This is a genomic window from bacterium (Candidatus Blackallbacteria) CG13_big_fil_rev_8_21_14_2_50_49_14 (assembly GCA_002783405.1).
Lineage (GTDB): Bacteria > Cyanobacteriota > Sericytochromatia > UBA7694 > UBA7694.
The window spans coordinates 1-56,615 of the sequence record PFGG01000052.1 but is presented as its reverse complement, the minus strand read 5'-3'; the positions used below and the strand labels follow the sequence as shown (position 1 = coordinate 56,615).

General features: G+C 47.6%; 60 protein-coding genes (1 of these 60 running past the window's edge). 28 read left to right on the top strand and 32 right to left on the bottom strand.

Annotated elements, in window-relative coordinates:
* The 11 genes from COW20_12760 to COW20_12710 all read right to left on the bottom strand — a co-directional run.
* Positions 1-144 carry the 5' end (the start) of a hypothetical protein gene (locus COW20_12760; GenBank protein ID PIW47451.1) on the bottom strand. It extends 429 nt beyond the left edge of the window, so only the first 144 of its 573 coding nucleotides appear in the window; the start codon lies at positions 142-144; its stop codon lies beyond the left edge, outside the window.
* Positions 144-323, bottom strand: coding sequence for a hypothetical protein (locus tag COW20_12755; GenBank protein PIW47450.1), 180 nt, complete (start codon positions 321-323; stop codon positions 144-146). Before COW20_12755 ends, COW20_12760 begins: the two co-directional genes overlap by 1 nt.
* Before the next feature lie 153 nt (positions 324-476).
* Positions 477-1,694, bottom strand: coding sequence for a phage head protein (locus tag COW20_12750; protein ID PIW47449.1), 1,218 nt, complete (start codon positions 1,692-1,694; stop codon positions 477-479).
* Positions 1,666-3,165 (bottom strand): portal protein, encoded by a 1,500-nt coding sequence (locus COW20_12745; GenBank protein ID PIW47448.1) that lies wholly within the window; start codon positions 3,163-3,165, stop codon positions 1,666-1,668. Before COW20_12745 ends, COW20_12750 begins: the two co-directional genes overlap by 29 nt.
* On the bottom strand, positions 3,152-4,438 hold the full coding sequence (locus tag COW20_12740) for a terminase (protein PIW47482.1): 1,287 nt from the start codon (positions 4,436-4,438) through the stop codon (positions 3,152-3,154). The genes COW20_12745 and COW20_12740 overlap by 14 nt, the downstream gene beginning before the upstream one ends.
* A 71-nt stretch (positions 4,439-4,509) precedes the next feature.
* Complete coding sequence (locus COW20_12735) at positions 4,510-5,295, bottom strand: site-specific DNA-methyltransferase (GenBank protein ID PIW47447.1); 786 nt, start codon at positions 5,293-5,295, stop codon at positions 4,510-4,512.
* An 11-nt stretch (positions 5,296-5,306) separates the two neighbouring features.
* Entirely contained in the window at positions 5,307-5,846 is a 540-nt protein-coding gene (locus COW20_12730) for a hypothetical protein (GenBank protein ID PIW47446.1), read from the bottom strand.
* Between the two features lie 5 nt (positions 5,847-5,851).
* Entirely contained in the window at positions 5,852-6,160 is a 309-nt protein-coding gene (locus COW20_12725; GenBank protein ID PIW47445.1) for a cytoplasmic protein, read from the bottom strand.
* Positions 6,150-6,473 (bottom strand): hypothetical protein, encoded by a 324-nt coding sequence (locus COW20_12720; GenBank protein ID PIW47444.1) that lies wholly within the window; start codon positions 6,471-6,473, stop codon positions 6,150-6,152. Before COW20_12720 ends, COW20_12725 begins: the two co-directional genes overlap by 11 nt.
* Positions 6,470-6,691, bottom strand: coding sequence for a hypothetical protein (locus COW20_12715; protein ID PIW47443.1), 222 nt, complete (start codon positions 6,689-6,691; stop codon positions 6,470-6,472). The genes COW20_12720 and COW20_12715 overlap by 4 nt, the downstream gene beginning before the upstream one ends.
* Before the next feature lie 160 nt (positions 6,692-6,851).
* Positions 6,852-7,304 carry a peptidase M15A gene (locus COW20_12710; protein PIW47442.1) on the bottom strand — a complete coding sequence of 151 codons (453 nt, stop codon included), beginning with the start codon at positions 7,302-7,304 and terminating at the stop codon, positions 6,852-6,854.
* A 243-nt stretch (positions 7,305-7,547) separates the two neighbouring features.
* Between COW20_12710 and COW20_12705 the strand changes: the two genes are divergently transcribed.
* On the top strand, positions 7,548-7,775 hold the full coding sequence (locus COW20_12705; GenBank protein PIW47441.1) for a hypothetical protein: 228 nt from the start codon (positions 7,548-7,550) through the stop codon (positions 7,773-7,775).
* Positions 7,762-7,983: a hypothetical protein gene (locus COW20_12700; protein PIW47440.1), complete on the top strand. Its 222-nt coding sequence runs from the start codon at positions 7,762-7,764 to the stop codon at positions 7,981-7,983. The genes COW20_12705 and COW20_12700 overlap by 14 nt, the downstream gene beginning before the upstream one ends.
* A gap of 1 nt (position 7,984) precedes the next feature.
* Here the strand turns inward: COW20_12700 and COW20_12695 are convergent, their stop codons facing one another.
* From COW20_12695 to COW20_12625, 15 genes are all read right to left on the bottom strand, one after another.
* Positions 7,985-8,410, bottom strand: a complete 426-nt coding sequence (locus COW20_12695; GenBank protein ID PIW47439.1) for a hypothetical protein — start codon at positions 8,408-8,410, stop codon at positions 7,985-7,987.
* A complete protein-coding gene (locus COW20_12690) occupies positions 8,403-8,810 on the bottom strand; it encodes a hypothetical protein (protein ID PIW47438.1) in 408 nt (135 codons plus the stop codon). Before COW20_12690 ends, COW20_12695 begins: the two co-directional genes overlap by 8 nt.
* Position 8,811: 1 nt before the next feature.
* Positions 8,812-9,264 carry a hypothetical protein gene (locus tag COW20_12685; GenBank protein ID PIW47437.1) on the bottom strand — a complete coding sequence of 151 codons (453 nt, stop codon included), beginning with the start codon at positions 9,262-9,264 and terminating at the stop codon, positions 8,812-8,814.
* Positions 9,254-9,460, bottom strand: coding sequence for a hypothetical protein (locus COW20_12680; GenBank protein ID PIW47436.1), 207 nt, complete (start codon positions 9,458-9,460; stop codon positions 9,254-9,256). Before COW20_12680 ends, COW20_12685 begins: the two co-directional genes overlap by 11 nt.
* A complete protein-coding gene (locus COW20_12675; protein ID PIW47435.1) occupies positions 9,457-9,639 on the bottom strand; it encodes a hypothetical protein in 183 nt (60 codons plus the stop codon). Before COW20_12675 ends, COW20_12680 begins: the two co-directional genes overlap by 4 nt.
* On the bottom strand, positions 9,636-10,094 hold the full coding sequence (locus tag COW20_12670; protein ID PIW47434.1) for a regulatory protein GemA: 459 nt from the start codon (positions 10,092-10,094) through the stop codon (positions 9,636-9,638). Before COW20_12670 ends, COW20_12675 begins: the two co-directional genes overlap by 4 nt.
* Complete coding sequence (locus COW20_12665; protein ID PIW47433.1) at positions 10,075-10,422, bottom strand: hypothetical protein; 348 nt, start codon at positions 10,420-10,422, stop codon at positions 10,075-10,077. The genes COW20_12670 and COW20_12665 overlap by 20 nt, the downstream gene beginning before the upstream one ends.
* Positions 10,419-10,640: a hypothetical protein gene (locus tag COW20_12660; GenBank protein PIW47432.1), complete on the bottom strand. Its 222-nt coding sequence runs from the start codon at positions 10,638-10,640 to the stop codon at positions 10,419-10,421. Before COW20_12660 ends, COW20_12665 begins: the two co-directional genes overlap by 4 nt.
* A complete protein-coding gene (locus tag COW20_12655) occupies positions 10,637-10,996 on the bottom strand; it encodes a hypothetical protein (GenBank protein PIW47431.1) in 360 nt (119 codons plus the stop codon). Before COW20_12655 ends, COW20_12660 begins: the two co-directional genes overlap by 4 nt.
* Before the next feature lie 4 nt (positions 10,997-11,000).
* Entirely contained in the window at positions 11,001-11,357 is a 357-nt protein-coding gene (locus tag COW20_12650; protein PIW47430.1) for a hypothetical protein, read from the bottom strand.
* Entirely contained in the window at positions 11,354-12,301 is a 948-nt protein-coding gene (locus tag COW20_12645) for a DNA transposition protein (protein ID PIW47429.1), read from the bottom strand. Before COW20_12645 ends, COW20_12650 begins: the two co-directional genes overlap by 4 nt.
* Positions 12,302-12,350: 49 nt before the next feature.
* Positions 12,351-12,680 carry a hypothetical protein gene (locus COW20_12640; protein PIW47428.1) on the bottom strand — a complete coding sequence of 110 codons (330 nt, stop codon included), beginning with the start codon at positions 12,678-12,680 and terminating at the stop codon, positions 12,351-12,353.
* A complete protein-coding gene (locus tag COW20_12635) occupies positions 12,677-12,925 on the bottom strand; it encodes a hypothetical protein (protein ID PIW47427.1) in 249 nt (82 codons plus the stop codon). The genes COW20_12640 and COW20_12635 overlap by 4 nt, the downstream gene beginning before the upstream one ends.
* Positions 12,926-13,078: 153 nt before the next feature.
* Positions 13,079-15,013, bottom strand: a complete 1,935-nt coding sequence (locus COW20_12630; GenBank protein PIW47426.1) for a hypothetical protein — start codon at positions 15,011-15,013, stop codon at positions 13,079-13,081.
* Positions 15,000-15,212, bottom strand: coding sequence for a DNA-binding protein (locus COW20_12625; protein ID PIW47425.1), 213 nt, complete (start codon positions 15,210-15,212; stop codon positions 15,000-15,002). The genes COW20_12630 and COW20_12625 overlap by 14 nt, the downstream gene beginning before the upstream one ends.
* Positions 15,213-15,450: 238 nt before the next feature.
* Here COW20_12625 and COW20_12620 point away from each other — a divergent pair, with 238 nt between their 5' ends.
* The 3 genes from COW20_12620 (at position 15,451) to COW20_12610 (ending at position 16,768) form a co-directional block, all read left to right on the top strand.
* Positions 15,451-15,867, top strand: a complete 417-nt coding sequence (locus COW20_12620) for a hypothetical protein (protein ID PIW47424.1) — start codon at positions 15,451-15,453, stop codon at positions 15,865-15,867.
* 78 nt (positions 15,868-15,945) lie between these two features.
* Positions 15,946-16,149: a hypothetical protein gene (locus COW20_12615; protein ID PIW47423.1), complete on the top strand. Its 204-nt coding sequence runs from the start codon at positions 15,946-15,948 to the stop codon at positions 16,147-16,149.
* Positions 16,150-16,240: 91 nt separating this feature from the next.
* Positions 16,241-16,768, top strand: a complete 528-nt coding sequence (locus tag COW20_12610; protein PIW47422.1) for a hypothetical protein — start codon at positions 16,241-16,243, stop codon at positions 16,766-16,768.
* A 279-nt stretch (positions 16,769-17,047) separates the two neighbouring features.
* Here COW20_12610 and COW20_12605 read toward each other — a convergent pair whose 3' ends face one another.
* Positions 17,048-19,546, bottom strand: a complete 2,499-nt coding sequence (locus COW20_12605) for a hypothetical protein (GenBank protein PIW47421.1) — start codon at positions 19,544-19,546, stop codon at positions 17,048-17,050.
* A 283-nt stretch (positions 19,547-19,829) separates the two neighbouring features.
* On the opposite strand from COW20_12605, the gene COW20_12600 reads away from it, so the two are divergent.
* The 10 genes from COW20_12600 to COW20_12555 all read left to right on the top strand — a co-directional run bounded on the left by COW20_12600 (position 19,830) and on the right by COW20_12555 (position 29,553).
* Positions 19,830-20,936, top strand: coding sequence for an RNA ligase RtcB family protein (locus tag COW20_12600; GenBank protein PIW47420.1), 1,107 nt, complete (start codon positions 19,830-19,832; stop codon positions 20,934-20,936).
* The gene (locus COW20_12595) at positions 20,936-21,556 is read left to right on the top strand and encodes a peptide chain release factor H (GenBank protein ID PIW47419.1); all 621 of its coding nucleotides are present in this window, start codon (positions 20,936-20,938) and stop codon (positions 21,554-21,556) included. Before COW20_12600 ends, COW20_12595 begins: the two co-directional genes overlap by 1 nt.
* A 97-nt stretch (positions 21,557-21,653) precedes the next feature.
* The gene (locus COW20_12590) at positions 21,654-22,817 is read left to right on the top strand and encodes a hypothetical protein (GenBank protein PIW47418.1); all 1,164 of its coding nucleotides are present in this window, start codon (positions 21,654-21,656) and stop codon (positions 22,815-22,817) included.
* Positions 22,818-22,821: 4 nt separating this feature from the next.
* The gene (locus tag COW20_12585) at positions 22,822-24,438 is read left to right on the top strand and encodes a hypothetical protein (GenBank protein PIW47417.1); all 1,617 of its coding nucleotides are present in this window, start codon (positions 22,822-22,824) and stop codon (positions 24,436-24,438) included.
* A 101-nt stretch (positions 24,439-24,539) separates the two neighbouring features.
* The gene (locus COW20_12580; protein PIW47416.1) at positions 24,540-25,343 is read left to right on the top strand and encodes a hypothetical protein; all 804 of its coding nucleotides are present in this window, start codon (positions 24,540-24,542) and stop codon (positions 25,341-25,343) included.
* Entirely contained in the window at positions 25,340-25,969 is a 630-nt protein-coding gene (locus COW20_12575; protein PIW47415.1) for a hypothetical protein, read from the top strand. Before COW20_12580 ends, COW20_12575 begins: the two co-directional genes overlap by 4 nt.
* A 64-nt stretch (positions 25,970-26,033) precedes the next feature.
* The gene (locus COW20_12570) at positions 26,034-26,567 is read left to right on the top strand and encodes an NADH-quinone oxidoreductase subunit C (protein ID PIW47481.1); all 534 of its coding nucleotides are present in this window, start codon (positions 26,034-26,036) and stop codon (positions 26,565-26,567) included.
* Position 26,568: 1 nt separating this feature from the next.
* The gene (locus COW20_12565; protein PIW47414.1) at positions 26,569-27,801 is read left to right on the top strand and encodes an NADH-quinone oxidoreductase subunit D; all 1,233 of its coding nucleotides are present in this window, start codon (positions 26,569-26,571) and stop codon (positions 27,799-27,801) included.
* A gap of 2 nt (positions 27,802-27,803) precedes the next feature.
* Entirely contained in the window at positions 27,804-28,283 is a 480-nt protein-coding gene (locus COW20_12560) for an NADH-quinone oxidoreductase subunit NuoE (GenBank protein ID PIW47413.1), read from the top strand.
* A gap of 1 nt (position 28,284) precedes the next feature.
* Positions 28,285-29,553, top strand: a complete 1,269-nt coding sequence (locus COW20_12555; protein ID PIW47412.1) for an NADH-quinone oxidoreductase subunit F — start codon at positions 28,285-28,287, stop codon at positions 29,551-29,553.
* Between the two features lie 3 nt (positions 29,554-29,556).
* Here COW20_12555 and COW20_12550 read toward each other — a convergent pair whose 3' ends face one another.
* Positions 29,557-30,480, bottom strand: a complete 924-nt coding sequence (locus COW20_12550) for a hypothetical protein (GenBank protein PIW47411.1) — start codon at positions 30,478-30,480, stop codon at positions 29,557-29,559.
* Between COW20_12550 and COW20_12545 the strand changes: the two genes are divergently transcribed.
* Positions 30,468-31,049 (top strand): hypothetical protein, encoded by a 582-nt coding sequence (locus COW20_12545; protein PIW47410.1) that lies wholly within the window; start codon positions 30,468-30,470, stop codon positions 31,047-31,049. The two genes, COW20_12550 and COW20_12545, sit on opposite strands and share 13 nt — an antisense overlap.
* Here COW20_12545 and COW20_12540 read toward each other — a convergent pair.
* On the bottom strand, positions 31,046-32,017 hold the full coding sequence (locus tag COW20_12540) for a hypothetical protein (GenBank protein PIW47409.1): 972 nt from the start codon (positions 32,015-32,017) through the stop codon (positions 31,046-31,048). The two genes, COW20_12545 and COW20_12540, sit on opposite strands and share 4 nt — an antisense overlap.
* Before the next feature lie 175 nt (positions 32,018-32,192).
* Between COW20_12540 and COW20_12535 the strand changes: the two genes are divergently transcribed.
* The 4 genes from COW20_12535 (at position 32,193) to COW20_12520 (ending at position 35,813) form a co-directional block, all read left to right on the top strand.
* Positions 32,193-32,738, top strand: coding sequence for a hypothetical protein (locus COW20_12535; GenBank protein PIW47408.1), 546 nt, complete (start codon positions 32,193-32,195; stop codon positions 32,736-32,738).
* Positions 32,735-33,499, top strand: coding sequence for a hypothetical protein (locus tag COW20_12530; protein ID PIW47407.1), 765 nt, complete (start codon positions 32,735-32,737; stop codon positions 33,497-33,499). Before COW20_12535 ends, COW20_12530 begins: the two co-directional genes overlap by 4 nt.
* The gene (locus COW20_12525) at positions 33,500-34,843 is read left to right on the top strand and encodes a tRNA (N(6)-L-threonylcarbamoyladenosine(37)-C(2))-methylthiotransferase MtaB (GenBank protein PIW47406.1); all 1,344 of its coding nucleotides are present in this window, start codon (positions 33,500-33,502) and stop codon (positions 34,841-34,843) included.
* A 286-nt stretch (positions 34,844-35,129) separates the two neighbouring features.
* A complete protein-coding gene (locus COW20_12520) occupies positions 35,130-35,813 on the top strand; it encodes a GTP cyclohydrolase I FolE (GenBank protein PIW47405.1) in 684 nt (227 codons plus the stop codon).
* Here COW20_12520 and COW20_12515 read toward each other — a convergent pair.
* A complete protein-coding gene (locus tag COW20_12515) occupies positions 35,810-36,949 on the bottom strand; it encodes a glycosyltransferase family 4 protein (GenBank protein PIW47404.1) in 1,140 nt (379 codons plus the stop codon). The two genes, COW20_12520 and COW20_12515, sit on opposite strands and share 4 nt — an antisense overlap.
* Entirely contained in the window at positions 36,918-37,937 is a 1,020-nt protein-coding gene (locus COW20_12510) for a hypothetical protein (GenBank protein ID PIW47403.1), read from the bottom strand. Before COW20_12510 ends, COW20_12515 begins: the two co-directional genes overlap by 32 nt.
* A gap of 115 nt (positions 37,938-38,052) precedes the next feature.
* Between COW20_12510 and COW20_12505 the strand changes: the two genes are divergently transcribed.
* Together COW20_12505 and COW20_12500 are read left to right on the top strand one after the other, a co-directional pair.
* Positions 38,053-39,690 carry a hypothetical protein gene (locus COW20_12505; GenBank protein PIW47402.1) on the top strand — a complete coding sequence of 546 codons (1,638 nt, stop codon included), beginning with the start codon at positions 38,053-38,055 and terminating at the stop codon, positions 39,688-39,690.
* Positions 39,690-40,514, top strand: a complete 825-nt coding sequence (locus tag COW20_12500; protein PIW47401.1) for a hypothetical protein — start codon at positions 39,690-39,692, stop codon at positions 40,512-40,514. The genes COW20_12505 and COW20_12500 overlap by 1 nt, the downstream gene beginning before the upstream one ends.
* A 73-nt stretch (positions 40,515-40,587) precedes the next feature.
* Here the strand turns inward: COW20_12500 and COW20_12495 are convergent, their stop codons facing one another.
* Entirely contained in the window at positions 40,588-46,764 is a 6,177-nt protein-coding gene (locus tag COW20_12495) for a hypothetical protein (protein ID PIW47400.1), read from the bottom strand.
* A gap of 236 nt (positions 46,765-47,000) precedes the next feature.
* Here COW20_12495 and COW20_12490 point away from each other — a divergent pair, with 236 nt between their 5' ends.
* From COW20_12490 to COW20_12465, 6 genes are all read left to right on the top strand, one after another.
* Positions 47,001-47,246: a hypothetical protein gene (locus COW20_12490; GenBank protein PIW47399.1), complete on the top strand. Its 246-nt coding sequence runs from the start codon at positions 47,001-47,003 to the stop codon at positions 47,244-47,246.
* Positions 47,247-48,120: 874 nt separating this feature from the next.
* Entirely contained in the window at positions 48,121-50,178 is a 2,058-nt protein-coding gene (locus tag COW20_12485) for a hypothetical protein (protein ID PIW47398.1), read from the top strand.
* Positions 50,179-50,361: 183 nt separating this feature from the next.
* Complete coding sequence (locus tag COW20_12480) at positions 50,362-51,486, top strand: hypothetical protein (protein ID PIW47397.1); 1,125 nt, start codon at positions 50,362-50,364, stop codon at positions 51,484-51,486.
* A gap of 1,304 nt (positions 51,487-52,790) precedes the next feature.
* Positions 52,791-54,380 carry a hypothetical protein gene (locus tag COW20_12475; protein ID PIW47480.1) on the top strand — a complete coding sequence of 530 codons (1,590 nt, stop codon included), beginning with the start codon at positions 52,791-52,793 and terminating at the stop codon, positions 54,378-54,380.
* A 78-nt stretch (positions 54,381-54,458) separates the two neighbouring features.
* Positions 54,459-55,145, top strand: coding sequence for a hypothetical protein (locus tag COW20_12470; protein PIW47396.1), 687 nt, complete (start codon positions 54,459-54,461; stop codon positions 55,143-55,145).
* Positions 55,146-55,677: 532 nt separating this feature from the next.
* On the top strand, positions 55,678-56,226 hold the full coding sequence (locus COW20_12465; protein ID PIW47395.1) for a hypothetical protein: 549 nt from the start codon (positions 55,678-55,680) through the stop codon (positions 56,224-56,226).
* Positions 56,227-56,615: the final 389 nt, after the last annotated feature.

The window sequence follows — 56,615 nt, the reverse complement described above, 5'->3', positions numbered from 1 at the left end:
ACTGGTTTCAAAGCGCTTCTTGACACTCTCCAGCATCTCTTCCCCTATTTCAGACATCACAGGCTTAAGGTTGCTGGTCTTAAGTTGCAAGCGGCGCAGGGAGTTGAGCACCATTGAATCATCAAGCTTGATGTCAAATTGCATCAGAAAAAATCGTCTCCCTTGAGTATTTTCAGCTCCAGGTCAAACTTTTCATACTCTGCGATCACATGCAAACTGGAGCCCACTTGCTGGCCAATCAGCCAAAGGTTGGGATTGTTTAGCGAGAGAAAGGATTCAATTCTGGGATTGCCGGTCTGGTGCCTGAAATGGTTGACCAACATCTCTACTTCTTCGGGGAAAAGGGTTTGGGCTGTGTTGTTAGACATAATGGCTCTCAGGGTATAATAGAAATGGCAGGGGAACTACTGCGAAGCGTTTCGGACGTAGGGATAAGGCTGAAAAGCACGTACCGTTGCAGCTCCTGCCAAATCATCTTAATTCCCCCCTTGAATGTAGAATGTTGTCGAAACCAACATCTTTCGTTTCTTACGATATTCAAGCACCAGCGAATACTTATCTTGACCAATTACCTTTGAGTACTCGATCAATGGATTATTTGTAGTATGAGATAAGCCTGAGTCTGTAATTTCATCTGGTGAGTTGAGTAATTCAGGAATCTTTTCATAGTCTTCCTTTGTGACTGCTCTTTGACCACGCAAGGCTTCAGATTTTAAGTCTCCATGTTTTTTCTGGATATGTCTTACCGAAGACGGGTCAAGCGCAAAATCATACCCAGCCACATCAAGGCCTTTCAATTCCTGAATTTTAGAGACATCTTCAGATGTCAGCAGGCCCATAGACTGGTATTCGGTATGATTGCGATCATCCAATACGCGCCCAGCAAACTGCCTTGCCGCGTCTCTTGTTGATGGCAAATCACGCATAGAGCGGGAAAATTGGTCTTTGAGCCCTTCCGGTAAATTCTCCAGATAAGCCTTTGCCAGCTCATATTTCCATTGCACGGTGCGAGCGGCCAAGGACGTCACTGTGGCGCTGACAGTATTGCCGGGCATATAACCCCAACCCTTGTCTATGCCCACTGGCTCACCCGTGCGGGGGTCAATCTCGTCATCAGGGGCCTGCCCCACTTTATCTGGATTGTTCCGGCCTCTTACCCGGCACTGACAGCCCCAGCCATTGGGTGGGTAGTGCGCATTCCAAAACGGATCATCTGCAGAGAGTACCAGACCATTCCAACCCAAGTGCTGCTTACGCGGGTGGGCCACGGCATTGCTGTGAATGTATTCCCAGTGAGTGAATTCGGCATCACGGAGCTGGGCCAAGCGTCCGGCAGCATAACTGGTGGCCATATTGGTTTGGTAAATGACCTTTGTGCGCCAGTTGAATTCCCCACGGTAATCCCAGCCATGGCGGGCAGTAATGCTTTTGAAGTCTTTGCGAAAAGCGCCCAAACTTGTGCCCTGGCTGATCGCTTTGTCCACGGCAGCGGCAAGGTCAGACAGCAAATCCGCTTTGGCAGCGCCTGCCACCATAAAGCCCTTGTCATGCGCTTCTTTTTGCATGTCTGTCCAGCGCTCAGTGGGAACCAGATTGCCAAGTTTCTGCCGAAAGAAGGCCACCTGTTCTTGAAAGGGCTCCCGAAAGACGCCTGAGATCGCGGGCTCAGTCATCGGCGGATTCCTGTTCAACATCGTACCGTCCCGCCAGTTCAGCGGTCAGCATGGCCAAGGCCATCACATCCCCAAGTTCATCGCCGGGCAGCTCTGCATAGGCATTTAAAAGAGCATCACGCAGAGTCGGGAGATCGGGGGCGCTGTTTACCAGCTGCTGAATGTGGTCCAGAATTTTACGCCAGGCAGGCGCACTTTGTTGGTCCAGTGCATTGGCCAGGGGCTCAACTGGGCTGGGGGTCAAGTCAATTTCGTCGCCTTCGGCTAGGGCCGGGGCGGTCTGTTCTTGTTTGGCGGGAATGGGATCGGGCTTCGTTTCTGGCTGCGGGGGTTCGATGGGCTCATAATCGTCGCCATAGATACGGGTCACGGCTTCGGGGGTGAGTTTGAATCCCATGTCAAAGAGGGTTTTGTCTCGGGTTGAGCGCTGCTCCAGATCTTCGGCGTCTTCCATATCTCGCCAGACCTGAGGATAAGCAGCCCCAGCAAAATTGTAGTCAACCAGCCAGCGCACCCAAGAGCTGTTAGCAGTTTGAGAAACCAAGTCGGCATCAGCTTTTACCAAATCTTGGCGAACCGCATAATGCACCGTGGCTTGGGAATAGCTGCTCCCGTCTTCGGTGGTCATGGTTTGGCCGAGGATGACCTTGGCAATTGCGCTATCCCAATAATGGAGCCATTCTCCATAAGAGGCATTCCCGCCCCGTGTGGCTTCGAGGAGTTGAATTTGAGTACCTTCGGGAATGATAATCCCTGAATCCATTGCCACAGCCCGAACCGCCCCCAAGAGCTTCTGACGCTCTGAATCTGAGGCCCCAGCGGGAAAGGTTCCCATGGCGGTGGGCGATGCAAATTTTTCCATAAACTTGGCCCAAAAGCGGGCCCCGTTGCGTTTAAAAAAGACGGGCCAATAGAGCGCATGGCCCAGGCCCAGGCCATAAGGTTCATCGTTGTGGCTAGCGCCAACACTCGAAACCCAGAACTTGCGATCAGGCAAAACCTCGCCATTGGGGTTTCTGTGGGTGAGCATTTTAAGGGAGTTGTCGGGGGCGAAAACAAAGCGGCGGCGGTCACGCACGCGAATGTCTGAGATTTTGACCAGGCTATTAACAACCCACATGACTTCGGCCACAGCATAGCCGTACAACCTGGCGTAAAGCATATGGTCGGTGATCGTGTCCCAAGGCAGGGCCTTCAAGGTTTCTTGGACCAGTTTAGCCGCCAATTTGTCCTGACGCTTGGTGCCCCCTGGTGTCACTGTCCATGGGCGGGCAAGCACTGCATTTCTGCGCTGGGCAAAGGTAGCAGAAACCTGATCGTCTTTGAGCAGCTCCTCATACGATTCCAGGCCTCCCGCCTGTTGCAAAACTTTGTCGGTGGGGCTCAGGTAATGCAGGGCTTCGACAAATCCTCTGGTAATATCCCGGCCATCGTTGGTACTGGCAATTTCGTTGAGTTCGGGCCGTGTGGTTTTGGCCTCAGTATCCGTCATAACGTGCTCCTTCTACTGTTCCCCAAGTTGGCAGCCACAGGCCACTTTCCTGCTGGGTGAATTCCCCTGTGGTTTGAATTTTGTTAAAGTCTGGCATTTCGGCACTGGAGGCCGCCATACAGGCCAAACCCAATGCCCAGAAACGGTCAGCATGTGATCCATTGATGCGCGGAGCAGAAATCTGAGGGATGCCAGTCGGGCCAACCCGCTTAGAAACAGAGTGCAAGTCATCTCGCAGCTCAGAGCGTTTTGGCAGCTTCAATTGCCGGTCTTCCATTCGCTGCTTCAGGGCTGTGGCCATTTCCATTTTGGCCGGGCCTTGAAACAAAACCCCCAGAATCCGGCTGGAGCCGTGTGCCGCTTTGGCTTCTTCGACAGGCATTTCTCCCATACCCGTCTGGTCAAGTGCAGCCCGCACCACCCGATAGGTTTTAAAGATGCGATCCAGCTCGGCCAATTGCTCCCGAAAGGGTTTACGCTCCAGTTCGACCCATTCGCGCAGCCACAAGACGCCCTCGACGTCTTCGAGCACATAAATGGTGGTCAAGTCACGGCGGCGGCCAAAGTCCATCCCGACAAAGCACAGCCCCCCTTGATACTCTTCGGGCATGCCCGCCAAGGGATCTTCACACGCATCAATCAGCTCAAAGGTTAACCAAGCTGTGGCTGCGTCAATGAATCTGCATTCAAACTCCTGGGCCCAGCCATCGGGGTCATTCATCCCATCGCGCAGCTCTTCAATGTCGCGGTCCAGGCCCTGAGCCACCGCCTGATAAATGTCGATGACATGCCGGGAGAAAACTCGGCCCATCTTTTCCGAGTTCATGACTTCAAAGAATTTGTCACCCATACCATTGGGGGTTGAGATGACACGCAGCTTCAGATCACGTCTGGAAATAATGGGGAATAAGGCCCGCCAAATGGCGCGATTGTCTTTGTGAAAGCCAAATTCATCTAGGATAATATTGTCGGATTTGCCACGGGCTGTGGCGGGGTTGGCGGCCACAGCACGAATACGGGAACCCCCTTTGAAGCGAACTTCATAGGCCAGTTCGTCGATGTCTTCATCAAAGGGCTGTTCGAGGTATTCAAACACCGTTCGATAAGCGTTTAAATGCAATTTCACACCCGTATCGATGGCCTCTTTGGCCTGGGCCTTTGAGCCCGAAAGAATGGTCCAGCGAGAGATGCGGCCTGTGGCTTCAGCCTCCATGCAATCGTCGGTGGCTTCGAGGGTTGTAGTGAATGTCTTCCCTGTTTGACGGGCAAACATCCCCGCTTTGAATCGCGATTTGTCTGCCAGATAGGTTTTTTGGTAGGGAAGAAGGATAGACAAAATTTACCTCAAGCGGCGCGGGCTTGGGATGCAGCCAGTCTTTCACAGGCAATCTTGTGGTATTCGGGCACTGATTCAATCCCGATATACGTCAGCCCCTGCTCCAGTGCAGCAACGCCAGTGGTGCCACTGCCTTGAAAGGGGTCTAAAACCAGCCCCTTCTTGGGCACAACGCGCACCAGTTCTTTCATCAATGGGAGCGGCTTTTGGGTCAAGTGCTGCTTGTGATTGCTCAAAGTGGAATGCTTCAGCACCCCATCCAGATAGACCGGGGGTTCAGGGCCATCTAAAACACCTGGCTTTTTGGCCCAGAGAATCAGCTCGGATTGAGAGCGAAAACCATTCTTGCGCGGGCGTGAGCCCCGGCCTTTGTCCCAGACTGGGACCGCCTGCAGGGCAAAACCTGAATAGCTGACCACGTTGATTAGACTGGGCAGGCTACGCCAATCGCAAAACAGCAGCACTGTTGCTCCTGGTTTGAGAACCCGGTAGGATCTGCGCAATATCTGACCCATCATATCCTGCCAGGCTTCAGGCATGAGCGAGTCCCCGTCAATATCTGGCAGAGGGGCGGCCCCTGTGCTGCGGTATTTTTCCGAAGAAGGCTTCAGACGGCCCATCAGAGTATTGGCACCAGTTCCGTAAGGCGGGTCAGAGATCAAGGCATCGACAGAGCCTTCTGGCAGGGACTTCAGCACTTCGATAGAGTTGCCGTGATAGGCACTCCAGCCAAGGCCCGTTTCGAGAGTAAACGCGCTCCTGAGATAGGGACAAATGGGGCAGAGATCAGACATGGGGTACTCCTTCAAACACCGTAGACTTCTTTGCGAATCATATTCAGGATTTCAAGCGTGACGGTCTTTTTCTCGCCCGTTTCCTGTTGAGCAGCTTTTTCCAGGGCATCCAGCTTTATCCTGACTTTTTCCTCCCACTGCTTTTGTGCCAGGCTGGATTTTGCGAGCATGGAAAAGGCGGCTGCAGCCCCAGCCAAAAGCTTGACCTTCTTGACTGGATCGAGGGTTTCTTCTGCCTCTTGCACATCCACCAGGGCGTCAAAGAGAGATGTTTGAATCAGGGCCGTGGTGGCGGCGCTGCGGTGGTCAGCCTGATCGGGAGCTGCCTCGGCAATCAGCTTGGCCGCTTCGGTGCTGGTTTTGATAGCCTGCAATCGACGCTCAAGTTTTTGGCCGTGGCGATGGATGGCGGCGTGACTGATGTCAAACCCTCTTTCTTTCATCAGGGCTTCGAGTTCCTTGTAGCCAGAAAACGAGCGGTCAATCAGGGCTTTATCCAGCCAGTCGCGCACTTCGGTTGGCATCAGTTCAACTTTGGAGGGTTTTGACATGGGGTTTACCACTTAGGTGGGCGGGCAATGCCCTTGGGGCAATCTTCCCGGTAATCTACAAGATCTGTGCCTTTGGGGGTGATTTTAGCGTGCCAAAGCTCCCCACTTTTGTCTATTTTGCAAAAGCCGCTTTCTTCGACATAATCCATTTCTTGGCGCAATTGGTCAGTGGTGATTTGCAACGGCATATCCTGAGCCGCACGAAGAATGATCCGTTCATGACAGCCATAGGGGCGGGCGTGCCACAGGGCTGTGATGATAATCCAGCGAAGAAACTCCCGTTCTGCACGGTGGATATCTAAGTTATCGGGCATCGGTCTTTGTCTCCAAAATGAGTTCATACAGTTTGTCCAGCTTGCCGTTGATAACGGTTTGGTCGCGAATCGTATCTTCTCGGCGTTGGTACTGGATCGGCAATTCGACCAAGAGCTTTCTGTACTCAAGGTCCACAAGCTCTACTCTGGCTTTGAGCTGGACATTGTCATCCGTGATTTTTTTTTCAAAATTGGAGACAATCTTTGCTACTAGCCCGGTAATAATTCCAATCAGGAAAGCAGACCAAGCAAAGACAATGCCCATAACCCAAGTAATCTGACCCCATGCCAGATTGAGCGTCATATCTGTCACAGCAGCCCCCCGTGCTCGTCTGGAGCTTCAGGCTTTCCGAGGGGCTGTGTGGTCACGGTGCGCAACATGGCATTCACCACCGGGAGGCCCACGGCAACAATGAGATAGAAGCTGTCTCCCAGAATGGGTTTGAGCATTCCGGTACTGGCTTCGAGGGCGGTCAGGGCAGCTGCCACAGCATTGACCAAGATGGTTTTGGATTTGTACCACGGCTTCATTTTTGCGCTTCCTCCAGGGCTTTTTGGTATTCAGGGTTGCTGGGGTTTGCCCAGATTTCAAAGGCTTCTTCAGCCAATTGAAGAGAATAGTAAGGAGAACTTGTATAGCTCCCGAAATAGAAATGATAGCCCTGCTTTCCAAGGTGAAATTTGCACCTCATCAGAACTTGGCCACACTGTAGACAGCCCCACCATTTTGGTAACGGGCAATCAAATATTCACGGCGAGCGGGCTGACCTTTGGCGGGCACAGCTACATGGACCCAGGAGCCAAATTCATCAATCACCTGATCAACGGGCAGGCCCATGGTGTGAATCCGTTTCATGAGTTCAGCGGATGACATACCTGGCACATAGATGTCGGCAGCTAAGCCGGACATGTGTGCCGAGTTGGTAGCACCACCAATTGCACGATTGACCACAGGCGAGCGGTATCCACTGGTGACAATAATGGGCTTATTGAGCTTATCGCGCAGGGGCTGCAAAGCCTGCACGCACAAGAGTTTGAGATTGGCCGTTTGAATAGGTCCAGGGGTGTTATTCAGGCCACGACGGGCAGCAGTTTGAGAGACGGTGAGTTCGGACAGAGTAAAGTTGTGGGTCAGTTGAGACATGGGCAATTACCTCGCATTGTAGAAATAATGCCGAAAAATAAGGCGATGTGTCGTGGTGACATTGGTCAAACAACTAACTCTTGCTGTGATAAGATCAGAGCAGACCCTAAAAACAAGAGGTTATTTATGACTCTATTGGCTGTAAATGCATTAAATACAACAAATTTATTAACGATTGAAACCCCTATGGATTTCTCTTCTTCAAGGGAAGGGCTTAAGCCTCTCAATGGGATAAACCCACTAATGGCTATTTACCAGCGCAGAGGGGTCAAAATAACTGTTGAAAACCAACAATATAATGCCGATCTATCATTGCATCTGGTATCTGGAACCATTACCCTCAGATGCCCTTTTTTTGGGAGCAAGCCTTATATTTTCAATAGCAATTCAGAAGATGCTCGCCAATTAGAAGCAAAAATGCGCACCATGTTCTTGAACGCCGATAAAGGTGTGCCTTATGAAAATCGTTGATGCTGAACTAAACAAAGAACTGTTACCAGTTGCCCAGCAACGCTACAACACTCTAAGCGACAAGGAAACTGAAGCGAAAAGTGCAGCAAAACAAGCGTATAAGTCAGAGGGCAACTCTCGTCAAATTGACGGTAAACAAGTATCAGAGATTATGAAAATCCAAAAAGAAAAGAAGAAAATTAAGCAAGCATTTGATCTGCAAGACTAACTCAACTCTTGTATTCATCAAGTATCCGGTAGATATGCCGTCCACTCCGCTGGAGCTGCAGGGCCGTCTGCTGAACAGCACGGCGGCGCGAGTTGCCCTTGGCAACAAAGTCCCGAAATGTTTTAATCACTTGCTGATGTTGGGTCCACACTTCTTCAGAGTGATTGCGGCTGATGTAAATTTCCTCACCCGCAAATTTATCTATCAAAAGCTGGGCCAGTTCTGACCCCAGCTTTTGCTCGAAAAAAACATAGTCTGTACCTTTGGGGTGACTGGGGATTTTGATGGACAGCCCACCCAAAGCCTTTACAACCGCAGCGGCATTCTCTGGTCCCAGATTGTGTTCGAGTATGCCTCCTGCCTGTTCCTCAAAAACAGGCTCTTTGACATACTCTTCAAGTGGAAACAGGGAAAGCTGATCACGCATTTTTGTTCTTCTCCTTTTTAGGCATACTCATCTTGATTTCAAGAGCCTTCAGTTGGGCTTTGATTTTCTGAATCTGCTCTAAGTTGAATTTCCGCTGTTTTTCGGTCATAGCCGGTGCTTCAAGGTAATAGATATCCTGTTCGGGTCTGAGTGGTATTGCCGCCAACAGGTCTTTGGGCAAAGGCCAGCGCTCCAAGATAGGCAAGAGATTCAAGAACCCCTCCTCAAGCCGAATGCGGTCTTGCTCTTCGTCCCAGGATTGGGAATGCTTCCAAAGTGCTTTGATCCACATTTCACCTGTTAAAGCCACGGTTTCTGCAGGAGGTTGATTGGGTAGGCCCAAAACGACAAAGCTCATGAGGCCTTCTGCAACCACTTCACGCAGCCAGTTTGGAATCATTTTAGCCACGTTTCAATCCCTCCAAAGACATGAGCGCTGCCGCAGTTTTGCTTTTATAAACGGGTTTTGAATCCTGTTTTAATGGGGTTATAACCACTGTTTCAGCCTGGGCAGATACGCCCTCTAAAACCCGCTTCAGATAGTTGTGATTGTTCATGGGTTTCCACCCACCCGCAGCCTGTTTGTCGCGCAGGATTTCCACAGCTTTTGCCAGAGCTGTGGATAACCGGGCTTTGTCAGACTCCAAGGCCAAAACCTCTTCTGCGAGCTTCAGTGCCCGATCCCAGCTCAGTGCCCGTGAAGCAGAGCGAAACAGGCTGAGATACGCCACCAATGGCCGAGACAAATAGGGTTCGAGCTTGGCCAGCAGGCCCATCAGGGAGCGGCCCGCTTCACTGTCGAGGGCCGAAAGCAGATCGAACTCAGCAAAGCAGCTTGGGCATTTAATGCGCATATGAAGCCTCCCGCTTTGACAGTGACTCACGAAATGCACTCTCTGCCTGCTGAGCAGCATCAATGGAATCGAACAGGCAAACCCCAACACCACGCACAAGATACGTGGTCAGCTGGCTGTAAAAGCAAAAGCAATTGGTCGGCAAATGCTTGTAAATATTGGGCACAGCGGTTGGCTCAAATTGAGGTGAGTTCATACCTCTTTTTCCTCCTGCCTTTTCTCAAAAGGGAACGGTACTTTTGCCTCAGACAATATCCGTATTTCTTCTGTTTCACACTCAAAACAGACAGGGCAAAAGTCGCGCCCGTAAATAGATTTACTGCAATCAGTCCATCTTCTGCAGCGTTCACACAAATCTTTTTTCTTGCCTTTCATTGCTTGGCCGCGCTCCGTTTCTTGTGGTACTCCAAGGCCGCTACCAGTTTATGCAGCTGGCTGGAATTGGCCCACTCCAAACGGGCTGGGGCTTTGTCTTTGAACATCTGTTTGAGAATACCCAAGGCGTATTCGATGGAGAGATCGAGATGGTAAAGCAGGGCATAGACCTTGGATAGCAATGGTGCCCGTTCATCGGCGGGCTGGATTCTTTTGCCCTTGAGACGGGGGGCTGTTTGGCCACCAAGGCGCTCCATTTCAGCAATGACAGCTTGGCGTTCAGAGGCTGTCAGATCTGCGGCTGAGCGCTTCCCCTGTTTGGTACCGCCTTTGCTGGTCACTCCTTCGAGCAGATCGCGGTAAGATTCGTCATCCAGGCCCATGCGCTTCTTGGCCGCGTGGATGATAGCCAGGTCTTTTTTGCGGGCGAAATCCTTACCTTGAGAGCCTTGCATTGGCAGCCTCCAGGTTAAAGGTAAAGCTATTGCTGAGTTTTTCCCATTCCGCAAGTTCACTGGCCAAGACTTTAATCAAGGCATCCAGGCCCCTCTCTGACTCCGGCTGATAAACCGCAGAGAATGACTGACGCGCCTCTTCAGAAAGGCCATCAGGATTGTTTTCAAGCAGCTCCTGAACCAACCGGGCTTCGTCGATGGTTGAATAACCCCGATTGAGCATCTGACCTGTGCGCAGATTCCGCAGATGATAGGTGCCGAATTGATCATGTTTGTAAATGCCAACAATGACAGTCGGGGTAAAGATAGCTTTGTTTAAAGTACTCATGATTTGGGACCGCCTTTCAAGTTAGTATTAAAAGCCTTAGCAAATGCCTGGTTTGACTCGTTTATCATTCGATTTATTTCGCGTATTGCAATAGGCAAAGCCTTAGCAAGCGCCTGGTTTGACTCGTCTACCATTCGATTTATTTGCACTACTGCTTTAGCGCATTCCCGCTCAAATGCTTGGTTTTTTTCCAAGATAATTCTGCTCATGTCTTTCACTTGTGGCCGCCTTTCAGAGTTTCGCGTATATTTTCGAGAGCAGAAGAAGCAAAGAGATCTAGCTGGACCGGCTGTTTGACCGTTTGAGCTGCCCTGCGCATGGTGCTGATATTCGCTTCAGCGGTTTTCTTGCGCCGGTGCTGGGCATGTTCAGGGCAGGTGCTGAAGTGGGGAACGTGGGTACCGTGCTCAAAAAAGCCTGTGCGGATGTGGCCATTGATGGGCATGGGTTTATCATTCCGGGTTTTGACCCAGGTGATGTCGGCTCCGCAAGTGGAGCACTTGGCCCAATTGGTGGGGCATGAGCAGAAGTGGGGCGGCTGTGTACAGTGGCAGATTTTGGGTGAAAGAGGCATTGGCTTAATCCTCCTCATCGGTTGGAGAATACCGAAAGCGAAAGAGAGTCAACTCGCGCTCAAGTAAGTAGACATCGTGTTCTAAAGCTATTTGTTTATCCACAGCATCAGAAACATTGAAGCGCTTACACTTTTTTTCAAGTTTGGTAATCTGCTCTTCGATTTCAGCCAATTGTGTTAACCGCTCTTTGGCTGGAGCTAAACCATACTCAATTTCTATGCGCTTTCCTTTAAGACGAAACAATTCTAAATCAGGGTTGCTATCCAAATCTGATTGGATTTTTTCAATTTCGGCCTTGGACTTTTTAATAGCATCAAGAAGGGCTTGCTCAACTGGGTGAACTTTGGTTTTTACTGTCATACACCCAGCTCCTTCAAGGCTTCTCTGATGTGGACTGCATCAGGGGTTTTCCCTTCAGCTTTCATGGTTGCCAGGCGCAGAATTTTAACGACTGAACGAAGTGCGCCCGCTTTAGCCCCAATCTGGCAGAGCAAAACAATGGACTCTTTTTCGGTGATGTTAAAGACACCAGCCAAGGTTTCAACATCTGTGGATGTGGGGTGTTGCAGCTTGACCTTTTTACCGATGCGGCTGAACAAGCGATCCAGATAGGCCGCACGATTGCCACCTGTCATGCGGGCATAGACAGCCTCATTGCCCACCAGAGCAATACCCACGCCTGTGGCGTCATGAATGGCCCGAATTGCGTCGAGCGCTGGAATGCTTAAGTGTTGAGCTTCGTCGATTATTAGCAGGCCCTCGGTGCCTGCAAGGCGGCGCTCGATGTCTCGCTGTTGCCGGGCTGCACCCATTGCGGGAGAGCGAAAACCGACAGCGACACACAGCTCTTCAAATGCTGCGGCAACACTGGCTTTGGCTGGGCTCATGGTTGCGATCCAAACATTGGGATAGCTGCGCTGAAATTCCCGCACAGTGGTGGTTTTGCCCAGGCCCGCCCCACCATAAATCACGGCAATATCTCCAGCCAGCTTGGCGTAACCCAGCGCAGCCATGACCCGCGATGAAGTGGGTGTCAGCACAAAGTCTGGGACAGAAGGCAATTGCCCTCTGACATGGTCCTGATCTTTCAGGGCCAAAAGCCAGCGCACAATCTTTTCGAGCTGGTTGGAAGGGTCTGCTCCATACGTGCCGTTGAGCAATTGGGTCAGCGTGGTGGGGCTGAGCCCGATCTCACGGGCCACTTGGCCTTGGGTGATTCCGCGTTTGTCTATCTCGGCTCTCACTTGTTTGAGTGTCGCGGATTCAGGTGCTTTGGGTTTGGTTTCGGACGTTTTTTCTGTCATAATTACCTCAGATTGATATTTTTACCCTCGGCCCTTCATGGGCCTTTTTTCATGCAGCAGGAACGGATTCAGACAGCACAGCCCAGACATCGGGCTGGTCGCCAGAAAAAAAGAGTGTTTCGCTGTGCTGGAAAAAGCCCAACTTAGTCAGTTTTTTCGCGGCAGTTTCGGCGCTCTCAGACTCAAGAACCATGACGGTTTCAGCATTCTCATAACCATGGTTTTTAACGATTTCAACTTCTACCATCGAGATCTCCTTTCTCTGTTGTTCTTGGGCCGATTCCCAGCCCCAGGCAAAACCAAAGAGGCCAGCAAAGGCACCGCAAAAGAATGCCGTGCTGAGCAGATTGGCGGTGTGGTAGGTGGTTTCAATGGTCATGATTGGCTCACCCCCTTTTTAGGAAGCTTGGAATGCGATTTTGTAAAGGCTTTCCCAATAGATGGCAAAATCTTCTTTTGGGCAGCGGCAGCAAGCGACCGGCCACCTTCTTCTGCAAGCAATTCAAGCCAAGCTTGGCTTGCTTCTAATGAAACAGAAAATCCAAGATCCCCTTTTTCATCGGGGGCAATGAATACATCAATCGCATAGATTCTACGTTTGCCCATTGCGGTTTTAGGCTGCATAGTGAGCCTCCACCAGTTCCAAGGTGTGCTGAAATTCAGCGATCAGGGTCATGATTTCTTGCTCGATGGTTTCGACTGAGATCAACTCCCAGCCCTCCAAGCCGTTAAGCAAAGACAAAAACTGATTCATAGGCATAAACAGACCTCCGTTATTTAAAAATCTTCTTCTGTGCGGCGGGGCATCCGGCTCAAGATGTCCAAGATGTAGCGCTCATCTGAGGGCATTTCATCTACATCCGGGCCATTGGCGACCTTTTGCGCCTTCTCGAACATGGGCACAATCACGCTGGATGCAGGGCGTTCCATGGGCACCACATTGGGCAGGGCCTGAGCGGCTTCGATGGCATCCATTTTGCGTTCAGCGTCAAGCTGCGCCTTTGCTGCTTTGATTTTTTGGCGGTTGGCGCGGGCATGGTCTTTGGCCGCTTGGGCATCCAGAAAGTTGGCCTGGGTGCAAGAGGCTTCTCCAATGTATTCACCAGCCAAATCGTAGACGTGGACCGGCAAAGAGAGATTGTCGGAATCAAAGCGCACCACGACTTTGCGCCCGGCCAAGCCAGCAACGGCTTCACCCCAGTACAGATTTTTCAAGATGGCAACATGGCCGCTTTGAATGACGGTGACGCCCTCGGCAGCCAAGAGCCAGAGACGGCGCTGTTCGGCGGTGGCTTTGCGAATCATGCTGGTGGCATAAGACTCTGCAAAGGTCTGTTCAAAAGAGCGCCCGTTGGCGGTTTGTGAGCGGCGGCCCGTGCGGGCATTGTGTTCGGTGATGCCCTCTTGAACCACAGCCAAGAATTCATCCCAGGTCAATGCCCGTGAGCCGTAATTGCTGGGCTTGGTAACAGGGCTGTTGCCTGTATATGCCCCACTGCAAGCGGGGTGCCGGGATATTCCTTCACATAAATCCAGAAAAGCACGTTCGATGGGTTTGGATTGGCCATGGTAGGGCGTGGTCCAGTGAACATTGATGCCCAATTGGGTGAAAATCCCGATGGGATCATCCTCTCGAATGGTGAATCGGAAGCGGGTTTTGGCCCCGCCTGTGAGCCATTTATTGGCAAATTCGCGGCCATTGTCGAGGAAGCAATGCTCAGGTACACCATATTTTTCAACGACATCCCCGAAAGCCAGGCGCACAATGTGTTGATTCAGGGTCTCGCCCACGCGCCACGCCAAAATTTTGCCACTGTAGATGTCCTGCCAGGCCACCAAAACCGGGCGGCCCACTTCACCAGAGGGAAGGGTCACGCGCAGATCGAAGATATGGCCATCGGCGTTGACCACTTCGAGGGCGTGCAGACTGCTTTTGTTGCGAGTGACGTGGGGTAACATCCGTTTGAGGGCTTCTTCGCCTTCACGGGCCAGCACGCGCACCTGCCAAGGCAATGCCTCCAGGCGGCGTTTGACTGTGGCCAAACTGGGCAAGGCCCACTCATTTTGTTTTGCAATGCTTTGGGCTCGGCGGTAGACAGCCGCAGCCGAGGGCTGTTCTGGGCGAAGCCAGTCAGCTTTGATCCAGTCCCAAGCGTCTTGGCTAAATTCCGCATAGTCTTGGCAGCCAGCATAGCGGGGAGCCAAGGCGGCGGCGAAATCTGTGCGGTCTACATTGGCGGCCCCAATGATCAGGGTATCGCCATACCACCAGCGTTTGAGCGAAGCCAGCGAGACGCCTTCGACGCGGGCCACTTCGGCCAAAGCTGGTCGGACTTTGAGACCCGAATCGAGCAAAGCCCGGACTTTCAAACAATAGCCAGCGCGGCGCGTGCCTTCGTCTTTGATGGTTTGGGGGCGGCTGTCGTACCAGCTCCAAAGTGAGTCACGGTCATAGCCTGAAGCACTGCGTTTGACTGTTTTGGGAGTTTGATCTGGGGATTCAGCAGGTTTAATCTGACCCGTTTGAAGCAAGTGTAATGCGACTTTTGCTTGGACTTCTGAAGGCAAAGCCTCAAAATGATAAACTTGCTGCGCCCCACCGTTTGATTGTCTTTCAGAGTATTCCCAAGACTCACGCTGAGCGCGTTTTCTTACACCTCTGGACGTCATTGATAAAGCTGTTCCGATTGTGGTGCTATCAACAAGCTGCATTTATTTCTCCATCTTTTAAACCCAACAAAACAGCAATTTTGTGGGCATTTCCATAATTGCCTTTGTTTTCACCAGAGATGACTGCATAAGTCGTGCGCTCGCTGACGCCATGCTTGGCGGCCCAGGATCTAATCGTTAGACCCTTCCTCCGAAAGTCGTCTCTGACTTCCTCAATTGTTTTTATTTTTTTGGTTGCCATTTTGCTCTCTCTGTGAGATATGAAATACTGTGAGAAACCATGAAATATTACATATCTTATTTTAGGAACTTATTTGCATCCTTGTCAATACGTAAGGGGAACTATATGTATCTTTTTGTTCCGACCTTTTGTTCCGACCTTTATATGTCTGAAATCCTTGTAACCCGCACTGCAAAAGGAAAAGACGAAGGTCGGAACAGTTCTTTGTTTCAAGCAATTGGGTTCCGACCTTTTTAGTATGAGGTCGGAACTAATTGGTGCCCGCCTCAAGCAGTGGAGGAAGCATTTAGGTTTAACCCAAGAAAAATTTGCAGAGCAAATAAGGGTACATATAGGTGTCTTTAAAAAATATGAACAGGGCAAAAACACTCCTGGAGGAGAAGCCTTAGCTGCAATTGCAGAAACTGGTGTAAATATCAATTGGCTTTTAACCGGGGAAGGATCTATGGCAATGGCTGACAGTTCAACAGACTCTCAGGTTTTACCTGGGCAACTGTCAGAAGTTCAAGAAAAAATGAAACGATTGTTTGATTTACTACTTCAAATTGATGAAGAAAAGCGCGGTGTTGCAATCGCTGAAATGCTTTCCAAGGTTCAAGATGCGGTGAGAATGAATGAACTGGAAAGGATGGTTAAAGAACTTCAAAAAGACTGAAATTTAAATGTGATGGTTTATACGTAATGTATAAACGTGTATAATCATTTCTGTCGCCCTCAAACTAGCAGCTTGCTGATGTACACAGAATCTTTGGAGAGCACAGTGGATAAATCACATTTAAAAACAGGCTCCAATATAGTAATCATCGATATTACAAAGGGCCTTGAAAATCACAAACAAGAGTTGATTACACTCCAATGTTTGATGTTGGATACAAAGGAAGAACAAAAGATTCAAGTCTTAGATGAACTTGAACAAGTTTTAAAAAAATACATTTAATCGGGGCTATGGTTCGGTTTTGTTGGCCTCTCTAGATCTCGCAATTATCTTATGGGATAATTTTAAGCGAAAAATATAAGGAGCTGACAATATGAAATTCTTAAAGGGCTGTTTGACCATATTTGGGGCGTTGTTTTTGCTGTTGGTGGTCGTTTCAATTATCGGTGTCGCTATGCAGTCACCAGAAGAAAGAAAAAAAGCTGAGCAACAAGCCGAAATTGAAGTAAAAAAATCCGAAGAACAAGAAGCTGCAAAAGAGAAATACAGACAAAAAATGGAAGCGACCAAAGCAGCTGAAGAGAAGGCCAAGCTGGCAACGGTTACAGCCTCTCAAATCATTAAGGTCTACGACAATAACAAGCTAAAAGCTGAACAAGAATACAAGGGGAAACGCTTTATCATCAAAGGATTTGTCTCCTCCATAGGAGATGATTTTCTGGGCAACCCGTACTTTACTTTTGGCTCTGGTGAGCAAATTGAAATACCCAGCCTTCAGTGTCTTTTTAAAAAGAAAGAGGCTGACAAACTAACAAAGCTCAATAAAGGCCAACCCATCACTGTTGAAGGTACCATCGATGATTTCTCTATGAACATTATTGTTCGGGATTGCAAATTTTAAACGAGTGTTCAAACGCCATTTAAACGCCTCATTTAAGAAAATCAAAGTGTCTCAAATCAGTTGCACGAAAAGCCGGTTTTTTGCTTCTGGCGCAAAAGTGTCTCAAATTGGTTTGGGGCTTTTTGATGGGGGTGTGACCCGCGTCATCACATCACTTCACAGCTCATCACGCCATATCACGTTTGTGTCTCAGATCAGTTGATTGCTAACAACCCGGATAAAAAAAACAAACGGAAGCAGTACTTCCGTTTGTTTTTGTAAGAAATTATATTGGGGAAGTTATTGCGGAATGCCCCGCACCAAGGCCATGCCTTGTCCTCCATTGGCGCTGTTCTGCGACCAGGTAGAGGGTTCAGAATCCAGCACATGGTAAGTCCCTGCGGGCACAATCACCTGGGGTTCTGCAAACCAATAGGCATTGGGTACCCCTCCCTGACCTGGGCGGGTTTGAACTTTCCAGGGGCCATAAATTTTGCCTGAATTGTCTTCAAGCGAGACTGTGCCTCCTGTCGAGCCCTGACCTTCATTCCAGTGATAGGTTTGCAGATAGGTAATCAGCGTGGCCTTCTCAAGATGAAAGGTGGTTGCAGCAGTCGGGCGGTTAAAAACGGCAAGAATATTGCCATTGTCAAAGATCAGTTGATCTGCCGCAGGTATAACCGAGGCCGTGGGGCTGGGCGTAGCGGACGCTGAAGGTTTCGGCGTTCCCAGATTGGGGCCCACCCAAAGCAGGCCTTTGCCTTCATTGACAACGGTCAAAAGGCGATCTCCCTGCGGGCTAAAGGCCAGATAGCCGGGTTTGGGAACCCCCGTCAGATAGGGAACAGGAGCAGAATACTCTGGCCCCCCTTTGAGAATCCGGTTCTTGCTGGGATCCGTCCAAAACAAGGCCTTGTCAAATTGCCCACCGCCAGCGGCCAGACTGCCAAAATTGGTATCTTTGTCAGCTTCAGCCAGTAATTTGGCGGTTCCATTGGGCTGAATCAGGTACACCCCAGGGGTGCCGCCAAAGGGCCAGCCCCCTGCACTGTTGAGGGCATAGATTTCATGGCGGGAATCCAGATAAGTCAGCGAGAAAAGCCCCGGGGGAATCTCACTGTCTAAAACAGCCACTTCCTGAGTACTGCCATTGGGCAGATACCAGAGATTGTCATTTTCAAAATCTGTAAAATACCACCCCGCATCATTGGCGGGTAAATCATTCAACTTTAAGGGGGTCAGGCCTTTGCCAATCTGCACAAGATATTGCCCCTCACAGACCACTGTCAGATTCCCTGTTTGGGGATCAAAACGCAATTCAGAAGGTTTGGGCAGCCCCTTGACCACAGGGGTCGCAGTGCCATCGGTCTGAATTTTGAGCAGATTGCCGGTCTGACGTTCCAAGGTATACAGACCCGCTCCCAAAGGGCCTTTATCTGCATAGGCCAGGCCATCCCAATCGGAGCCCTCTGCGGCCTGGGCATAAAGCGTCGCCACACCATCGGCCACCTTATACACCCCGCGCACACCCGGGCCAGAACCCCACCAACTGCCGGCTTCAATCCGGTTCAAATAAAATAGATTCTGGTTTGCAGCATCATAGGCCAAACTGGCCAATGCCCCAGGAATCTGACCTTTGTTGGCATCGAGCAGCCCTGTTTCTGGGCTGGCCGCATCGGCTTTATACCAGACATTGTCGTTTTCAAAATCCGTAAAATAGATCCCCCCTTGCGGAGCAGCCAGCACGTCATGAAGCCCAGCATGCGCTTGAGCGGTTTTCCACTCAGCAAAACCGCCATCGGCATTGAACTGATAAATGCCTTGGGTTTGAACCCCTGCGGCAGGGGCATAATCCATGCTCACCACGGGAACGCCGTTGACCACGGCACCATGCCGCCAGATGGGGCCCCGCAGCAGTTCGTTATTGGCGTAAACCGTGGCTTTGCCCAAGGGGTCGAGTTTGAGCATTGTCTGCCGGTTGAGAGAAGAAGTCATGATATACAGTGATCCCTCAGGCCCATAAAAAAGACTGCCCAGCGGGCCCAGCGTATAGTTTGAGCGCAAAACCTGAATCTGAAGCTCACTGGGGGCTTCAATCCCTTTCAGTTCAGCGGGCAAAAGTAAATCTGTCCGGGGCTGGCGAATAATGTCCTGAAGCCCCGCATGATCCGACTTGAGCCTGAGTTGCTCATAGCTACCACTCTGGAGCAGGTTAAACATCCCCCCGAAATTGTTTCCGCCATCTGGGTAATAATCCACAACGGTCAAATAGCCCGTGCCTGTTTTCAATGGCACAGCAGTCTTGCCATTGATGCCAGCCAGCAATTCACTGCTTACCGCTGTCTTCCAGCCACCACAGGCATCGGTACTGGTAAGAGACTTTTGAGTCCGATCTGACGAAAATACCTGGGCTTGCCCATGGTCATCAAAAACAATATCTCCCACCTTAAAGGGGGTTTCAAACAGACGGGCCTGCATCCCCGCAGGGGGTGTAAACCCTTCAGGCAAGGGCAATTCTTTCAAAACTGCAGCAGACCCACATTCATTGACAGGAACAACAGTTGCTTCAGCAGAAGGCAGCGGTGCAGGGGTCGCAGATTGCCCTGGAACTGGGGGTACGACAAGGGGAGGGGTGGGTGTCGTTACAGGCGAAGGGCTCACGGTTACAGGAGCCGAAGGACTGGCCACAGGCGGATTGGAAGTTGTGGCCTGGGGGCCAGGAAGTGTGGGTGAAGGGCCACAGGCTGTTAAGCTCAAAGCCAGCAGTGTAGAAATTTGAAGTGAGGTACGGGAGCGCATAGAAATCCTCCGGATAAATTATCTGATCAGATCTTAGTCAACTTAACACTCTTCATCCTTGATCCATAAAGAATTAAGAATTGATCTTAATCAAAATTACAGGACAAATGAGACAATAAGCCCCCAATAGCAAGGCCTTAGCACTTGTAAGGGCCGTGAAAACTCCAGACTGAGAATGCAGTTCTTTCAAGTTTTTCGAATTGGCAACTCGCTAAGATCTCAAAGGGAACCTTTTGCAAGCTTCAGCGTCATGTTTCAACAGTGAAAATATTTCAGAGGTTACATGACAGAGATTGAAATCATTGCTTCGCCCCACTCCTGGATTGAAGGGGCAGCCATCGAACAACTTAAAACCATGGCCAAACTGCCGGGAATGCGTTTGGCTGTGGGTTTGCCCGATTTGCACCCCGGCAAAGGCCACCCGATTGGAGCAGCCTTTCTTTCAGAGGGGCAAGTTTACCCCTTTTTGGTCGGCAATGATATCGGCTGTGGCATGGGTTTGTGGCAAACCGATCTTCAAGTTCGAAAATTCAAAGCCGAAAAAAATTTACGCAAACTGGAAGGGCTTGAAACACCCTGGGAGGGGGATACCCAAGCCTGGCTCCAAGATTTTGGTTTAGAGCCCACCCCCTACGACACTTCACTTGGAACCATTGGGGGAGGCAACCATTTTGCTGAATTGCAAAAAATCACACGCATTGCCGATCCCGATGCCCTGGCAGAACTTGAAATCGATCCAAATTGCCTGCTCTTATTGGTGCACAGCGGCTCTCGCGGGCTGGGAGAAAGTATTCTCAGAGCACATACTGAACGCTTTGGCGCACAGGGCCTGGCTGCCCCTAGCCCAGAAGCCGAAGCTTATCTACAGGCCCATGACCTGGCCGTGCGCTGGAGTGAAGCCAACCGCACCCTTATTCAAAAACGCTTTCTCAACCTCTTGGGAGCCCAAGGAAAACAGGTGCTGGATCGCTGCCATAACAGTGTCTGCAAGCTCAATCACGCATCAAATCTATCCTGGCTGCATCGCAAAGGGGCCAGTCCGGCAGATCAGGGCGCAGTCGTGATTCCTGGCTCACGCGGAAGTTCAAGTTATCTCGTCAAAGCGCTGCCCAGTGAAAAAAGTGCCTGGTCTCTGGCCCATGGCGCAGGCCGCAAATGGAGCCGAGGAGAAACCAAAGGCCGTCTGGAAAAACGCTTTAAACCTGAGAATCTGCAGCGAACGGAAAAGGGTTCCTGGGTGATCTGTGAAAACAGAGAATTGCTCTATGAAGAAGCCCCCCAAGCCTATAAAGCCATTGATCGGGTGGTTCAAGATTTGGTAGACGCGGGTTTGGCCGAAATCATCGCAGAAATGGATCCCGTGATCACCTATAAAACGAGGCGCAGCTGATGTGGGTTTTACTGACCGCTGGAAAAGGCCCTGCAGAATGTGCCTGGGTCGTGGCTCGCCTCTTGCCCATTCTTGAGCAAGAGGCAAAACAAAAGGGGCTTGCCCTTGAAATCCTTGAAACCGAAGCCGGACCTGTAAAAGAAACCCTCAATTCTGTGCTTTGCAGCGTAGAGGGAGATCAGGCTTTGCTTTGGGCCAAGACCTGGGAAGGCAGTTTGCAGTGGATTGGCCAAAGCCCTTTTCGGCCCCAACACAAACGCAAAAACTGGTTTGTAGGCTTTGAAATTTTTCAAGCTCCGGCAGAAAACAACTTGGATCTGAGCGACCTGAAATTTGAAAGTCTGCGCAGCAGTGGCCCTGGCGGACAAAATGTCAACAAATTGGAAACCGCCGTCCGTTTGACCCACCTTCCTACCGGCTTAAGTGTCTTGGCACGGGAAGAAAGAACCCAGTTGCGCAACAGACAGCTGGCGCTGGCGCGCATGCAGAATTTAATCGCCAAAGAAAATCTTGCGCTGAAAAATCAGGCTCGCAAAACCCAATGGCAGGCCCATCAGTCCTTAGAGAGGGGAAATGCTATCAGAATTTTCAAAGGCACAAACTTCACTCAGCAAAATTGAATTCTGATAGTAGATATACAGACCGAAATTATTGACATATAATTGTTATACAAATTTTATTTTGTACAAATTGATTCAAGTATAGAAATGTATAACTATGGCGTCTTTGCCTGAAATTCAGTATTTATCTGCCAGTACACAAATCCCCGATCCCTTTCGGGCCGGGATTCAAATCGGGGAAAAGCTGCTCCCGATTGCACCAGAAGTCGTCTTTCTGTTTGCCTCTTGCCAATATCTTGAAAATTTATCAGAACTCGCTGAAGGACTCTATGAGATTTTGGGTGAAAACCTGATTCTGCTGGGGGGAACCTCTGATGGTTTTTATGAAACCGAAGCCGTTGCTCATCATGGCGTCAGTGCTTTCGCGATCAATGCCCAGGGCCGGGTTGTCTGGAAATTGGCCTGTGTTGAACTGCGCGAAGCGGATTGGAGCAAAACAGCTGCCCAGGCGGCCCGCGAAGCGCTCGTGCCCGAGCAGGATCCCGTTCTGGCCTTTGTCTTCGCCGACGGGATTTACGCCAATGGCACTCAAATTGCAGAGGGTCTCAGACAGGTCTTAAGCATTCCCTGTTTGGGGGGCCTGGTAGCCGATGATCGCAGGTTTAAAAAAACAGGCCTGATTGCAAACCGTCAAGTGATTGAAAATTCAGTCCTTGTGCTCACCGCCTCAGGCGATCTGCCTTTCTGGATCAACGCAGCAACCGGCTGGATGCCCACGGGTGATACAAGTCAGGTCAGCTCTGTCCAGGGCAATCAGCTCAAGCAAATTGGAACTCAGACGGCTATGAAATTTATCGCAGAGCAAACGGGTCGCATGGTTGGCGCGATGGATTTTGGCGTTGTCCCCTTGGCAGTACAGGCTGAAGTTGGGCAAGATATAAAGGTCCTGCGTACCTCCTCAGATAGCAATCCCGAAACGGGTTCGATCTCTCTGTTTGGAGAAGTGCCCCTGGGTGCAGAAATTAACGTCTGCCGTTCTACGCTTGAAGAAATCATTCAAGCAGTCGATCAGGCACTGCTCCCTTTTGACGAAGCGCGTTTCAAGCCAGCGGCTGTCATGGCTGTCAGTTGTGCAGGCAGAAAGTGGTTATTTCAAGAAGGTGGGAAAGAAGAATTGAACCGTATCAAAACCCTTTTAGGCCCCTTGCCACTTGTTGGATTCCTTTCTTTTGGCGAAATAGGCCCCTTCTACCGTCACGGCGAATATTCAGCCTCTTATTTTCACAATATGACATTTGTGGTCTGTGTTTTGGGTTCCTAAGCTCATGGAGTTTAACTATATTTCGCTCTTAAGCCCTGTCCCCGAAGGCTTCCAGTTTGAAAAAGATCTCAATTTTAAACAATTGCGACGCCAAATCTTTTGCCTGCTCTGTGAAAAAAATCCCTTTGAAGATCAAGCTCTCCTCGAAAAATTAACCGGGCTTGTGATTTTGCCAGGAAAACAATTCACCAGCCGCAAGCTGGCACCTGAGCTGATGGAATGGACAGTTCCCGAAGCCTCTCTCTCCAATCTGAAAGCCTGGGCAGCCCCGCTCTTGGAACTGCTCAAAAATAATCGCGATCACCGCGAAAATGCGCAAATCTCTCAACTAGAAGCACAGCGTGCGGTGCGCGATCGCAGTGAACTGGTCAAAGAACATCAGATCTTTCGTGAGCAATTGATTCAGGAAAATTTAGAGAGAAGACATTCTGAGGCTGCGCTTGCCAAAAGTGAAGAAAAGCTTCACCAAAGTGAAAAAATGAGACTGGTTGGACAATTGGCAGGGGGAATAGCCCACGATTTTAACAATCGCTTGACCTGTATTATGGTCGCCAGCGAACTGCTTGAATCAAACTTCGAAGCAGATCCAGAAAACCAGACCTTGATACGCATGGTGATCGATTCAGCCCAAAGAGCAGCCGAACTCACAGAAAAACTTTTAACCTTTGCCAGAAAACAACCCACCCACTCAGATCGGATGGATCTCCACCAAACCCTCCAGGAAACGGTTTCACTGCTCTCCAATACCATTTCACGCTCGATAGAGATAGATTTGGAGCTGCGGGCCAAAGAAAGCATCATCTTAGGGGATTATTCTCAACTGCAAAGCGCATTTCTCAACCTGGGCATCAATGCCTCACATGCCATGCCAGAAGGGGGAAGGCTCAGAATTTCCAGTCAAATCACTGAGTTAAATGAAAAAGCCTGTCATCACTCTCTCTTTGAATTAAAACCAGGCAAATTCATAGAAATAAAATTTGAGGATACAGGCTGTGGCATCGCACCCGAATTATTAGAGAGAATTTTTGAGCCCTTTTTCACCACCAAAGATCCAGGCAAAGGCACAGGCTTGGGATTGGCCGTAGTCTTGGGCACCGTTCAAGAGCATCAGGGTGCCATCAAAGTTGAGAGCAAACTAAACCAGGGCACCCGTTTCAGACTTTATTTTCCGCTGATAGAATCTGCATACGAGCCGCCAATCCAAACGGATTATAAACGTCTTCAGGGCAAAGGGCGTATTTTGATAATTGATGATGAATTTATACTCAGAGAAAGCCTGCGCACTTTGCTGATTGGCCTGGGATACGAAGTCTTATGTGCCGAAAATGGCAGCGAAGGCCTTGAGCTGTTTAGGGCGGCCCCCGAAAGCATTGACCTTGTTTTGCTTGACAGGGTCATGCCCGTAATGGATGGCAAGAAAACCTTTTATGCACTGCGGGACGTGCGCCCAGATCTGAAAATCGTCCTCAGTTCGGGCAATATGGACCCCTTTGAACTCGAGCAGATGTTCTCTGATGGCCTCTCTTTTTTTATTCAAAAGCCTTTTCAATCTGCCCAACTCAGCCATGTTTTGGCGAAGATCTTAAACCCCACTGGCAAAGAGGCAGTTCAAAGCACCTGAAAATTTTGCTTTTTAAGCAAGAGCCCAGCTAAAATAAGGATAAAACTATTAGAATGACTTCAACAGGGAGCCTGCTGACACCCATGACAACCCCGCCAATCATGCCCAATAGCTTCGCCGCGTATATTCACCCGCTCTCCGCAAAGCGCCACTATACTGAAGGCAGTGATGGCGAAACGGGTCTCAGCGCTGCCGAGGCCAAAAAAGTAAAAACTGAAATTGCCCTCTCCAAAGTGCTGAGCAAAGAGCAGAAAGCTGGAGCCAATACATTGGTAGATAAAGCCCGTGAAATGACCGTATCTGCTCTCAAAGATGGAAAAATTGACGCAAAAGAAAAACAAGCGCTTTTAAACCTGGCAAAACATGAAATGCCACCCAAACTGCCGGCAAAAGGCAAAGCGGTTTCAGCCATCGCGATTGAAGGTTTTTCTGGCTTTGGAAAACCCCCTACCAAACCCAACTGTGAATTTTTTAATATAGCTTCAGGCACCAGTTACAGCCCCAAAAACACCCGGATGGAAGGGGGTAAGAAAGACTCGCTTGGTCGCAGTCTGACTCCCCATACCCTCGAAAATGTTTTGGAAAATACCCGCAAGGGCAAAAACGGCCCCGACAATTATGTCGCGATAGCCATGGATCAATCTTTGTTTCAGGGTAAGAATGCGCCCTTCAAGTATGGCGATATCTTTCGCATTCCTGAACTCGAAGAAATTTTTAATACCCCCGATCTCTATTTTGCCCTAGTCGATAATGGTGGGGCTTTCAAGGGTACGGGCGGAGCCAAAGTGGATATTTGCTGCAATACGACGCACAATGCCAAAGTTCAACAAAGCCTCTCGCTTTATAAAGTTCTGCATCCCGATGGGAAGCAGATGAATATACAAGACAAACCCGCTAAACCATGAGCGAATCGTTCAGCCAACCCCTGGATACCCGTCCGATTCAACTCAGCGTTGCAGGCCCACTCAAACTGGAGGCCAATATTCAACCTCTGGATACAGGCGATGTGATCGTAACAGGCTATTTACGCGTCGCCCTGGGTGAAGCCGTGGATCGGGCCTTGGGTTTCTTGCCCTGGATAGTGCGCACCCAACTCAAAGCGGGCATGATTCAGGAAAAACTGGAAGGCAGCCGCTTTCATTTTAAAATTAAAAATCTCTTTTCGCTGACCACCGATGTCAGTTCTGAAGGGGTGCTCTTGCTTGAAAAAACTTACCATCTGCCCTTGGCACAACCGATTGGACACTCTGAAACTGCCAGTATTTTCAAGGCTTTTGCCCGTGGGCTGGCTCGCAGTGGACTGCATCCCTTTGACGAAAGTCCGATAGAGCAATTTCTGCGGACCTTAAAGCGCAATAACCGTGGCGAATTGGCTTTTCTCAGTCTGTTTGAAGGCAAAGGAATTCATCTCGAAGATCGCAAAACACCCCCCGTAGAAAACCTGCTGCTGTCTGAATTGGATATCAGCCAGGACAAATCAGGCAGCCTGATGATTGAATTTAAAGCCTTGGGACGGCTGAGGGGCTATTAGCTGCAACCCAACTCGGTTCAATGGTAAAATGCAGGGTGTAAAATCTGCGAAAGGCAAGACTGCCATGCATCTGCTGCTTGAGCACCTGAAAAACAAATTAGGTGATTCTGTACTTGAAATGATCGAAGCCCGGGATATGCCCGTGGTGATTTGTAAAAAAGAAAGCATTTATCAGACCCTTAAACTGCTCCGCGATGATCCTGAATTGGATTTCAATATCCTCACGGATCTGAGTGCTGTAGACTATCTCAATTATCCTGAAAAAAAACGTCAGCGCTTTGAAGTGGTCTACCATCTTCACTCCTTAGACAAAGGCCATCGCCTGCGCGTAAAAGTACCCGTTGGAGGCGCAGATCCCGCCCTCGACAGTGCCTGTACACTTTGGAAAACTGCCAATTGGCTGGAGCGGGAAGTCTGGGATATGTATGGAATTCAGTTTGTGAATCATCCCAATCTGAAACGGATTCTGAACCATATTGAGTTCGTGGGTCACCCCCTGCGCAAAGATTATCCCATCGATAAACGCCAAGTTTTAACGGTCAATGATTCGCTGATGGATGAAATGGAAAAACGCCTGATTGAAAAGGGGCTGAAATAAGATGCAAAGAATCAACGAACTTCACCCCATAAATCAGGATTTTGAGCCTGAGTTTTATCGGGATTTACATACAGACCTGATGTTTTTGAACCTCGGGCCCTCACATCCTGCCAGCCACGGCACCCTGCGCACCTTGGTGGCCCTGGATGGTGAGACGATCAAAGCCGGGGTCTGTGAAATTGGCTATCTGCACCGGGGTTTTGAGAAAACAGCTGAAAACCGCACCTATGATCAGGTGATTCCCTATACCGATCGTCTGAATTATGTCTCAGCGATTATGAACAATGTGGGCTTTGCCAAAGCCGTTGAAAGCCTGATCGGGGTGGAAATCACCCCCCGTTGCCAAGCCCTGCGGGTGATTGTCAGCGAGCTGATGCGGATTGTCGATCACCTGGTCTGTATTGGTGCCAATCTCGTGGATATTGGCGCACTTACCAATTTTTGGTATCTCTTTAATAAACGCGAACAGCTCTATGATATTCTCGACAAACTGACCGGGGCCCGCCTGACCAACAGTTTTACCCGAATTGGCGGCTTGGCCCGTGATGCCTATGAAGGTTTTGACTCAGATGTGCTGCATGTCTTAGGTGAGTTTGAAATCGCCATGCAAGACGTCTTGAAGCTGGTTTTTCGCAATAAAATCTTTCTGAAAAGAACCCAGGGCGTGGGCATTATCTCCCAAGAAGACGCCTTGAGCTATGCCTTTACAGGCCCCTGTCTCAGAGCCACAGGCATTCCCTATGATTTGCGCAAGGAATTCCCCTACTATGGCTACGAAAACTATGAGTTTGACGTCGCTGTCGGAGAAGTGGGAGATACCTATGATCGCATCATGGTACGCTTTGAAGAAATCACGCAAAGTATTCGGATTGTGCGTCAGGCGTTGAAAACCCTGCCCGATGGGCCCGTCAACAGCGATGACAAACGGGTTTCTCTGCCCCCCAAAAAAGAGACCTATGTCAATATTGAAGGTCTGATCAACCATTTCAAGCATATTTACGAAGGCGTCAAAGTGCCTGCGGGAGAATACTATGATGCCACCGAAGCCGCCAATGGTGAGCTGGGCTTTTATATCGTCTCAGATGGCAGTGGGCACCCTTTCCGCGTGCGTTGCCGCCCCCCTTGTTTTACGATCTTTTCGGCCTACCCCCAGTTGATTGAAGGGGGCTTAATCGCCGACGCCATTGCCATTTTGGGCAGTATCAATATCATTGCCGGGGAACTGGAGCGTTAAAAATGAAATACCCCCCTGAAATTCAAGAGCGCTTTGAAGCCGCTGTAGCCAAATACCCCCATAAACAGGCAGCTCTTTTGACCTGTCTCTGGATTGCCCAAGAAGTGGATGGCTTTGTCTCCACCGAAGCCATGGAATATATTGCCAATCTGCTCGAAATTCCTGCCAGCCATGTTTACAGCGTGATTGGGTTTTACTCGATGTACCAGACCGAACCGATTGGCAAACACCATATTCAGGTCTGCCATACACTCTCCTGTGCACTGGCGGGAGCAGAACCCCTGATTGAGCATATGCAAAAGAAATTGGGCATTCAAGCGGGAGAGACCACCCCCGATCGCCAGTTTACCCTGACGCGGGTCGAATGCCTGGCCTCCTGTGGAACCGGCCCCATGTGCCAAATCAACCGTGAATACCATGAAAACCTGACCCCAGAAAAGTTTGATGCGTTGATTGATTCGCTCAAAAAGGAGGCCCCCTAAGATGGCGCCCAAAGTCAAAATTCTCTCCAATTATTTCGGCGTAGATCAGGCCTGGACCTATGATCATTACGTTGCGCGCGGTGGATACGAAACCGCAAAAAAAGTCTTGAGCGAATTCCAGCCCGATGAAGTGACGGCTGAAGTCAAAACCTCGGGCTTGAGAGGTCGGGGCGGCGCAGGCTTTCCGGCTGGCATGAAATGGAGCTTTCTCGCCAAGCCTGAAGGGGTTCCCCGCTATCTGACGGTCAATGCCGATGAAAGTGAACCGGGTACGTTTAAAGACCGTCAAATCATGGAATGGGATCCCCATATGCTGGTTGAAGGCATTTTGATCTCCAGCTATGCCCTGGGTGTTCATCAGGCCTTTGTCTATATCCGGGGAGAATTTCATCTGCCCGAAGTGCATCTTTCTCAAGCTGTGGCTGAAGCCTATGCCCAGGGCGTGATTGGTGAAAAATGTCTGGGCACAGATTTTAAACTGGATATTGTCGTGCACCGTGGCGCAGGTGCGTATATCTGCGGAGAAGAAACCGCCCTGCTGGAATCATTGGAAGGCAAACGCGGCTATCCCCGGCTCAAACCGCCTTTTCCTGCGGTGGCGGGCTTGTTTGGCTGCCCCACGATTATTAACAATGTTGAAACGATTGCCAATATACCCTGGATTCTGCAAAACGGCGGCAAAGCCTATGCCGAACTGGGCACTGAAAAAAGTCCGGGCACCCGTTTGTTTGGCATCAGTGGCCATGTCAACAAACCCGGCGTGTATGAAGAGGAATTGGGAATTCCCCTCATGACTCTGATCAATGAATACGGTGGGGGAGTGCGGGGCGGTAAAAAACTCAAAGCCGTGATTCCTGGCGGGTCTTCAACCCCGGTTTTGACGCCTGAGGAATGCGAAACCATCACCATGGACTACGAAGCGCTTGCAGCTGCAGGCACCATGTTTGGCTCCGCAGGCATTATCGTGATGGACGAAGACACCCATATGGTCGAAGTGATCACCAATCTCCTGCACTTTTATGCCCATGAATCCTGTGGACAATGCAGCCCTTGCCGCGAAGGCACGGGTTGGTTGCACCGCACCATGAAAAATCTGCTCAAAGGGCAGGGCACCGCTGATGATGTCGAAAAAATTCTCGATATCGCCAATCAGATGGAAGGCCGCACTGTTTGCCCCTTGGCAGCAGCAGCCACCATGCCGACCCGTTCCTATCTGACCAAATTCCGTTCAGAGTTTGAAGCCCTGCTGCCCAAATTGGCTGGGGTTTAAGCGCTAAGCCAGACACTTGCTGGCGACTGCGCGAATGTCTGAATTTTCATGGCTGAGTGCGGCTTGCAAAGCCTGCTCGGCAGCTGCTCCAAATTGGCCCAGGCTCTCAATGGCCTGGGCCTGAACTTCAGCGTCAGGATCCGCCAGGGTCTCAATCAAAGCCGGTAAACTCTCAGGGGCTTGAATTTCGCCCAAGGCCCAAAGGGCTGTGCCTCTGACCTCTGCAACAAAATCTTTCAGCAAAGTTTCAAGCGCCGCTCTCGCCGCTGTGGCCCGTACCTGACCCAAGGCCCAGGCCGCATTGCTGCGCACCTCTGAGCCCAGGTTTTCGAGGGCCTTGATCAATTCGGCAATGGCTGCATCGGCTTTGAGTTGCCCCAGGGCCAGTGCGGCATTGCTGCAAACGCCCGAAACCTGATCGCTGAGGGCTGGAATCAAAGCAGGAATCGCTTCTTGGGCTTGCAAATCGCCCAAAGCCTGAATCGCTGCCGCACGCACCTCGTCATCTGGGTCCTGAACCCGCTGTATCAAGGCAGGAATCGCCTCTCTCACAGAAAGAATCCCCAAACACCAGGCGGAGGCTGCCCGTTTTGGAGCCTCAGGCGCATCTAGCGCTGCGATAAACTGGGGAATGGCCTCAAACACATTGAGCAGACCCAAAGCTTCTGCCACGGCAGCCCAGGCCACAGGATGGGGATCGTTTAAGGCCGCCAGCAAATCTGGAATGGCTTCTGTCACCTGGGCTTCTCCCAAGCCCCAGGCAGCCGCCTCACGCACTTCAAAATGCGCATCTTTCAGAGCCTTAAGCAAATAGGGATGGGCTTCAGCAAGTCCAATTCTTCCCAGGGCATGTACGGCTGCACAGCGTTGAAATTCATCTGGATCTTTCAATTGCTTGGCAAGGTATTGGAGGGATGTTTCGGGCATTTTCTCGGCCTTTCTGTCAATTTCGTGCACAGGTATTATACTCTCTGCCGGGGTTGAAAAAAGCGAGCCGCAAAGGTGCAAAAAATCGTTTTTTCCTTTATAATCCTATCCACCACGCAGAAGTTGAGGAAACTGAAATGCCTTCGATTGATTCTGAAAAAGCATATGCCAAGGTTTTAGCGTTATTGGCTCCCAAATACGCAGTTGAATACGAAAGTGGCGAACTCATTTTCTCTGAAGGTGATTTAGGCGATAAAATTTATTTTGTACTGAATGGCATCGTCAATATTTTTATTCAGCAAAACAAACTCAAACGTTCCCTGTGTTCGCTCTCTGCCGGAGATGTCTTTGGCGAAATGGCTCTTTTTAACAATTTACCGCGCACAGCCAGCGTAGAGGCAGAATCACACGCCAAACTGATTGTTTTAGATCGTGATATGTTTTTTTCATTGCTTGAAAAATACCCCGTTCTGGCTTTGAAATTGATTCGCCTGATGGCAGAGCGGATGCATATTATGGATCTCCAGTTCAAAAAAGAACTGGGCTACCATCAGAATCAGAGCATTTAAAGCATATTTTCAGAGAGATCGACCAGGCACGCGAAATTTTTACCCGCAATTTTCGCTTCCTGCAAGGATTTTTGAGCGGCATCAAAGAGCAATTGGGGGCTCTGAGCATCGTCATGTACATACAGCGTCGCTCCCCCCAGGCTGGCCGTCAGAGGAATCAGTTTTTGCTCAAACTCAATCTGCAGATCTTCAATACTTTTACGCAGGGTTTCGGCCACCGCACGCGCGCCCTCGAGACTGGTATTGGGCAAAAGCACAACAAACTCTTCCCCGCCATAACGGGCAGTTAAATCGCCTGGGCGCAACGGATAGTGGTTTAAGATTTCGCCCACTTTCTGCAAACAGAGATCGCCGCAATCTGTGCCATAGGTTTGGTTGATTTGAATGAAAAAATCCATATCGACCAGCAGCAACGACATATAATACTGCTCACGCACAGCGCGTCGCCATTCACGTTCCAGCACCTGATAAAAGGCCTCGAGATGGCTGAGGCCGGTTAAGGGATCGCGACCTGAATTCTGGATCAGGCGTTCTTTCAGTTGCAAGACCTCATCGCGCAGACTTCGGTTTTCCTGCGTCAGTCTCAAACTTTCCTGTTTAAATTGCCAGGTTTGAACAGCCTTTTCAAGCCGGTATCTCAAAAGTTCAGGTTCAATTGGGTTCAGAAAACTTTCATGGGCCCCCGTACTTTCAAGAATCTGCTTTAAGTTTGCAGAGGTTTCAAGACTCAGCCAGAGTGTGCCCATTTGTGCAAAATGCTTGAGTTTGGGCCATGCTTCTTCATGCACCAGAGCAGGATTGACCACAAAAATATCTGAACATTCATTTATAGAATGGCTCTTTGAGTCAAGCAGCCCGATCAGTTCAGCTTCTGATTGAACCAGCTGCAAAGGGGCATTTTCAAAAAGATCTGAATTTGCCAGCAAGAGGTTTGAAAAAGCCTTTTGCGTAAAGATTGAAATGCCCATCCGCCACCTACCCTAAGAAATAAAAGGCATTTTAACACAGTCTGCCAAAATCCTTTTTACCAAGCTGAAGCAATCTCAGTTTCAGACCCGGTCGTCAGCAGGCCCAGGAATTGGCCTTGAATTTGCAAGAATGCTAAACTGATGGCATTCTCTTAGATAAAGGTTTCACAGGAACATGGCCGTGCAAACTTCCCCCAATGGCTTGATTCAGTTTGAAACAGATGCTGAAGGCTGGCTGGCTCGCAGCCATGTGATTGCTTGGACAGATCCGCTGCTGCGAACCCCCCTGATCAAAATTTCAGTTTTGGCTGCAAGTACCTTGCTCTTGGCAGGCCTGGAGTATCTAAGTCTGCTGGCACCTGGCTACCCCGGTCTGTTTCCGGCCTTGCTGGGCCTGGGAACTCTTTTCTATGGTTTGGGAACAGAACAGATGCGCAAAAAAGTCTTCAGACTGGAAGCGCTTGCCAAGACGCTCCATTTTTGGGAAGGGCCAGAGGATCAGTTCAGCGCTGAGGCCTGGCAAAGGATAGAACAATCTGCGCTGAAAAATATTTATCTGAAAACGCTGGCGACAGGGAGAAACCGCAGCCAGCCCGTTATTTGTTTTGAAACCCTTTCAGCTGAGGAAAACCTGTGTTTGGGTGGAGGCCTGCCTGAATCAGAATTGGCTTGGCTAGTGCAAGCGATCTTAGCGACCCAGCCCCGCCTGCAAACCCCATGAAAAACCCCTTTCAAAGATGGATTCAAGCCGGTAGTCTGGCTTTGGTCTGCCTTTTGCTCAAAGCCCAAACGACTTTGCCCCAGATTGAAAAAATTAACGCACATCTGGCAATTGAGAACGAGGGAAGTCAAATGCAAATTTCGACCTGGCTGACCCTCAGTGCAGGCACCCTGCCCGCCAGTTTTCGCTTTTATCTCCCCGCCGATCGCCAAATTGAAGGGGTTTACCAAGCGGGAACGCCTTTGCGCTTTAGTCACCAGGGCGGACTCTTAATTGTGTATATGAACGCTGCTGGCACACGACAAACCTCCCAGACCCAGCTTCAGATCCAGGCACTTGCAAACATCGAAACGGGCCCGGAATCCCCCTATTTTTCGATTCAGGATTACCAATTGGATTATCAGACGATTCCGGCACAGAGTCGCTTTCAGGTTGAAGCCCATCTGAAAATTCAGGCCAAAGCCCTGGCTGCACTCAAAGATTCGGGCCAAACGGCGCTCAAAGCCCTGCCTTTGGGCTTGAGTTCAGCCTTTCACGTCACATCGGTCAAAAGTGCTGGCAGTGCTTTAAAATACCAGCACCACCAGGGCCGTTTGAAAATATTCCTGCCCCGTCCCCTCATGCCCGGCGCTTCAACTTCCCTGGAAATAAACTACAGTGGTAAACTGCCCGGTATCAACAAATATCAGATTTGGGATTTTCCATTTGGAGGAGGGGGCTATTATTACCCCTCCCATCCCCTCAGACCCGGAGCTTATTAAATGTCAACCGCCCCCTCACTTAAACCGCCGAATCCTGCCAGCCTGCGTTCCGTCGCTTTTTTGGCCTTGGGCTGCCGCCTCAATCAGGCAGAAGAAAGTACCTACCGTGAACACAGCCTGGAAAGCGGTTGGAAAATCGTCGATTACCGCGAAAGCGCAGATATCTATATCATCAATACCTGTGCTGTCACCCTTGAAGCAGAGCGCCAGTCGCGTCAGATGATTCGCCAGGCCCGGCGTCGCAATCCGGCAGCCACCGTCGTGGTGACAGGTTGCGCAGGACGCTCTTTGCAAGGCCATCCTGAAATGGAGGGGATTGCCGATCTGTATATTCCCAACCTGAGCAAAGAAAGTCTGGTTGAAGAGCTTCACCGCTTTCTGGGCGAAGCGCCCCACCCTCAGTTTGAACGGCCCTTTCCGCCAGTGCATGAATCGCGCACCACGCGCCTGAATTTGAAAGTTGCCGATGGCTGTTTTGAATCCTGCGCCTTTTGCATTATTCCGGCCCGCCGGGGCACCGTTCGCAGCCTGGAGACAGATGAAATCATCAAACGTTTAAACCTGGCCCATGCTTTGGGCTACCAGGAAGTGGTTCTGACAGCCGTGCATCTGGGCGCCTTGGGCCATGAAAAAAATACCCATGCCCTCGATCAACTCTTGGAACGTATCAATTCTGAAACAGAAATCACAGCTGTGCGCCTGAGTTCAATTGACCCCCATGAAATCAGCCCACGCATGATTGAAGCCATGGCAAACTCCCCCAGAATCTGCAGATTCTTACATATTCCAATCCAAAGTGGCTCAGACACGGTTTTGGAACGCATGCGGCGCAGAGACACCCAGGCGGGAATTCGCAAAACCGTACTGGCACTCAAAGCCGCCATGCCAGATATCTCCCTGACAACAGATATGATCGTCGGCTTTCCCGGTGAAACAGATCAAGATTTTGAAGCCTCCTACCAATTGATGGAAGAACTGGGCATTCATAAAATTCACGTCTTTCCTTTTTCAGTCAGACCCGGCACCCGTGCAGCCTTTATGAAAGACAAGCTGCCCGAAGCGGTGATTGAAGCTCGCTCCCAGCGTTTGTTGGAACTGAGCCACAAACAACAGTCGGCCTGGATGCAGTCCTGGCAAGGGAAAACCGTCAAAGTATTGATCGAAACGATCAGCAAAGAGGGCCTGGGCAAAGGCTATACGCCGCATTATCTGCGGGTTCAGGTTCCCGGTTGCAGTGCAGAAGATCACAATAGATTTCTTGAGGTTGAGGTTCTTGATATCAATCCCGATCGGGAATCTGTGCGTGGCAGGCGCGTCCATTCTGCGTCAAATGTAAAAAGATAGTAAAAAGTTGCTTTTCTGATACATATTCTTGTTTAAGCCTGGGAAACATATAATATGCAGCCAGCTTAAGCCTGAATCAACTTTTTTGGCTGCGGTGTAATCCAGCGTTTTATGATTCACTGTTTACCCACTGGGTAAGTCCTTAAATTCCTTGAACCCTGTAGGGGGAAGCAATTCCCCCTTTTTTCTTGCGAATTTTCAGCTCCTTCCTGCTTGAGAAAAACCTGTTCACTGGGCTACACTCAATCAAGTGCAATGATCCGCAACTGAAGAAGGAGTCTTTTGAATGAGCCTCGATTGTAGTAAAACAGATGCCAAGCTTGGACAAAAAGTTTTGGATTATCTCTTAAGCAAAGGGGTTGAAACCCCACGCAATAATTACCAAATGAGCCCCCCTGAAAAGGTCACCGCGATTGAAAAAAGTTTTCGCGATATTTTAACCGTGATGGGCCTGGATCTTAAAGATGATAGCCTAAAGGATACGCCCCAACGGGTGGCGACGATGTTTATCAATGAAATGTACTGGGGTTTGGATCCGCAAAATTTCCCCAAGATTACAGCGGTTGAAAACAAAATGGGCTACGATTCGATGGTGATTGAAAAGAATATCGTGGTGCACAGCACCTGCGAGCACCATTTTGTGATGATCGATGGCTATGCCCATGTGGCGTATATTCCCCGCGCCAAAGTACTCGGCCTGAGCAAAATGAACCGGGTGGTTGAATATTTTTCAAGACGGCCCCAAATTCAGGAGCGTTTGACAGAGCAGATTTACCATACGCTTGAGCATATTCTCGAAACCCCGGATATCGCGGTTTTGGTAAGTGCCAAACACTATTGTGTCAAAGCCCGGGGCGTTGAAGATATCAACTGCGAAACGATTACCAGTAAAATGGGCGGCTGTTTCAAAGACGATATGAATTCACGCAATGAGTTTTTAAGCTTGATTCGCTCTGCCGGTGGGATCTAAAGCGCGCGTTTCTGTCTGAATTCTGCGTAGTGAGCCGCTACAAACGCCTTGAATTTGCTTTGGAAAGCAGGTTCTGAAAAGGCCTGCGCATGGAGATAAAGCCGCAGGGGATCAAAATGACAGGCTTCAAAGGCTTCAAGCGCACGGTTTAAACTTTGCACCGTCTGTTCCTGAAAAAACAGGCCCGTCTCTTCAGGCAAAACCGAATCGAGCACGCCTCCCTGCCCAAAGGCGATTACGGGGCAGCCAAACGCCTGGGCCTCAACTGGCACAATGCCAAAATCTTCTAGGCCCGGAAAGATCAAGGCCCTGGCACTGAGGAAAAGCTTTTCAATTTCAGCCCGACTGAGGTGGCCTTTGAACTGAATCCTGTCATGGGGCCGGGCTTTGAGTGCCGATAATTCAGGGCCCTCTCCGACCACGACCAAGGTTCTGCCATTTTCGCGAAAGGCCTCAATCGCCAGATCGAGGCGTTTATACGGCACCGCACGCGAAACCATCAAATAAAAATCCTGTTCATCCCGCAGGGGGGGCTGCTCTGGAATTTTGACAGGCGGGGCAATCACCTCAGCTTCTCGACGGTAGTAACGCCAAATCCGCTGTTTTACAAAGCGCGAATTGCAGGCCATGGCATCGATTCTGAAATTGTTAAGCAGGTCCCACTGTCTGAGATAGTGCAGCAGGGGGTGCATCAACAGCTGTTTCAAAAGGGAAGGCTGGGCCTGGGCAAAATAGGCTGGCAACATATCCCAGGCATAGCGGATCGGGGTATGAATATAGGCAAGATGGCAGGCGCCAGGGGGCGGAATCACCCCTTTGGCACAGGCGTGGCTGCTGCTGATCACGAGTTCATAACCATTCAAATCAAAGAGTTCAAAGGCCAGGGGCATCAGGGGCAACATCAAACGGTGGCGTTTCAAGGCACCGGGGAGCTGCTGCAGAAAAGAAGTGTAAATTTGCTTGGTTTGAAATTCAGCGGGCAAATGCTCAGCATCAAACAAAGAGGTATAGATCGGGGCCCCTGGAAAAAGCTGAGCGATTTCGAGCAGAACCTGCTCTGCCCCTCCCCAGCCAATCAGCCAATCCTGTATCAAGGCAGTCTTTTCAGGCAGCATAGCACCGCCGATAAAAGGCATAGGTCGTGCTGCCCAAGTTTTGCCAACTATAGGCCAGCGCAGGCCTTTGCTCAGATCGCTGCGCTTTAAACTGCCTGATCTTTTGCTCCAAATCGCTGGGCGAGAGCGGGTCAAAATAGCTGGCAGCGTCTTTTAAAACCTCATGAAAAACGGGGATATCTGCCGCCAGAACCGGAATGCCACACGCCAAAGCCTCAAGCGGGGGCAAGCCAAAACCCTCTGTCAAAGAGGGGGCAATCAGGCCCAAGGCATGGGAATAGAGCTCGGGCAAATCCTGATCTGCAAGCCCTGGCAGATTGAGAATGCCGGGCAAGTTTAATTCGGGCAACCCAAGTGTGACCAGCACAGGCAGATCGCGGGCCTGCTGCCAAAGCTGTTTTAAGAGCTTAAAATTTTTATGGGCTTTGTGATTGCCAATAAACAACCAATATTCTTTGGGCAAATGGTAATGTTTACGAAACTCCCGATTTTCAACTCGGGGCGTGAAATGTGCTTCCACCCCCAAAGTGCTGACTTCAATCGCTGGGGCTTGGGGGCCCAGCCAGGTTTTGATCAGTTCTCGCGAGACTTCAGAAACGGTCAGCAGCCCCGCTGCCTGGCGTGCTTTTTTCTGCAACCAGGCAAAATAGAGGCGATGCAAAAATGTATACTCTTCTGCCCGCTGCACATGGATCAAATCATGCAGGGTTAAAATCCAGGGGCAGGGCAAAAAGGGCGGGCAAAAAAAAGAGGGGCTGTGAAACAGATCCACCTGATTCTCTTTTAAAAACAGATACAGTTCGAGAAAGGAAAGCAGTGAAAAAGTTTTTCCCTGCCAGGGTATCCAGGTGACTCCCTTGTGTTCAAAGGCCTGAAAGGCCATGGGGTGATAGAGCACCCACAACTGATCTGTATCAGCCAGGGGAAGATTTTGAATTAAATTGCGTGTGTATCTGGCAATTCCATGCAAAGGAAAAACCAGACATCGGGCATCCAGTACAATTCGCATCTTTCCACCCTACCATGGCCTTTGCAGGATTGAAAACAACCCCGAACTACTGACCCAATCAATCTGAGAAGAGTATACTGAAAAAAGTAAAGTTTACTGAGAAACAGCCATCAAGATGGTCACACCCGTAAATATCTATACCATGCTCGCGCTTACGCTCTCGCGTTTAAAACAAAGGGGGCAAGAACTGCTTGCCCATCTGCCTGAATTGCCTTCTGAAGAAAAATTTACATTCAAAAGCCCCCAAGCGCTGCCCCTTCAGAGCCTGCCCCTCGCTCCTGAGTCTCCCTTTGCACGGGTTTTGTCGCTTGAGCCTGTTCAACCCAATCTCAGCAAAGGGCAAACCTGTCAACTGAGGGGTGAGCCGATTCAGAATATTCAGCCTGAAACGCGTTATGCCTTTCCTGTGCTCGTGATTGAGCTGATCGCACCCGATCAGCACAGCGAAGAACTTGAATTGAGTATTCCCCCCTTCAAAACCTTTGCCCACGGCAATATTGCCCGACATCTCAGCGAATATCTCGCCACCAGTCTCGATTTAGATTTGGAAATGCTGGGGTTTCAGGTGCTGCGCCAGGATTCAAGGCTTGTATTTCAAGCCTTGCCCGGTCGGGAAGGTTGGAATATTCGAATACAAGACTTAATCCTGATGCCCCTTCCCGCAGGCTTGAAGGCCTGTCATATGGGTTTAAAACCAGGGCTGTCGAGCCTGAACCAGGAGCAAATTCCTGGAACCCTGGGGCAGCTCAACTTTGGCAGCTACCTTCTCAACGGCATAGAGATTTCTCTGAAACTTGAAAACCGTCAGAGCCAATTCTCTGGGGTTTATCAAGAGATTTTAAACCAGTTGAACCAACACACTGCAGAGACTGGGGTGCGCGCCAGTTTTAATCCTGAAAATTATCTGGTTTTAACGCAGACCCAATCAGGCAGTGCTGGCAAGATCGAGATCCGCCGTTTAAGTTCAGAAAGCCCAGAAATCCAAGCTCTTCACCTGCCTGAAGGTCTGTTTATGGGCGAAGAAGCTCCAGAGCCAGAAACGCAAAACCAAGTCTTGGGCCAGCTTGAACTCAATGGGCAGGTTTATGATTTCGGTGAGGAAGACCTCTGCAATCCTGAGGCCTTGCAGTTACACATCAAAACGCTAGCAACTCAAATATATATCCAAACGGGCCTACAGATTCACTTGGATGCCGAAGGTTTTTTACAAGTTGAAGGCCGTGAAATTCAACTCAAGGATTTGGGTACCCCTTGGCAGTTTGAAAGTATTTGTGCCCAAAAGCTCTCACCTGATTGGGATTTATTGCAGACCCATTTAAATCATTGGCTTGAGGAAGCCAACCAGTGCTTGCGTCAAATCAGACAAAACCCCAACTTAAAACCCCTGGAGGCTCCGCTGCGTCAGATGTTGCTTTCTGAATTGCCGGGGCAATCCGGAATTCACGTCAATCTCAGCCCAGAGACGGGTTTGCAGCTGGCCCTGAAGTTTGAGCTTTTACAAAAAAATTACGCCGAAATCCATGCCGGATTTGCGCAATACCTTCACAGTTTTCCAACAAAAACTGAAAAGATTCTGCACAACTTAAGTGAACTGGAAAAGCATCCTGAACCCCAGCCCACGGCGCAGCGGGTATCAACGCCTCAATATGCCCAGTTCATGGCAAAACCAACTCAAAAAAACAGCCCCGCGCCCAGTTCACTCACCGAACCCGAAGAAGAAGGCCCCTTGCCTTCCTTTGATCATAAAATATAGTGAGCATTCTCAAAATGAAAGCAAACCGCATTGCCGTTTTAACAGATTTTGGCACCCAAGATGCCTATGTCGGACTGATGAAAATCGTGATCGACAGAATCAAGCCCGGAGCCCCGGTTTTGGATTTAACCCATGAGATTCCCCGGGGAGACATTCACTGGGGGGCGTTTACGCTCATGACCAGCCTGCGCTATTTTCCTGAGGGAACCGTGGTCTTGGCAGTGATTGATCCTGGGGTCGGCTCCAAACGCAAAGGGCTGTGTATTCAGGCCGGTCCCTTTTGGCTGGTGGGCCCCGACAATGGCTTGTTCAGCTATGTTTTAAGGGATTATCCTGCCCAAGCGATTTACAGCCTTGAAAACCCTGGCTATTTTCTCGAGCGTGTCAGCCCGACGTTTCACGGGCGCGATATCTTTGCGCCTGTCTCTGCCCATCTCTTGAATGGGGTTTCACCCTCAGATTTGGGCCCGGCCTTGACAGAGATTGTGAAACTGGAATGGCCTGAGGTCAAAACGCAAGCTCACCAGATGCAGGGCGAGGTCTTGTTCCACGATCATTTTGGCAATTTAATCACCAATATCTCCCGAGAGGATATGGAAGCCTGTCGGAACCTCAAGATCGGCCCCCACGAAAACCTAAATTGCAGTCTGCAGATCAATGGCCATGTTTTAACCGAAATCAGCAGCACCTATTCACAATCGCAAGCAGGTCAACTGCTGGCCCTGTGGGGGAGCAGTGATTTTCTTGAAATTGCAGTCAATCAGGGCAATGCGAAAAACTTCCTCAAGGCAGGGAAAGGCACCCAAATCCTGCTGAAACCTTGAACTGAGGCACCCTTGACTTGAACGCACTCCGTTAAAACCTGGGGATTCAATCCCTTGGTTTCAATCTTTTGACTTAAGTGCCCTTGGCTTTCAGGCGCTGGTAAGCCGCTTCCAGCTCGGCATGGGCGAATTGGTTGATGCGTTTGAGTTCATCGGCACTCAAGCTCTTTGCGAAAACCTGGTAATCCCGGCCTTGCAGAGAATTCACAAGTTTTTTGATCAGATCTTTTTCCTGACGATCTACGCCTTCAAGGAAGCCCTTGTCGGAGGCCAGATAAGCCGCCATGATCGCCCGGTTTTCAAGTGGGTAGTTTTTCAGATCCTTTTCTTGGGCCAAGGTCTCACGTAATACATTGTCATAGTCATTGCCCACCGCTTCCAGCATTTTGCGTAACTGCTGGGAACTGGCCTGTTGAAAGAGGCGCTGACGGGTGCTCTTGCCCATGTCTTCTACAATATCCTCAAGTTCGCTTTCGCTGCGGTTTTGCAGCACCCGCTCCTGAACTTTTTTGACCTGGCGTTGGCGGGCTCCCGCATTATAGGCCTGAGAATCTTCATAGTTGAACTGAATTTCAAAATGATTGTCTGGCGCCAACTCCACGCGTTTGATCTGAAGATTGTCCTTGTGCAGGATTGCTTCGGTCATATCGTTCAGCGATAAATGCAGGCGGTTTTCGTCCTGAGAAAAATCAATCAGGTTCTTTTCAAGCGAATCAGCTACTTTGCCTGTGATCAGGCCTTTGGCGCTGATAAAACGCAGGAGTTTGACACGATCCAATTCAATCGACATGCGATCGCCCTCAAAATCGGCTTTGACCAAGCCCGCCACAAACCAGCGGTCAATTTTGACCTGAAATTCTCCATTTTTGATCTCCACCGAGGCATTCAGATTGGGCAAACCCCAGGCACTGAACTGTTGTTTGAGCAATTGGTTGATCGCCTGATTAAAGGCCGGTTGACGGGGCTCAAAACGGGCCTGACCTGAAAGCTCCACCCGTGGGGAAGCATCCGGGTTGGGATTGAGGCTCAGATGTTTTAAATCGAGATTCAGATCCGCTTTGCCCAATTGGGTCTGCAAACCGGGAATTTGAAGCTGTCCACTGAAATCTTTGGGATTGCGCAGAGCGTCTTCCTGGCCGGGCTGGGTGATTAACTGGCCCTGATTCAGCTTAAAGGTCAGGGTATCATTGGTAAACAATTCAGACGGTCGCGTGCCAAAATGTGAAGCGACCTGGTTCAAGACTTTTAAAGCATTGGGGCTGGCGCTTAAAAGCTCACGCACCTTTTGCATGCGTATCCGTGCATCGCCCTCAATTCCGCGAATCTGAAGATCTTTTGCAGTGACCAACCCTTCATGGGCACTTACCCCAGCCAAGTGGGGGTCTGCGCTGAGTTTGGTGCGGGCTGTGGGGGTACGCACTTCTGCCATTAAATGCCCATCGACTTGATCCAATTTGACATGCCCGGCATGGGCCTGAATATCATGGACCTTGGCATCTTGAATCCGCCCCGCCAGATGGGCTGAGGTTTTGCCATCTTCTGAGAGGCTGGCCTGGGCCTGGACTGAAAGTTGGGTTCCCTGGATATGCGCGCCTTCTTTGCCCACTTCGATTGAGGCAATGCGGTTCTGAGCTGAAAGACTGCCGTGATCCCGGCGCTGATGCCCCAGGCTTTCAGAGCTTGAATCGGCCTGGTAATCGCCCTGAACCTGAAGCTGGTCGAGTTTGAGCTGTTCGGGCCGTGAGGTCAGGTGCTCAAGACCTACGCGTGCATCCAACTGGGTCTTTTCTTTGCCCTGTTGAATATTGAGGCTGCCAGAGGTCTGCAGATTCGCAAGCTGCAAGACTGAATCCTCAGGGCTGCTGCTGCTGGTTTCAATGGAATCCAGGCCTCCCTGCACAGAAAGATCCGCCTGGTGCAGCTTGGGGCCAGACATTTTCCCGCTCAGCTGGCCTTCAATTTTTCCAAATTTCAGCTGAGAGCTGCCGTCGGCCTGGGTGCGCACTTCTCCGGGCTGGTAACTCAATTTGCCCTGGGCAGATATCTGGTTGCCCAAGCGATCTTGCGAATCGCCTGAGACCGTGAAACGGGTTTCCCCCCAGGTGGTATGGCTTTCAGACTTGGTGCGTTCGCGGCGGGTTTGATCCTGCTCGGCATGCACGCTGAGGCTTGAGTGGCCCTGGGCATTTTGACTGTCGACCGTGAGATTGGCCTGCAAATCGCGCAGCCCCAACACCATTTGCTTGTCGTTGTCAGACCAGTCCATGCCCCCTGCACTTACGCCGAGATGGGTCTTCAGCTCGGCCTTGTCGAGCAGCTCTGAAAAATTATAGATCTCTTCAATCACCTGATGGAAAGATTGGTCATGCATCAAATCCAGAATCCGCTCCAATTGCTGGGTGCTGATTCCAAACTGCTCAGCAAAGGCCTGAATCTGTTCGCGATCTGCCCCAGAAAACCACTGGCTGAATTGCTTCTGGCCAAAGGCCCGAATCAAATTTTCAAGTTGTTGTTTACTCAAGCCAAAAGATTTGAGGCGCTCTTGCAGGGCATCTTTAAAGTTTTTAAGAATATCCTGAATCTTTTCAAGCGATTCAGAATCCAATTGGGTACTTGCGTCGATATCTGCCCTAACAGCACCCATTCCAACAGATTTCTGCGCTTCGCTCCAATGGCTGCGGAAATCAGCAATACTGCCAGATAACTTAATAAACTCAGAGCCATCGGCATGCAAGCCTCGGGTATCTCCAGAAATTTTAGCAATATCCAGCTGAACCCCTGAAGCGTCCAAGCCTGCTTTCAGGCCCTGGGCCTGGCCTTCAGAACGCACGAGGGCGTTTCCTGAGGCATCTTTGAGAGCGGCATGCATTGTGCCGGCCCCCTTGGCATCGACTTCGATTTGGCCCGTGGGGTTGCTGATACGGGCAGAGGTATTGGCCTGAATGCGGATATCCAAGGTTTCTGCATTTTCTAAGGCTTTGACAAAATCACTGGTGCCCAAAAGGGCTTTGACCTGGGGCTGCCAGAGGATGGCGATGGTGCGGGCGATTTGGGCTTCGGTCAGGCCCATGCTGTGCAGAATGCCCTGAAGATCATCTTTTTGACCGGCTTCCACCAGACGTTTGAGTTCAACTGGGCCCACCGCCTCTACCAAACGGTTGAAGTCTTTCAGCGCCAGGCGCAGCTCAGCTACGCTTTCTGCTTGGGGGGCTTCGAGCACGTATTTGCCACGCGCATCTTTGCGAAACTGACTGTTTTCTAAAACGGTCTCTAAATGCAGGCGGTTGCCCTGCCCATCCTGGTACTGGGCCTCGGCCTGCAAGCTATCGGCCTTGAGGCGTGAACTGCCGGGGCTGTCATGCCGCCCCGAGAGCCCTGCGGCTCCGGCCTTGAGTTCGAGCCGATTGCCTGAGGATTCAGTCGCCTGAATCTGGGCTTGGGCTGCCCCGTCTTTGAGCGAAAGGTGAAGCTGATTGCGGGCGGGCACAAAGACCATTTTCTGAACAAAATCTGAATCTTTGGCCAGCTCTGCCAGCTCCTGCTCAGAGCCAGATTTCAAGCGTTCAATCTGGGCCTCACTGAGCCCGGCATCGTGCAGGGTTTCCAAGAGTTCAGCCGCTTCCCGGTTGGGAGGCTGCAGGCGGGCCTGAATCGTTTTGAGCAGCTCTGGGGTGATTAAATTTTCACTGGCATCCAGGCGCAGACTGCCGGCCTCAAAATGTGCCTGGGCAAGCAGCCCGGTCTCGTGGTCTGCCCGTTCGGCCTTCAAATCTGCAGACAGATTTTCGAGCCTGACTTCATTGTCAGACAAAACCGCCTGAAGCCGTTCGGGCAAGTCGCTGACCCGCAAGAGAGCCTCTAAGGCCTGGGCATTTCCCGATTCAAACACGGCGATTTGTTCAGGGGTCAAACCTGCAATTTTAAGCCGGTTCATAATGCTTTCGCGCAGAAAAGGTGCATCCTGAAGCCGTTTCTGCAATTGCTGCAGCCCTTTGATGCTGATCGGTGTGGTCAAAGAATGCCCTTCGAGACTTTGGGCTGAAACTTCTAAGTTTGCTCCGGCATGTACCTGATCGGCCCCTGTCTCTTGGGTTTCAGCTTTTAAATGCAACTCTTTGCCCTTGACCTGGTAGCCCTGGCGATCAATGGCCAATTCCCAGTGCCCGGCCTCAAAGCGCACCATGGCAGACTGCAAACGGGGCAGGAAATCGTCAAGTTTCAGCAATTGGCGCAATTCCTTGCGCGAACCCTTGGTCAGTTTTTGCAGCGTTTCATCACTCAAACCCACAGACTGGAGGGTTTTGAGCAGCTGTTCATTGCCCTGCTTGAGCTGATCCTGCAATTCCTGCAAGACTTTCAGGTCGATTTTAACCTGGCCTTCGGCTTGGTTCAGTTCGAGTTTAACCGGTTGCGCGGCCCCGCGAGTGACTTCACCGGTTTGGGCCTGCAAGCGGGCATGGTGAACCTCGCCTTTTTGCCCGGCGGCAGGGTTGTACTTTAAATCGGTGCCCGCCAGCGAAATGCGTTGGGCCTCGGTTTTGCCTGTGTCCAAATGGGTTTTAAAATGCGTAAAGGCTTCCCCCTGGGTGGATTGCCCACTGATCTTGCCATTGAGGCTGCCACGCACCTGATGATCGGGGCTGACCTCTAAATGGCCTCGCAATTGCATGCGGGCCTTGCCTTCTTTGCCCAAGACGGCTTCTGTGCGGGGAACAAAGGCAAAATCCGCCATTTCATCGGCCTGAACATCCAAATTAAAATCGGCTTCCTGAATCACCGCCTCATGGCGCAGCTTGCCGCCCTTGGCGATGTCGATGTCCAGCCCATACTCCAATTGAACCCGTGCGCTGTCGGAAACCCGATCGCGCTGACTGGCAGCAGAGACGGTGGCCTTCTGATCTGAGCTGCCAGCCACGGGCACATTTTTTAACTGCAATTGAATGCCTTTGGCCTGAACCTTGGCCTGGGTATTGCTGCGATCGGCCTGCAGGTCTAATAGCATATCCGCTGGCGGTTTGCCATCTGAGCGGGGAAGGGGATTTTTTAACTGGAGTTGCAAACTGGGCTGCAGCACCAGGCGCTGACTGACTGGCCCACGGGACTCACCCAAATGCCAGTTGGTATAGGTGCCCTCGATGGTTTTGACGTGGGGGTGAAGTTTCACGCCCATGGACTGCTGATCGACGGCCCGCTCCATGCCCGAAGAAACCCGTTGCAACAAGCCATCGCGCAATTTCCAGGCGGCGGCGCGCAAACCAGGCACAGAGACATCATCCAAAGCGGGAATTTGAATCTGAAGCTCACCCTCTGGGGAATGCTTGATTTGAATTTCTACCGGAATATCCTGAGAGGCTGAAAAACGTGAGACCCCGGCACTGAGGGTGGTGGTGGCATTGACAATATACATGCCGCGCTGGGCATCAAAATGCTCGTTTTGCAGTGAAAAACGAAAGCCGCCACTGAGACCCAAAGCAGAACCTGACATATTGGGCAAATTGGGGTTCAAGGCATCATGAATGACTTCAGAGAGAAAGGGATAGCTGATCTGCACCTGGCCATTGGCCCTGCCCTTTAAATCATCGCGGCTGAGATCATTGACTCCATCGATGTCTTCAAGTTTTAACTCGCCACTGAAACGCACATCTTGCACTCTGCCCGACAGAGCAGGGGGCCGCTCGCTGAAGAAGAGGCTCAGTGTTTTTTGTTTGGCATCGTAGGCCAGGGTGGTCATGCCATCGTCCAGGGCCTTGGCCACCATTGAGAAATCCTGGGAGTTCTGAGCATTTAAGACGCTCTTCAGTTGGGCCCGTTCCTGGCCTTCGATTCTGCCATTGCCATCGCTATCGGCAGCCTTTACAGCGTCGAGCACCTGCTTATCTGGTTGTAAGATGGCTGCCGCCAGACTTTGAAAGCCCGTATGCTGTTCATTGTTTTGAAAGGAGACAGAGGAAAGGGCAGAGCCTTTGCGACTCAATTCCCGCACGGCGTCAGCAAAGGCTGTGAGGGTTTTGCCATCGGCCCTGCCATCGAGGGCGTCGGCCAAAAACGTCTCAAAATCCCCGTCGGGATTGGATTTCAAATAGAGGGTTTTGAGCTGGTCATATTCTTTGCGGGTCAACTGTTGATCCTGAAAGACCTTGCCCAAAGCTTGGGCGGCGGGGTCGTCTTTCAGGGTATTGGGATCTTTTCCGCTCTGTCTGGCATTCCAGAAAGCCTGCATAGAGCCGGTCTGAAAGCGAAGATCTGACATGCGGAGTGTTTTCCTTATCGTGGTTAAAATGATTAAGCTGAAATACCTCTTCTATTGTAGCAGCTCAAGCTTTTCAGCTTGCCTCAGATTGCTGATTTAGTCTCAAAAAAGAAGAGAAAGCTTTAAAATGGCCCACCTGGAGGGGCAAAGCAAGGGTGAAAGAAATTCTGCTCCCCGAGAAAATGGGGTTTGGCTGAAAGTGTTCGCGGCTGAAGAAGCTAACTCTGTATTAAGATATGCGGAACGTGAAGTTAATTCAGAGATGTGCTGGAGGAGAGCAACAAACCTTTCAGCTAACAGTAGGATTCACCTCAATTGATAATAATATCCTCCCTGTCACAATCTTGCCCATACGCATTCGCTTGAAAAATGGAAAGCCTGCAGGCCGAAATTGGAGCCAGGCACTGAAAAATGACTCAACACACAAACCCTTCTTCTGTATAATTCCGGATTTTGTGCGTTATCCAGAAAGCGATGAATGATCTATTTTTGGTGTTCACCACTCCCAGAAAGTCTCTTGCCTATTGAGGTTTTCATCCAATTATGACAAACAAAATACAATTTAACAAATTTCAATATTTTGTTAAAAAACTGTACTTATGTGACAAATTTTTGGTCTCTGATGGGCTCTTGATTCTTTTTCGATTGAATTGTATTCTATGGGGGTGGTTTTGATTCTGTCCAGCTGTGATTGCCTGTTTGCGGCAGGGTTCTGTCTGGATTTTCCTTGGGTAGAGCATGCTTTTAATTTTGGAGTTATACAGAAAGAGAGTAATTCTCTAAAAAGTGGAGTTATACAGAAAGCGAAGAATTCTTCAGAGGCAATATACTGGGGTGGATAATTCTTCCTGGGGTGGAGTTATACGGAAACAGGATAAGCTGAAAATGCGCGTGTTAGATGGACCTTGAGGGCTTGCTTGGAAAGTGCTAAATTTCGCTGATTTGGGGGGCAAAGTGGAGTTATACTGCAAGGCTGAAAAGCTGATGGGGATTTGTGTTGAGAAGGGGGGCTGGGGGTGGTGATGGGATTATCCAGCCCCTGGATAATTACTTGTTGCGGCGGACTTGTGCGGGCAAAACCCAGTCATAATGTGCGTTTTAGGATGGAAAAATAATGCGGACGAGGCAAGAGATTAGACTATGACTCAATTTGAGGCGCATAAGAAAAAACTAGATTTTAGGCCCTGCGCCGCGCAACTAACTCACTCACTTGACTGCGCAAGTGGTTTGTTAAAATCATAATTAGTCCTATGTGCTATCCTTATATTTTAAGTTGTTATATGAATTTGAAATACGGTTTAATTTCTGTCTTTCAAGTTAATGTTTTGAAATCTAATTAATTATATTTATAAGTTTATGACAATTAAAAGCATTACTATCAAAAACATTTTTTCATTTGATAATTTTCAAGTTGATGAAATTAAGGATATTAATTGCATTGTAGGGAAAAATAATGTTGGTAAGTCTAATTTTCTAAAAGCATTACAATTTTTTTATGACTGTTTAGAAGAAAAACGAGTAATGCCTCCATTGCTTCATAATAATTATGATATTTTTGGAAGTATAAAAATTGTTTATGATATGACTCGAATTTACTCGATTGTTACAAATTATAATGAGCAGTTAAATAACCCATTCTTCAAAAATATATACAATGTTTTTTTTAAAAACACAAAAAATCCATTTTTTACTATTGAGCTAAATATTTTATCTAATAACTCAATAAAATGGTCTGTAAAAAACAGAGAGATCATTAGAATTTTACATTACCTATATCCCTTGTTTACAATTGATACCCGAGAATTAAATTTATATGATTGGGGTGAACTATGGGAAAACGCAAGTAAGTTAACTTCCTTTAAAACTCATAATGTAAGTCAAAAAGATATATTAGAATTCTTCGATACACATATTGCTCATAAGCAAGGAGCATATACAAAATATATAAACTTAATCGAAAATAACTTTAATCAAAACCCTGTTTCGGTAAAAAAATATTCTACGAGAGAAAAACTATTTAATTATATAAAAGTTGGAGTATCTGGTCATAATTTTGAATTAAATAACGAAAATCTAGAAATTCAATCGAATGGAGCAAATTCATCTGCTTATATACAGATTTTTCTGTCAATCATGGTAAATTTAACAAGATCTAGTTATATTTCTCCAGTTTTATACATTGATGAGCCTGAAATAGGTTTGCATCCTAAAAAAGCGGAAGAGTTGGTTCAAAATTTAAGTGAAATTTATTATCGATTTTTAGGAAAAACTAAAACTCCTTTACCAAAACTATTTATATCAACCCATTCTCCAAACATACTAAAATATAGTATTAAGTTATTTTCAAATATTCAACAAGTTATACATTTTAAGAAACGATCAACGAAAAATTCGCCTACTCAAGTAAAAAGATTTAACTGTAATATTTATTCTAGTAAGTTTTTAAATATATTTAGTGATAATGAATCAAGGTTGTTTTTTAGTAACTTTGTTTTGTTTGTAGAAGGAGAAACTGAAATTGAGTTATTTGGTAATCAATTATTATCAAAAAAATTTCCCATCTTAAAAAAAATAGATATTTTTTCGTGTTCTGATAATGTCATTATTGGTAGTTTAAAAGATACATTATCAGAATTAAATATTCCATATTTAGTTGTATTTGATTTAGATAAAGTTTTAAATTTTGATATTAATACAAAAAAATATAATTTAAAAGATCAAAAGACAATTTTTAAGTTAAAAACCATTGTTGATGATGATTTTAACTTTGGATTTAGATCCCAAGAGTTGATTTCATACAATTCTCATTTAAAAAAATTAAAAAAATTACCTTTAGATAGTGTAACATATTCACCAAAAAGTCTTTTCGCTCAAACGAATTCTAACAAGTTTGAAGACTATTTAAGTAATTTAATTAGCTTTTGTTGGTATCATAAAGTTAAAATAAATTACTCAACAATTGAAGAAGCCCTTATTAGTTCTGATTCATATGATATTTTTATTGAATGGTTAAAAAGTGTCCCAAAATTCTTAAAAATATCTAGAGATTCAGATATTGATGAAATAGTTAACTACTTAATGAGTGAGTTTAGTTTAGATTCAAATGATATTGTGATGTATTTCAGACTTATGTTTAACGGTAAAAGTAGAAGTTTAGTAACATATAAAAATATATTTTCTGAAAATAGTCAAAGCAAACAATATCAATCAATTGAAAATAAAAAAATACTAGAATATTTGCAGGCAAAATTATGTAATAGAATTGAAAAAACTGAAGGATGGGTAACAGAATTTTTGAATTTTTCAATTCATAAAATTGAATCAAAAAATTTAAACTTTTATAATGAATTTAATAACACATTTCCAGAATTAAATACTATAATTAAAGCTATAGGGTATAGCTTGAAAGATTAGGAATTTTGCTTAGGTAAAATGTATGCTTGTCATACCTAGTCCATTTTACACAACCTGACGGGGTCACTTCGTAATATTATCTATTACGATATCAGCACTTTAACGCTGCGCGTTACCACACGTGAAAGGTTGTTTTGGTTTCAGGCTATACCCTTGAAGTTTCATTCCTAAATAGAGTGAGTTATGAAAAGACTTTCTAGACCTGAATTTATCAATCTAATTGATAATGACACGTTCATTGAATTTACAGCCGGAAAAATTTTTAATATACCTTCATCTGGCGTAGTAGAGTTTCAATTAAGTAATAAATTTTTTTATAAATTAAGAACTGATATCAAGCTGTGGAGTTTTTTACGCGTAATTCATTCGAATCTTAATAAAAATTTCTTAAAAAAAATTAGTTTAAATAGCTCCGCTATCGCATTCAGATCTGGATTATCCTATATTAATTTTTTTTCTCCACATATAGAAAATTATTTCTTTTTAAGGTTAGATATTAAATCTTTTTTTCATTCTATATCTAAGAATTTAATTAATAATGTATTTTCTTCATACTTTAGGGACGAGTTTATTGACAAAAACAGTCAAATTTCACTTTTAGAATATTTTATTTTTTTAACAACTTTGTATATTGATGAAACGTATAAAAATAATCAATTTAAATATCAATATATTCTTCCAATGGGCTTTTCAACTTCTCCATTAATCTCAAATATTGTTTTTAGAAGCATTGATATTCAGATTTCAAATATCTGTTTAGAATATGGGGTGACCTATACTAGATATGCTGATGATATGTTATTTTCTATGCCAAAAAATGCAAATCCACATATTCAAACAGATGTTTTTTATGTAAGTATTAAGTCAATTTTATCAAAATATGGATTTTTTATAAATAAACATAAGGTCATATCAAAAAAAAATACAATTTCCATTAACGGATATACTTTGCAAAATACTCCAAATATGTGTGAGTTTAGAGTTTCAAATAAAAAAATAAAAATTATTCAAAAAATTATTTATGAATATAACAAAAATACTGAAATATCTGCTATTTTAAAAAAATGTTTTAAATACAATATTATAAAGAGATTTACTACACCTGAAAAAGTCCCGAACAATCTGGTTGAAAAATATAATAAGCATCAATTGATAAATAAAATTGCTGGATATAGGGCATTTTTACTTTCATTTATTTTGTTCAATCACAGATCAAAATTAATGTCTATAGAGACTTCAAATAAATATTTGAATCTCATTAATGAGTTAGAAAAAATTATGAGAAACATTTATTTAACTCTAGATTAAAGATGTTGTTAATTTTTTAGAATTGATCATGTTATCTATTTGTGAATAAATAACTTGATTTTCTCGCCCAACCATGCACATCGTACTGACTCGTTCCACTCGCAGCACATGTGCGTCGTTGCCATGGTTTGCCACACGCAAGCATATCCTTATTCTAACATGCTTTCAGACGGTATGCAATATAGAATTTTAGTGTATACAAAATTAGTTTTCAGCCTTTCTGAACTTTTTAAAGAAGGGGTTTATAATTAAAGTGTGTGGCGCACAGGGCAACAAACTTCATCGTCTTGACTGGCGCAAGACATAAATATAGACTAAAAATTTTTGAATTTATATTCTTTTTAATTTAAATAATTATTAAAGTCATTATTCAAATTTTTAAATAGGCCAATGTTATGAAAAAATCAAGGAAATCTTGTTATGACACATTTTGCCACAGTAATTATTTTGCTCAGATAAACTGACGACCCGGCTTATTAATTTTGCTTGCTATAGCTATTTTTTAACCTCAGGACTGGATGTTACAATGATAGATGAATTGAAACAGCTTTTTGGATTTAATGACCGGATATCAGAATCCCTGGCGTGACCTGCCAGTTCTCCTCCTGACAGGCGCAAGAGGGCTTGAAAAATCTTTTATTTAGCACATCTGATACGGTCATAATTTCTGAATAAAAAAATTTGAGGCGATTATGGGTAATTACGTGTCGGGTTCGCACCTTTCTTATCCGGATTATTTATTGGCAAAGTCTTTTGTGGATGATCTGACATCATCAGCATCTCAATCTTCACAACGGGTTTCAATGACAATTTCTCGTGAAGCCCGTGAATTGATCGCTTCTCAAGAAGCCCTATCCCGTGAGAATATCCGCTTTGTAGAGACCCAAACCAGAGAAATGATCACTTCGCATGAAGCTTTATCCCGCGAACATATGGAACAAACTAGAGAACTTTTTTCTGAACATAAAGCTCTGGAGCGTGAAAATATCCAAACCCTGAATTCCGGTTTTGAGCAGTTGTCCTATGATTTGGGTGAGATAAGAGCATCCATATCTGAGCTAAATGCGACTTTTCACTGGGGATTTGGAGCTGTCCTTGCCTCTCTTGGACACATGAATGACTCCCTGTCTGAATTGGTCAAAATTGCCAAAACCCCAGTCCAAACAGTTGCTTTTAACCACTTTGAAATTGCCCGTGATGCTTTTAGGCAAGGACTATTTCAAGAGTGCCTGGATGAGCTGGAAAAGTCGATATCGGGGGACCATACGTCGTCTGGATATAAACTGGAATGGCGATTTCATCAGATGAAGGGTACAGTATACCTCGGCTTTGTCAATGGGGATCTCTCCCTTGTGAATCTGGACAAAGCTGAGGAATCGTTTTTGCTGGCCGCTCGCTATGCGAAAACAGATTATCCTGAAGATTCTGCGCGTGCGTTTTTATCAGCCGGTTGGGCCGCTTATTGCCAGGGGAAGATGAAAGAAGCGCTGGCTCATACAGAAATGGCAATGACACTTCACCCCCAAATGGGAGAAGCCTTTTTTCAGGCTGCAAAGGTTTTAATGGCAACAAATCAGGTAAATTTAGCTTTACCCGTTATAAGAAAAGCCATTGATCTGGATCGTTTTTATATATTCAAGGCCGCTGGAGATGGCGATTTTCAAAAACACAATGACACATTCTGTCACTTCCTAAATGATTTAAGAGCTGAAAAATACAACCAAATTCTTCCTGTGACTCAGGAGCTGGCTGGTCAATTGGATTTTTATCGTCAAAATAGTCCCGAAGCGTTACATGATCAGCGCTTACAGCAAATGGATTTGTTTTTAGACACAGGCCATAACTGGGCTTTATATGATCTGGTGGATTTTTCGTCTGTGCTGGAGCAGTTTCGGACTGAACTGGAAAAAAAGCGAATCTGGCTTAATGAGGATGTCGTGCACACCCTTTACGAAGAAGACCCTGTCAATGAGGTATATCGAGCAGAGGTCAAGTATCAAGTCGAGGAGGTCTATCAAGAGGAAAAAACCTATCAAGAAAGAGTGATAATCAAGCCTGCCGGGCTTTGGCGCGCTGCAGTGACTGAATTGCAAACTAAAACCCACATGGTGGATAAAACCCGCCTGGTGTCAAAGACCAACTGGGTGGAAAAAACACGTATTGTAATGAAAACTGTTGAATTTTATGTTGGGGAAAGAATTGAAAAAGAATACAATGGCTTAGGAGTTCTTATTAACTCTAAAAGTTATATGGATAATCCGAATCGCGTTAAAAGTTACGTAGATCATTATAATCAGGATTTTGTCTTGATTAAAGCAGGAAGTTTCAGCAGGGGAGTAGGAAGTAATGCGAAGTCTTTCACCGTATATCAAGATTTTTATATCGCTCAATATCCTGTCACCCAAAAGCTCTGGCAGCAAGTGATGGGGGATAATCCATCGAAAAATAAACGTGATGAGAATTGCCCGGTCGAGCAAGTCAGTTGGTATGATGCACAAAGCTTTATTAAGAAATTGAATGATCAGGCAGGGCAAAATGTCTATCGTTTGCCCACAGCAAGAGAGTGGGAATATGCCTGTCGGGCAGGCAGCAACGGGAATTACTGTTTTGGTGACAAAGAATCCGAGTTGGGCCAGTATGCTTGGTATGATAAAAACTCTGGCGGTCGCACCCATCCTGTGGCCCAGAAAAAACCCAATGCCTGGGGGCTTTATGACATGCACGGCAATGTTCAGGAATGGTGTAAAAATGAATTTTACGAGCCTAGTATTCTTCGTGGCGGGGGCTGGAACACAACTGCATACAGTTGTAGCTTTGATAATAACAGCAATACGAACATTCTCCTCAACATCAGGTCCGACGACTTCGGGTTTCGGCTTGTCAGGTCTGAATAGCTTGTACCCAAATTGGTAAGCCTGATACAGGGGGTATAATTCGCTTTTAATAGGCGTAAGAGAGGTTTCTGATGAAAAATGCTCCGCTTTCTGGCAAAACTTCCACCCTCTCGACTGGTGCGAGAGGTTATAATTACATTTATGTATTATGCTCACAATGGAACGTGTAGGCTACATCGTGTTTTGTACAATAGAAATCATACTTACTATTGGAAAAAAGCCGTGAATCTAAATCTTCCACTGCCGCCCAAGCATAAAACGAGTTGTGAATTTATAACATATTGGTCGAGCAAATATATCTATTCTGATGAATGGAAGTACGATCAAAATATTTCACTGACAAAGCCATTTACTAAAGAATCCCGAGAGCAACTATTTCAATGGAAAAATGGCACTGGGGATAGAATTGCTCAGCACAAGATGAATGGTATCCTACTGAATTATCCTCTTCATTTTTGTGGAGATATAAAAAGACGCTATCTTAACGCATCACAGTCAGGTGGAGCAATCTGGAATATATTTTATGCTCACTGCCTTGAACCAGAAAATTGGCCAATATTTGATCAGCATGTCTATCGTGCTATGCAATTCCTAAAAAAAGGATCAATTTTGGAACTAAGTCAAAAAAATAAAGATAAATATGAGGTATATTTAAATGAATACATAAATTTCTTTAAGTCTTTCTCTGGGCACCCTCAAAGAGAGATAGACAAAGCCCTAATGTGTTTCGGCAAATATTTAAAGGCAATCAAACCTTACATATAAACCCATAAGCCAACAATCCGCTTCAACCTGACTTGCTATGCTGCGCAGGTTAAGCGGAGTGTTGTGTCGACATCCGGCTTGACGCTTTCCCGAGAGCGAGCCGTAACTTTGGGCGATTAAATAAACGAAATGCGAGGACTACAGGTGTAGGATGTTGATATGTAACTCGCGAGAATCTACAATCACTGAAGATGTGACCTTTGGAGCGCGAACCAGCCGGTGCACCTTAGATGGTAAGTAAATGGGCGACTTGTCTTAGCTGAAGAGCGGTTGAGTAGGCCAAAAGAAGAGGGTTAGATAAATAGAGACGGACAATAAACTACGGGATTTACGAGAAGTAGAGATTATGAATAACTCAAAAGGCGGGTTAATAAAAGCGATGCACCTGGATAAAAATAACCCGAGAGACAATTGAGAATTAAAGTGAGATTAACAAGCCAGATGCGACACAACCAGTGTATCCACCTGACTTCGCAGGTGACAGAAATTATAGAACTATGATTGTTAGCTAAAGATTAGAGAGCTAATTCAGATGATTATTGCAAATTCAGATATCTGTAAAATAGTAACCAGACAAAAAAATGATTTTGAATGGTATTGGTATTGGTTAAATAACGGAGATTGGAGGACTACTGATGCTCCATGGGAAATAACTTCTCCAAACGAAAAAGAAGAAATCAAAACGGTTTTTAATAAAGGTATTGATAATGAAATCACAGGGCTTAGAACTAGAGTTTGGATAGAGTCAAATAACCTTAGAATAGGTAGCCTGAATTGCTATGGGTTAAATATTGAAAAGAAATCAGTGAAAATAGGAATTGGAATTTATGAGCCCGAATATAGAGGGTTAGGTATTGCAAAAACAGCTATCAAACTTTGGGTGAAATATATTTTTGAAAATTTTGATATATTGCGTATTGAGTTAGAAACATATGATTTTAATATTTCAATGATAAAAGTAGCAGAAAAAACTGGATTTAAGCTAGAAAAAATTGAAAATAATTTTATAGAATGGAAAGATAATAAAATAGACAAATATTTTTTCTATATTAACCGTGTTGATATTAACAATAATCTGTAAAGAAAACCTTTATGCGATGCTGCCTAATTCGTGGAAAAAATGTTTGAAGGTAGGTACCGTCAATGTAATTACTAAACTCAATTAGCTTATGCGATGTTAAAGCCCTAAAACCGCCCACAAAAATGTTGTTGAACAAAATTTAATTGATTACAACCAAATTTGAGTGACTGGATAAACAAGGATATTTAATGACCCTAAAGTTATTTTTAGTTAAAATTTTTATACAAAAATATGCACACACAACAAAGTGCTTCAAACTGCCTCATACACTACTCGCTACGCTCGGCGTGTATTCGCAGCTTAAGCACAGCGTTGAGTTTGTAGAAAAACTAGTAATAGATTCAAAAAGCGATATAATATAAGTATCCCATTGAATTAAAAAGGTGGTT

Coding starts and splice junctions, on each gene's coding strand:
- COW20_12755 (PIW47450.1), bottom strand. CDS start 323: ATGTTGGTCAACCATTTCAGGCACCAGACCGGCAATCCCAGAATTGAA.
- COW20_12750 (PIW47449.1), bottom strand. CDS start 1,694: ATGTTGAACAGGAATCCGCCGATGACTGAGCCCGCGATCTCAGGCGTC.
- COW20_12745 (PIW47448.1), bottom strand. CDS start 3,165: ATGACGGATACTGAGGCCAAAACCACACGGCCCGAACTCAACGAAATT.
- COW20_12740 (PIW47482.1), bottom strand. CDS start 4,438: ATGTTTGCCCGTCAAACAGGGAAGACATTCACTACAACCCTCGAAGCC.
- COW20_12735 (PIW47447.1), bottom strand. CDS start 5,295: ATGTCTGATCTCTGCCCCATTTGTCCCTATCTCAGGAGCGCGTTTACT.
- COW20_12730 (PIW47446.1), bottom strand. CDS start 5,846: ATGTCAAAACCCTCCAAAGTTGAACTGATGCCAACCGAAGTGCGCGAC.
- COW20_12725 (PIW47445.1), bottom strand. CDS start 6,160: ATGCCCGATAACTTAGATATCCACCGTGCAGAACGGGAGTTTCTTCGC.
- COW20_12715 (PIW47443.1), bottom strand. CDS start 6,691: ATGAAGCCGTGGTACAAATCCAAAACCATCTTGGTCAATGCTGTGGCA.
- COW20_12710 (PIW47442.1), bottom strand. CDS start 7,304: ATGTCTCAACTGACCCACAACTTTACTCTGTCCGAACTCACCGTCTCT.
- COW20_12705 (PIW47441.1), top strand. CDS start 7,548: ATGGCTATTTACCAGCGCAGAGGGGTCAAAATAACTGTTGAAAACCAA.
- COW20_12700 (PIW47440.1), top strand. CDS start 7,762: ATGAAAATCGTTGATGCTGAACTAAACAAAGAACTGTTACCAGTTGCC.
- COW20_12695 (PIW47439.1), bottom strand. CDS start 8,410: ATGCGTGATCAGCTTTCCCTGTTTCCACTTGAAGAGTATGTCAAAGAG.
- COW20_12690 (PIW47438.1), bottom strand. CDS start 8,810: ATGATTCCAAACTGGCTGCGTGAAGTGGTTGCAGAAGGCCTCATGAGC.
- COW20_12685 (PIW47437.1), bottom strand. CDS start 9,264: ATGCGCATTAAATGCCCAAGCTGCTTTGCTGAGTTCGATCTGCTTTCG.
- COW20_12680 (PIW47436.1), bottom strand. CDS start 9,460: ATGAACTCACCTCAATTTGAGCCAACCGCTGTGCCCAATATTTACAAG.
- COW20_12675 (PIW47435.1), bottom strand. CDS start 9,639: ATGAAAGGCAAGAAAAAAGATTTGTGTGAACGCTGCAGAAGATGGACT.
- COW20_12670 (PIW47434.1), bottom strand. CDS start 10,094: ATGCAAGGCTCTCAAGGTAAGGATTTCGCCCGCAAAAAAGACCTGGCT.
- COW20_12665 (PIW47433.1), bottom strand. CDS start 10,422: ATGAGTACTTTAAACAAAGCTATCTTTACCCCGACTGTCATTGTTGGC.
- COW20_12655 (PIW47431.1), bottom strand. CDS start 10,996: ATGCCTCTTTCACCCAAAATCTGCCACTGTACACAGCCGCCCCACTTC.
- COW20_12650 (PIW47430.1), bottom strand. CDS start 11,357: ATGACAGTAAAAACCAAAGTTCACCCAGTTGAGCAAGCCCTTCTTGAT.
- COW20_12645 (PIW47429.1), bottom strand. CDS start 12,301: ATGACAGAAAAAACGTCCGAAACCAAACCCAAAGCACCTGAATCCGCG.
- COW20_12640 (PIW47428.1), bottom strand. CDS start 12,680: ATGACCATTGAAACCACCTACCACACCGCCAATCTGCTCAGCACGGCA.
- COW20_12635 (PIW47427.1), bottom strand. CDS start 12,925: ATGCAGCCTAAAACCGCAATGGGCAAACGTAGAATCTATGCGATTGAT.
- COW20_12630 (PIW47426.1), bottom strand. CDS start 15,013: ATGCAGCTTGTTGATAGCACCACAATCGGAACAGCTTTATCAATGACG.
- COW20_12625 (PIW47425.1), bottom strand. CDS start 15,212: ATGGCAACCAAAAAAATAAAAACAATTGAGGAAGTCAGAGACGACTTT.
- COW20_12620 (PIW47424.1), top strand. CDS start 15,451: ATGAGGTCGGAACTAATTGGTGCCCGCCTCAAGCAGTGGAGGAAGCAT.
- COW20_12615 (PIW47423.1), top strand. CDS start 15,946: ATGTACACAGAATCTTTGGAGAGCACAGTGGATAAATCACATTTAAAA.
- COW20_12610 (PIW47422.1), top strand. CDS start 16,241: ATGAAATTCTTAAAGGGCTGTTTGACCATATTTGGGGCGTTGTTTTTG.
- COW20_12605 (PIW47421.1), bottom strand. CDS start 19,546: ATGCGCTCCCGTACCTCACTTCAAATTTCTACACTGCTGGCTTTGAGC.
- COW20_12600 (PIW47420.1), top strand. CDS start 19,830: ATGACAGAGATTGAAATCATTGCTTCGCCCCACTCCTGGATTGAAGGG.
- COW20_12595 (PIW47419.1), top strand. CDS start 20,936: ATGTGGGTTTTACTGACCGCTGGAAAAGGCCCTGCAGAATGTGCCTGG.
- COW20_12590 (PIW47418.1), top strand. CDS start 21,654: ATGGCGTCTTTGCCTGAAATTCAGTATTTATCTGCCAGTACACAAATC.
- COW20_12585 (PIW47417.1), top strand. CDS start 22,822: ATGGAGTTTAACTATATTTCGCTCTTAAGCCCTGTCCCCGAAGGCTTC.
- COW20_12580 (PIW47416.1), top strand. CDS start 24,540: ATGCCCAATAGCTTCGCCGCGTATATTCACCCGCTCTCCGCAAAGCGC.
- COW20_12575 (PIW47415.1), top strand. CDS start 25,340: ATGAGCGAATCGTTCAGCCAACCCCTGGATACCCGTCCGATTCAACTC.
- COW20_12570 (PIW47481.1), top strand. CDS start 26,034: ATGCATCTGCTGCTTGAGCACCTGAAAAACAAATTAGGTGATTCTGTA.
- COW20_12565 (PIW47414.1), top strand. CDS start 26,569: ATGCAAAGAATCAACGAACTTCACCCCATAAATCAGGATTTTGAGCCT.
- COW20_12560 (PIW47413.1), top strand. CDS start 27,804: ATGAAATACCCCCCTGAAATTCAAGAGCGCTTTGAAGCCGCTGTAGCC.
- COW20_12555 (PIW47412.1), top strand. CDS start 28,285: ATGGCGCCCAAAGTCAAAATTCTCTCCAATTATTTCGGCGTAGATCAG.
- COW20_12545 (PIW47410.1), top strand. CDS start 30,468: ATGTTTCGGGCATTTTCTCGGCCTTTCTGTCAATTTCGTGCACAGGTA.
- COW20_12550 (PIW47411.1), bottom strand. CDS start 30,480: ATGCCCGAAACATCCCTCCAATACCTTGCCAAGCAATTGAAAGATCCA.
- COW20_12540 (PIW47409.1), bottom strand. CDS start 32,017: ATGGGCATTTCAATCTTTACGCAAAAGGCTTTTTCAAACCTCTTGCTG.
- COW20_12535 (PIW47408.1), top strand. CDS start 32,193: ATGGCCGTGCAAACTTCCCCCAATGGCTTGATTCAGTTTGAAACAGAT.
- COW20_12530 (PIW47407.1), top strand. CDS start 32,735: ATGAAAAACCCCTTTCAAAGATGGATTCAAGCCGGTAGTCTGGCTTTG.
- COW20_12525 (PIW47406.1), top strand. CDS start 33,500: ATGTCAACCGCCCCCTCACTTAAACCGCCGAATCCTGCCAGCCTGCGT.
- COW20_12520 (PIW47405.1), top strand. CDS start 35,130: ATGAGCCTCGATTGTAGTAAAACAGATGCCAAGCTTGGACAAAAAGTT.
- COW20_12515 (PIW47404.1), bottom strand. CDS start 36,949: ATGCCTTTTATCGGCGGTGCTATGCTGCCTGAAAAGACTGCCTTGATA.
- COW20_12510 (PIW47403.1), bottom strand. CDS start 37,937: ATGCGAATTGTACTGGATGCCCGATGTCTGGTTTTTCCTTTGCATGGA.
- COW20_12505 (PIW47402.1), top strand. CDS start 38,053: ATGGTCACACCCGTAAATATCTATACCATGCTCGCGCTTACGCTCTCG.
- COW20_12495 (PIW47400.1), bottom strand. CDS start 46,764: ATGTCAGATCTTCGCTTTCAGACCGGCTCTATGCAGGCTTTCTGGAAT.
- COW20_12490 (PIW47399.1), top strand. CDS start 47,001: ATGCGGAACGTGAAGTTAATTCAGAGATGTGCTGGAGGAGAGCAACAA.
- COW20_12485 (PIW47398.1), top strand. CDS start 48,121: ATGACAATTAAAAGCATTACTATCAAAAACATTTTTTCATTTGATAAT.
- COW20_12480 (PIW47397.1), top strand. CDS start 50,362: ATGAAAAGACTTTCTAGACCTGAATTTATCAATCTAATTGATAATGAC.
- COW20_12475 (PIW47480.1), top strand. CDS start 52,791: ATGAAGGGTACAGTATACCTCGGCTTTGTCAATGGGGATCTCTCCCTT.
- COW20_12470 (PIW47396.1), top strand. CDS start 54,459: ATGCTCCGCTTTCTGGCAAAACTTCCACCCTCTCGACTGGTGCGAGAG.
- COW20_12465 (PIW47395.1), top strand. CDS start 55,678: ATGATTATTGCAAATTCAGATATCTGTAAAATAGTAACCAGACAAAAA.